The 57,671-nt window shown below is 41.9% G+C and carries 36 protein-coding genes (2 of these 36 only partly in view); 20 read left to right on the top strand and 16 right to left on the bottom strand.

The window, feature by feature from the left end:
• Together S4054249_RS25555 and S4054249_RS25550 are read left to right on the top strand one after the other, a co-directional pair.
• Positions 1–93: the final stretch of a PKD domain-containing protein gene (locus S4054249_RS25555; RefSeq protein ID WP_046355180.1), read on the top strand. Its footprint begins 3,354 nt before the window's first position; the window shows 93 of its 3,447 coding nt (coding positions 3,355–3,447); the start codon falls outside the window, past its left edge; it ends in the stop codon at positions 91–93.
• A gap of 107 nt (positions 94–200) precedes the next feature.
• Entirely contained in the window at positions 201–827 is a 627-nt protein-coding gene (locus S4054249_RS25550; protein WP_046355179.1) for a hypothetical protein, read from the top strand.
• A gap of 42 nt (positions 828–869) precedes the next feature.
• Here the strand turns inward: S4054249_RS25550 and S4054249_RS25545 are convergent, their stop codons facing one another.
• Positions 870–1,496, bottom strand: a complete 627-nt coding sequence (locus tag S4054249_RS25545; RefSeq protein WP_046355178.1) for a LysE family translocator — start codon at positions 1,494–1,496, stop codon at positions 870–872.
• Between the two features lie 518 nt (positions 1,497–2,014).
• Here S4054249_RS25545 and S4054249_RS25540 point away from each other — a divergent pair.
• From S4054249_RS25540 to S4054249_RS25495, 10 genes are all read left to right on the top strand, one after another.
• On the top strand, positions 2,015–2,548 hold the full coding sequence (locus tag S4054249_RS25540) for a hypothetical protein (RefSeq protein WP_046355177.1): 534 nt from the start codon (positions 2,015–2,017) through the stop codon (positions 2,546–2,548).
• 41 nt (positions 2,549–2,589) lie between these two features.
• Complete coding sequence (locus S4054249_RS25535) at positions 2,590–2,883, top strand: energy transducer TonB (protein WP_046355176.1); 294 nt, start codon at positions 2,590–2,592, stop codon at positions 2,881–2,883.
• A gap of 505 nt (positions 2,884–3,388) precedes the next feature.
• Complete coding sequence (locus S4054249_RS25530) at positions 3,389–4,363, top strand: hypothetical protein (protein ID WP_155401357.1); 975 nt, start codon at positions 3,389–3,391, stop codon at positions 4,361–4,363.
• A gap of 208 nt (positions 4,364–4,571) precedes the next feature.
• Positions 4,572–4,889: an antibiotic biosynthesis monooxygenase family protein gene (locus tag S4054249_RS25525; RefSeq protein ID WP_046355174.1), complete on the top strand. Its 318-nt coding sequence runs from the start codon at positions 4,572–4,574 to the stop codon at positions 4,887–4,889.
• Between the two features lie 19 nt (positions 4,890–4,908).
• The gene (locus tag S4054249_RS25520) at positions 4,909–5,601 is read left to right on the top strand and encodes a helix-turn-helix transcriptional regulator (protein ID WP_046355173.1); all 693 of its coding nucleotides are present in this window, start codon (positions 4,909–4,911) and stop codon (positions 5,599–5,601) included.
• A 277-nt stretch (positions 5,602–5,878) separates the two neighbouring features.
• Positions 5,879–8,350, top strand: a complete 2,472-nt coding sequence (locus tag S4054249_RS25515; RefSeq protein ID WP_046355172.1) for a TonB-dependent receptor — start codon at positions 5,879–5,881, stop codon at positions 8,348–8,350.
• A 216-nt stretch (positions 8,351–8,566) separates the two neighbouring features.
• On the top strand, positions 8,567–9,196 hold the full coding sequence (locus tag S4054249_RS25510; protein ID WP_046355171.1) for a hypothetical protein: 630 nt from the start codon (positions 8,567–8,569) through the stop codon (positions 9,194–9,196).
• A gap of 46 nt (positions 9,197–9,242) precedes the next feature.
• Positions 9,243–9,839 carry a hypothetical protein gene (locus S4054249_RS25505; RefSeq protein ID WP_046355170.1) on the top strand — a complete coding sequence of 199 codons (597 nt, stop codon included), beginning with the start codon at positions 9,243–9,245 and terminating at the stop codon, positions 9,837–9,839.
• Positions 9,840–10,111: 272 nt separating this feature from the next.
• Positions 10,112–12,328 (top strand): DUF6351 family protein, encoded by a 2,217-nt coding sequence (locus tag S4054249_RS25500; protein ID WP_063881460.1) that lies wholly within the window; start codon positions 10,112–10,114, stop codon positions 12,326–12,328.
• A 437-nt stretch (positions 12,329–12,765) separates the two neighbouring features.
• On the top strand, positions 12,766–13,527 hold the full coding sequence (locus tag S4054249_RS25495; RefSeq protein WP_046355169.1) for a hypothetical protein: 762 nt from the start codon (positions 12,766–12,768) through the stop codon (positions 13,525–13,527).
• Between the two features lie 825 nt (positions 13,528–14,352).
• On the opposite strand, the gene S4054249_RS25490 is transcribed toward S4054249_RS25495, so the two are convergent.
• The 13 genes from S4054249_RS25490 to S4054249_RS25430 all read right to left on the bottom strand — a co-directional run bounded on the left by S4054249_RS25490 (position 14,353) and on the right by S4054249_RS25430 (position 44,360).
• A complete protein-coding gene (locus tag S4054249_RS25490) occupies positions 14,353–19,113 on the bottom strand; it encodes a hypothetical protein (RefSeq protein WP_063881461.1) in 4,761 nt (1,586 codons plus the stop codon).
• A 24-nt stretch (positions 19,114–19,137) separates the two neighbouring features.
• Entirely contained in the window at positions 19,138–19,452 is a 315-nt protein-coding gene (locus S4054249_RS25485) for a hypothetical protein (protein WP_046358659.1), read from the bottom strand.
• A gap of 85 nt (positions 19,453–19,537) precedes the next feature.
• A complete protein-coding gene (locus S4054249_RS25480; RefSeq protein WP_235611278.1) occupies positions 19,538–20,932 on the bottom strand; it encodes a DUF5957 family protein in 1,395 nt (464 codons plus the stop codon).
• A 1,216-nt stretch (positions 20,933–22,148) separates the two neighbouring features.
• On the bottom strand, positions 22,149–38,048 hold the full coding sequence (locus tag S4054249_RS25475) for a tandem-95 repeat protein (RefSeq protein WP_069949140.1): 15,900 nt from the start codon (positions 38,046–38,048) through the stop codon (positions 22,149–22,151).
• Positions 38,045–39,232 carry a TIGR03032 family protein gene (locus S4054249_RS25470; RefSeq protein ID WP_052961049.1) on the bottom strand — a complete coding sequence of 396 codons (1,188 nt, stop codon included), beginning with the start codon at positions 39,230–39,232 and terminating at the stop codon, positions 38,045–38,047. Before S4054249_RS25470 ends, S4054249_RS25475 begins: the two co-directional genes overlap by 4 nt.
• A gap of 53 nt (positions 39,233–39,285) precedes the next feature.
• A complete protein-coding gene (locus S4054249_RS25465; protein WP_046357139.1) occupies positions 39,286–40,419 on the bottom strand; it encodes a S8 family peptidase in 1,134 nt (377 codons plus the stop codon).
• A 14-nt stretch (positions 40,420–40,433) separates the two neighbouring features.
• Positions 40,434–40,982: a phage tail protein gene (locus S4054249_RS25460; RefSeq protein WP_046357140.1), complete on the bottom strand. Its 549-nt coding sequence runs from the start codon at positions 40,980–40,982 to the stop codon at positions 40,434–40,436.
• Between the two features lie 11 nt (positions 40,983–40,993).
• A complete protein-coding gene (locus S4054249_RS25455) occupies positions 40,994–41,521 on the bottom strand; it encodes a phage tail protein (RefSeq protein ID WP_046357141.1) in 528 nt (175 codons plus the stop codon).
• 15 nt (positions 41,522–41,536) lie between these two features.
• A complete protein-coding gene (locus tag S4054249_RS25450; protein ID WP_046357142.1) occupies positions 41,537–42,085 on the bottom strand; it encodes a phage tail protein in 549 nt (182 codons plus the stop codon).
• Between the two features lie 40 nt (positions 42,086–42,125).
• Positions 42,126–42,419, bottom strand: a complete 294-nt coding sequence (locus S4054249_RS25445) for a DUF6916 family protein (RefSeq protein ID WP_046357143.1) — start codon at positions 42,417–42,419, stop codon at positions 42,126–42,128.
• A 59-nt stretch (positions 42,420–42,478) separates the two neighbouring features.
• On the bottom strand, positions 42,479–42,991 hold the full coding sequence (locus S4054249_RS25440) for a GNAT family N-acetyltransferase (protein ID WP_187301411.1): 513 nt from the start codon (positions 42,989–42,991) through the stop codon (positions 42,479–42,481).
• Positions 42,992–43,033: 42 nt separating this feature from the next.
• Positions 43,034–43,648, bottom strand: a complete 615-nt coding sequence (locus tag S4054249_RS25435) for an aspartyl/asparaginyl beta-hydroxylase domain-containing protein (protein WP_046357144.1) — start codon at positions 43,646–43,648, stop codon at positions 43,034–43,036.
• Positions 43,649–43,652: 4 nt separating this feature from the next.
• Positions 43,653–44,360, bottom strand: a complete 708-nt coding sequence (locus S4054249_RS25430) for a hypothetical protein (RefSeq protein WP_046357145.1) — start codon at positions 44,358–44,360, stop codon at positions 43,653–43,655.
• Between the two features lie 493 nt (positions 44,361–44,853).
• Between S4054249_RS25430 and S4054249_RS25425 the strand changes: the two genes are divergently transcribed.
• The 5 genes from S4054249_RS25425 to S4054249_RS25405 all read left to right on the top strand — a co-directional run bounded on the left by S4054249_RS25425 (position 44,854) and on the right by S4054249_RS25405 (position 52,408).
• Positions 44,854–48,690: a TOMM system kinase/cyclase fusion protein gene (locus S4054249_RS25425; RefSeq protein ID WP_046357146.1), complete on the top strand. Its 3,837-nt coding sequence runs from the start codon at positions 44,854–44,856 to the stop codon at positions 48,688–48,690.
• Between the two features lie 12 nt (positions 48,691–48,702).
• Positions 48,703–48,951 (top strand): hypothetical protein, encoded by a 249-nt coding sequence (locus S4054249_RS25420; RefSeq protein ID WP_046357147.1) that lies wholly within the window; start codon positions 48,703–48,705, stop codon positions 48,949–48,951.
• A 36-nt stretch (positions 48,952–48,987) separates the two neighbouring features.
• Positions 48,988–49,950 carry a hypothetical protein gene (locus tag S4054249_RS25415; protein WP_046357148.1) on the top strand — a complete coding sequence of 321 codons (963 nt, stop codon included), beginning with the start codon at positions 48,988–48,990 and terminating at the stop codon, positions 49,948–49,950.
• Positions 49,947–51,530, top strand: a complete 1,584-nt coding sequence (locus tag S4054249_RS25410) for a hypothetical protein (protein WP_046357149.1) — start codon at positions 49,947–49,949, stop codon at positions 51,528–51,530. Before S4054249_RS25415 ends, S4054249_RS25410 begins: the two co-directional genes overlap by 4 nt.
• Positions 51,531–51,802: 272 nt before the next feature.
• Positions 51,803–52,408, top strand: a complete 606-nt coding sequence (locus S4054249_RS25405) for a hypothetical protein (RefSeq protein ID WP_046357150.1) — start codon at positions 51,803–51,805, stop codon at positions 52,406–52,408.
• On the opposite strand, the gene S4054249_RS25400 is transcribed toward S4054249_RS25405, so the two are convergent.
• Complete coding sequence (locus tag S4054249_RS25400) at positions 52,391–53,287, bottom strand: LysR family transcriptional regulator (protein ID WP_046357151.1); 897 nt, start codon at positions 53,285–53,287, stop codon at positions 52,391–52,393. The two genes, S4054249_RS25405 and S4054249_RS25400, sit on opposite strands and share 18 nt — an antisense overlap.
• A gap of 104 nt (positions 53,288–53,391) precedes the next feature.
• Here S4054249_RS25400 and S4054249_RS25395 point away from each other — a divergent pair, with 104 nt between their 5' ends.
• The 3 genes from S4054249_RS25395 (at position 53,392) to S4054249_RS25385 (ending at position 57,202) form a co-directional block, all read left to right on the top strand.
• Positions 53,392–54,612 carry an MFS transporter gene (locus S4054249_RS25395; protein WP_063881482.1) on the top strand — a complete coding sequence of 407 codons (1,221 nt, stop codon included), beginning with the start codon at positions 53,392–53,394 and terminating at the stop codon, positions 54,610–54,612.
• A complete protein-coding gene (locus tag S4054249_RS25390) occupies positions 54,569–55,105 on the top strand; it encodes a GNAT family N-acetyltransferase (protein WP_046357152.1) in 537 nt (178 codons plus the stop codon). The genes S4054249_RS25395 and S4054249_RS25390 overlap by 44 nt, the downstream gene beginning before the upstream one ends.
• A 144-nt stretch (positions 55,106–55,249) precedes the next feature.
• Positions 55,250–57,202: a methyl-accepting chemotaxis protein gene (locus S4054249_RS25385; protein ID WP_046357153.1), complete on the top strand. Its 1,953-nt coding sequence runs from the start codon at positions 55,250–55,252 to the stop codon at positions 57,200–57,202.
• A 16-nt stretch (positions 57,203–57,218) separates the two neighbouring features.
• On the opposite strand, the gene S4054249_RS25380 is transcribed toward S4054249_RS25385, so the two are convergent.
• Positions 57,219–57,671, bottom strand: partial view of a hypothetical protein gene (locus tag S4054249_RS25380; RefSeq protein ID WP_235611277.1) — the final stretch only. The gene runs 603 nt beyond the window's last position; only the last 453 of its 1,056 coding nucleotides appear in the window; its start codon lies off the right edge, out of view; its stop codon occupies positions 57,219–57,221.

Genomic DNA, 57,671 nt, shown 5'->3' with positions numbered 1-57,671 from the left:
GTAGATGTCATTAAGTTAGAACACCCACTTGGTTCTACTGACAATGACAGCCCAGACAATCATTCTAGATTTAGCGGCAGCATGCGTCGTTAAATAAGCAAATCCAAGTGAAAGCGCGGCCCAATGTGTCGCGCTTTTTTGTATAGCACAGGTACGTATTTTGCTTAGTTTTATGTAATTGCAATGGACGGTTGCTTGCTATGAAACTAACACCTGAAGAGCTCAAATTACTCCGTGAAGTAGAAACTGGCCACTTTGATGAGTACGATAGCTCAGCGCAACAAACGCAAAGCATTGAACAGCTAAAAAAACGCATTTACCAATTATGGTTAGTGGAGCCCCTTGCGCTCTATTTAGCACACAGTCAATGCTTCACAAACAAATCATATATTGACAGCATCTTATTGGGAGAAGAAGCATATCAAAATGATATAAATGAGCATAAAATCACAACGCTTTTGACGCTTATTAACAAGCTTCCAGATATCGTTGATACAAGTAAATGCCCAAGAAGTTGGCGCTTTTACCCATCGCCCTCAATTACGTTTTCTCTGATCTATCCAAAAGTTATTTGCTCGGTTCAAAGTCTATCATTATCAGGGGCCTGTGTTGCCTCATTCCCTCTAAATGGTGCAGAGCATGTGAAATACTTTACCAAAAAACATGCATACCTTGAGCTTTCAGACAACTTGCATATTCATGTCTATATAGAGCGTGCCATAGCACGTAATCAAGACTATATCGCACTGCAGTTCAATCATCATACGAGGGAAAACCCGATGTTAAAGCTGCTCATACTGAGTCATTATCTCAAATCTAAAATATAAGAATCTTCAGCGGCATTTTTATGCCGCTGTTAATGTAAGGTACTATAACGTTTGATACAACACACGCACAGCCAGCAATATAAATGCAACTCCCAATACTTTAGAAATAAAGCCTTGTTTTGACTGTAAGTTAAAACGCTGTTTTGCTGAAGAAGCTGCAATGGACACCCCAATAAACCACACTGCATCAATAATAAACACGGTAAAGCACATTAAAAAGGCAAGCGTAAAAGTCATCGCCTCAGGGTCAATAAATTGGGAGAACAATGCGACAAAGAAGATGGCTGTTTTTGGGTTTACAAATGCCACTGTAAAACCTTCTTTTGCGGCAATAAGCCAATCGGTACTTGAACTGGGGGGTTCAGCTGAATCGCTCCCCTCTGACGGTTTACTTGTCAGTATTTTGTAGCCTAAATATGCTAAGTAAGCAGCACCAACGTATAAAAGAAAGGTGTACACAGCTGGGAATTGAGCTATTAAGCTGGCTAGTCCCAAGATTGATAGCGCAGCATAACTGCCTACGCCTAGTGCATGCGCAACGCTTGCAGATATGCCAGCGCTGGGACCGCTATTAATGCTATGACGTAGCACCACAGCTAAACTCGGGCCAGGCGACATTGCACCTAATGTACAGATCAAGGCCAAACTTAGCCATGCTGATAAATCCATCACTACCTCCATAAAACTTGAGGCGGCGAGTTTACCTAAGTTCCCGGCTCATTGTGAATAAAAAATTGTAGCTCAGTCTGTTTTTTTCATGAAACAAGATAAAAACTAAGCTTCGATCAGGTACTTTCTTCTTTACATAAACACCATATCTATGTTGAATATTTTCTCATACCACTTAGAAGTATCTCATAAAAATCAATGACCAATTCAGTTAGTAACAACTCTGTTTTTTTATTTCACAATTATCATCCCTACATCTCTTTTTCTTTTTACGTATTGCACCATACAAAAACCAATTAATGAAAAGGTAATGTTTACTTAAATGTATCTAAGTGATTCAATAAGTAATGCTTTTTGTGTTACTTAGTACATAGGATAAACAAAGCCACTTAAGCACTCTTTTTCCATGATGAAGTTGTAAAGCGAATCTAGCTAACAAATAAACGAGCATCTATATTGCTTATTCAGATTTAAACTAGTGCGGTGAACATACAAACCATGACACAGACCACAATAAAATGAAAACAATTAAAATTACTTTACTTTTGGTCGCCATATTGCTGGCCATAACAACTTACAATTACCAAAAAGTCATCTCTGTGGTGTTACTACCTCAATATATTGAGTGGGCACATGATATAGAAATAGACGGGCTCAAGATTGGCAAGCCTTTAAATGCCCGAGAACTCGGTTTAGCCTCTGAAATCGGCATACGCCATCCTGAAAAAGTGAGAATCGTATATGTTGATGAAGTTCCCTTTCCTCGTGAAAACTTTGCATTAAAAACATTAGGTGAAGCGCTCGGTTTTATCGGGGAAGGCATAGTCAACAATGCACAAGTGTTTGGGTATTCAATTTATGTCAGACAAGGGTTTGACCTGAATCGTCCAAAACTTGCACATGAATTAGTTCATGTTTTACAAATTGAACGCTCTGATCTAGATACGATTGTGACACAACACTTCTCTGATTTGGCGAAATATGGCTACGATAATTCCCCACTCGAAGTAGAGGCTTTCAAAGCCAATACAAAATACAGTGATGACTGGTAACAGGTCGATTGCATTCACAATAACAACAAAGCGAATAATAAATGAAAACATACCTTACATTGCTACTTGCTCTACTCTTAACTGCTTGCTCAACAACCCCTACAAAAGAGGAATTGCTGACGAGTAACGCCTACGTTCAACTCATCTTTGATGTTAATGAACAAGGACACACCGAGAATATCGCTGTCATAGAATCAAGCCACAACGGCTTTTTTGACAATAAAGCCATCGAAGCAATTAAAAAGTGGAAGTACCGACCAAAAGTTGTCGACGGCAAAGCTGTAAAAAAAGTAGGCGAGAAAGCACAACTAGAGTTTAAAATCACAAACAAATAGCACTTGTTACATCAAAGAGCTAATTACAACTATGATTAGCTCATTTCCAACTATTAGGAAAGTAGCATATCTCAGCAGTCCTTAGATTTAGATACTTCAAAATAATGAAAAGTAACAATTTCTCCATTGCACAAAGCAGATTAAATTTGACGAATCATTTCAACGCACTTTCATCATCATGATATCTATTGTATTTCAATTATAAGATATAGATTTATAAAAATATATTTTCAGAATTACTCAAAACTTAAAAACCCTCAAATTAATATAAAATAAATATCACTCTATGTTATTTACTAAAAATATCTCCGTTATTTATTGGTAAGAGCAAAGGTTAGGCCATGCTCTTATGATTTTATGTTACACACATTGAGTAAAAGAAAATCATTTAATTTCCTTGCAAAGGCTTACTATATCAGTAAGCCTTTTTACGATGTGAATTAGACTATCTAAATTAGCAAATAAGATTTATGATAAACTAAAATTATTAAGTCGAATCAATCAAGTGAAAAACCCTCTCTCTCCCTTTAAAGGAACAAAGCGAGTTCTCATATCAACTTTATTGTTTTTATCTTTACCTGTAGCCTACCACTTACATAGCAACCCAAACGAACCATTGAACCACAATAAAGACAACTCAATTAACAAAGGTAACTCGCTGATAAAAATAGCTAAACCTGAATCTAGTGCGTCAACAAACCTAAAACACAAAATTAAACAACCAAATACAACCGAACAAGGCCGCCATCAGCTAGTGATCAAGGCAAAGCCCAAATGGCAGCAAGACAGCAATTTTAAAGTCCACTTTGACAAACTGAATGATGAGGCTAAAAGTGGTAATTTGAAGTCAAAATATATTATTGCTCAAAACCTTAAATACTGTTTGTTCTCACCCGAAAATGAAGACGACTTAAATATCAAGCTAGAACAGCTATCACAGTTTAGTGATGCAAGTATATCCATAGATCAAGCCATCAATCAGTTTAACTACTGCCAAGGTCTAAGTAATGATGAGACAAAAGCCTATTACAGTTATCTTGAAGATGCAGCGAAAAATGGGTTTGTGCCAGCACAAGAGGCTTTTGCCAATATCCATGCTGAGTTTTACATGAAATCAAAAAATATAACGACGGAAAATAGAGCACTGTATATTAAGACACGAGATAAATTTAAAGAGCAAAGGTTAGTATTTTTACGAAATGCAAGTCAGCATGGCAGTGAAAAAGCCATAATGGCATTGTCAAACCTGTACTTCACACAACAACAAAGTGATGAACATGGCTTTGCCAAGTCTTATGCCTTAAATAAACTCATCATGGAAATAACAGACAGTGACGATATATACAATCGCTACAGTTGGTATGAACAAAAGCAGTATGCAAACATGTCTGAAGAAGAATTAGAGTATGCTTTTGCAATGGTTGAACAGTGGCTTCAAATTATTAAGACAAACGGTACACTTTATCCAAGCAATAGATGACCGTATTGCTATCCAGTCTCTCTGGTAAAGTCAACGAATCTAAGCTTTACACATTGAGACTATGATTTAGCTTGATAATATGCTGCGAAATATACCGCAGTTAGGTTTTATAAAATGAACTGGTATCGTGTAAAATATCACTCTACTGACAATCTCTGACACAGCACTTTGCTCTAATTGTGATTCCAACAATAAGGAGCAAGCTATCATGAATCAAAATGTTATTAAAATCGTTTCGTTCAAATTGAACAAAGGAATATCTGTAGAGCAATTAATGGAAAAAAGCACTGCATCTGGAGAGTTTGTGGCCACACAACCAGGCTTTATATATCGCTCATTAGCACAGCAATCTAATTCAGATACATTCGTTGATATTAGTTATTGGCAAACCATGGAAGACTGCCAACATATGCAATTGGCATTTGAAGACGCAGACGTTTGTCAGGCATATTGTGCGTTAGTCGACTCAGAGTCAGTTGGGATCAGCCATCACTCGGTACTATCACAAAGCGATTGTACAGCTTAAACTAACAATGGAGTAAATCGTGCATAAATCAGAACGACTGTTTCAACTCGTTAATCATCTAAAAGGTCGCAAAGTGGCGGTGACCGCTAAACAGCTAGCGGAACGATTGGCGGTATCTGAGCGCACGATTTACCGAGACATTCAAAACCTACAGACCTCTGGTGTACCCGTTGAAGGTGAAGCTGGTATTGGTTATTTGATCAGAGACTATGACTTACCGCCGATGATGTTTTCACCTCAAGAACTTCAAGCTTTACTTATCGGCAGCCAGATGCTCAAAGCATGGACTGATCCACAGCTAACTCAGCACGCTCAATCGGCTATCGCTAAAATTGACGCAGTTTTGCCATCCCACCTCAAGCAGCTCAACGATAATCTGCCTTTCCTTGCGGTAGGCTATGCTCACGGTGAAAAAGAACAGAATCATAGTCAGGTGATCCGCTTAGCGATAGAAAGTAGGAATCGACTTTGTTTATCTTACGAAGATGCCCATGGAGTTCAAAGTACACGAGATATCGAGCCGCTAGGACTGGTTTACTGGGGTGGAAAGTGGACTATTATTGCTTTTTGTTTATTACGACATGCCTATCGTGAATTTAGACTGGATAGAATAAAAGCAGTGGAGAAAAAAGAAGAAACTTTTTTATTCGAGCAAACAAAAAGTATGACGCACTACATTGAGATTGTTCGCTCTGAGCAATGCAAACAATAATCTGTACAATTTTCAACCTTATAAGACCAGTAACCAACACCTCAATTATTGCAACAAATTATACATCCACCCCCAAATAAAAAACCATAAAAACACAAACAAAAACAATTAAAAAACCCACAGGATACAAACAAAAAACAAATAAACAAACTCGCTACACCAGTTAACTTTGGCAACTTTTATTAAACGCAAATGATAGTTGTTATCATTTGACATCACTGTTAGTATGCGCGCTCTCTGCGAATAAACAATTGTATTACGAAGTTTGGAGTGTAATATGCAATTCTCTCGTTCACTGAATTCAAAAAGTGTTCTTGCAACTGCGGTTAAAGTTGCTTTATTGGGCGGCGTTGTCGCAACAGCTCAAGCAGCTGATAAGGCTCAAGAAGATATTGAGCGTATTAGCGTTTATAACAAACACAACGCGTTAATTTTAGAATCAGGCACGGCAACTAAATCAAACATGGCACTGATGCAAACACCGGCTGCAGTCGTTGTTGTTGATAAAGAATTATTAGATTCTCAATCAGCCATTACGCTACAAGACGCTATCAGAAACGTGAGTGGCTTTACACAAGCCGGTAACAACTATGGTATTGGTGATAATCTTGCGATCCGTGGTTTAGGTGTCAACTACACGTACGACGGTATGTATGGCGGTGCGAGCTTGGGTAACAACTATAATCCAACTCGTTCTATGACCAACATCGAAAGCATGGAAGTGTTAAAAGGCCCAGCAACCGGTCTATATGGTATTGGCGCGGCTGGTGGTGTTGTTAACTTAATTGAGAAAAAGCCACAGTTTGAGGAGGCTTATTCGATTAGTGCAAAAGTAGGTAGCTGGAATACCTACGGTATTATGCTAGATGCGACAAATGCAATTACAGATGATTTAGCATACCGCGTAGTACTTAACCATGAGCGCAGTGATGGCTACCGTGATTTGCAGCAAGATCGTGATGAAGTGTATGCGAGCTTAAAATTTGAAGCATCTATAGATCATTCATTGTTGTTCTCAGCGGCGTATGTTGATGATGCCATGCAAGTTGACTCGGTAGGCGACCCGGTAAGAATCGTCAACTGGGACAGCATTGGTGGCGACCCAAGAAAAGTAACGGGCGCAGATCTACCGAATGACCCGAAGTTTATCACTAACGAAAAAGGCGAAGTTGAGTACGTAGGTATTCAATTAACCGAAGCTCAACGTGAACAACTTGCAGCATCGATTACAACAACAGATGGCTTACGACCGATTGATTTGGGCGACTCAAGCTTAATTTCACCTCTATCGACCCCTAACGACGGCCAAGAATTGCGCTTTAAACTTCGCCACGACTGGCACTTGGGTGAAGAGTCAACATTAACTCAGCAGGTACTTTGGCGCGAATATGATTCAGATTTAGTGCGTCAAACAGGTGCTTACAACTATGTTTACTGGGACCGCTCAGACCGCACGCATGGTTCAATCATCAACGCAAACCCTCGCGGTCCGTTAGTCACTGAAGATGGTGAGCTACACCCTTATGCAGCGCGTCGCCAAGAATATAGACGTGCTATTTCCAATGAACAAACATGGCAATACTTTGCGGACTTACAGCTTGGTTGGAGCTATGGTGACATCAGCGGTGAACACCTTATCAGTGCAAACTACGAAAAGCGCGATATGTCATTCAAGCAATGGTCTGCTTATGACGCTGATGGCAATAAATCAGGCAATGCAATCCCATACATTTTAGACATTCGTAATCCAAATTGGGGCACGGGTGACTTTATGGATTACGACCCAAGTTTAAGAAGTAACTACAATAAATCACTTACTGCATACGGTATTAGTGCTCAAGAAGTCTTGTATCTAACAGACGCATTAACTGCGCGCGCTGGCGTTGCTTACACTACGATTAAGCAAGAATATCAGCACCTAGGTACTGATAGAGTCAAAGGGATGAGACCTGCATATGACACTGATGATGCTGGCCTGACCTATTCTCTTGGTATTAACTATCAAATCATCCCAGAAGTTTCGGCATTCGTAAACGTTGGTAAAGGCCGCACAGCATTTGGTATTTTATCCACAATTACAAATGGAGTGGAAACACCGAATCAACCTGACTCAGAATCAGAGACTTTAGATATTGGTATCCGCTTTACTGCATTTGACGAAGATCTACTTGGTTCAATTGTTATCTTTGACACTAAACGAACTAACTTACGTTACAGCAACCCTGAGTATGATGAGCAAAAAGGCGCTGAGTTTAACGCTGGTATTCCAGAGTTCAAATACGATAACAATGAAACCACTAAAGGTGTTGAATTTGACTTAAACTTAGCACTTGCTGAAGCTTGGAAGCTAAACGTGAATGCAACATATCAAGAAGCATTATCCATTCATCACCAGGAATCAGATCCAGACAAAAGAGAAGCAGCCAAAAAAGGGATCCCTGAAAAAATGGCTGGCACTTGGTTAACACATACAGTTAATCAAGTATTTGGAGGTGATCTGGAACTAAGTTTAGGTATGCAATACGTCGGTGAACGTACCGTAAACCATCCTTCATTTGGTTTACCAACGGCTAAAATCGATGGCTACACTCGTTGGGATATGTCAGCAGCTTATTACTTTGACAATTATCACCTTCAGCTAAATATTGAGAACTTAACTGACGGCACTCACTACAGCAAAGCGCTATTCTTAGGCGGTTTACCTGCAAACGAACGTAACGCGGAGCTCACGTTCAACTACCAGTTCTAAATACGCTTACTATTTAATAGGCGGCAACTTCACTTGCCGCCTTTTTTATTTCACTGCGCGTTTGTCATTAGCTTTATCTATAAAGCCTATCACCCTATACCGTTCTTTGTTCAGAATAATAGAAGCATTGTACTTCTTTATATCAGCATAAACTGGCCTATAACTTGCTAAAAGATTAAGGTTTTTATCAATGTTGCCGCTTATAAGGATATATCAATGAGTATCATCTCTGTCATCAATCAAAATCGAACATTTCAAAGTCAACACAGCGTAATGAATAAAAGCATAGAAAAACACGCTGAGTTTGCGTCACTGCTGAACAAAACAATCAATGCTAAACCCGAAGTTACCGACCCTGATCTCATTATGTCGATTTCTCTTAATCGAAATTATGATGAAATATCCGACCAAGCCCATGAGTATTATCAATTCGCACTTGAGATAGCTAAAGAGCGAATCGATCCAGAGCTAGAAGATGAACGTTTAAGAGAAATACAGTGGTACAAAGAAGCCACCATTGAAATTATGGACATGCCCATCGAAGTTGAAATTGAGCAAGATGAAATCAACGAAGCACTCTTGTTTGGCAGTCTCGGCATTGACTTTTTAACGTATAAAGAAATGGGCGTACGTATTGATATGCTGAACCTGATGGAACAAGACATCAACAGCTCTCAAACATTGCTAACAAGTGATAAGGAAAAGCTCAAAAGCGTACTGAATGAGCGCAGAGAAGTATTAGAGCTGCAACGAGAAGAAATGCTTGCAGGTACATATCTAGAGCAAAATACAGATCACAAAGGCGCAATTAAAAAGCGCTTTGATACCATTGACTTTAAGCCGTGAACTTACCAATACCCTAATTTAAAGTAACCACATAATAAGGATATCTATGAGTAGTATTTCAACAATAAAGTACACGCCTTTCATTGAAGTTCAAAAAGACTCGATACACAAAAATTTAGCACGACATGCTAATTTCGCCTCAGCCTTGCAAAATGCATTGACTGAAAAACCTAACCAAAATAGTCCTGAGCATTTAATAGCGCTGTCTCTGAATATTAATTTTGATGACATCAGTGAACAAACAAAGGGATACTATTATGAGCAAGTGTTACCCAATGCCAGTGCGAGAGTAGATAAGAGCCAAAGTGCAAAAAATCAGAAGATCCAACTCTTTGAAGAAGCGATTATAGAAATAAAGGATATAGCAATAAAAGTTGATATAGAGATTGATGAAGTCAATGAAGCATTGCTGTTTAGTAGCCTCGGGATTGATTTTTTAAAGTACAAAGAAGCAGGCGTTCGTACTGATATGCTCAGCTTACTAGAAAAAGACGTTTACCAATCTAAAGAGTTAACAATATCTGAAAAACACACACTCATAGACACAATTTCACTTGAGAGAGACAAATTCGCATTATTGCAAGAGAATATATTGGCAGGCACTTATACATCCAAAGAATTCACTAAAAAATCTATACGATAACGCTATCGCGCTACGTGAAGGACACGCCGCATTTTATAAATAAAAAACTTGCGCATTTGGGGCCTTTTAACGCTCACATTAACAATGTTAATTTTAGCTTTTCTGGCCACGCTTTTTATGCTTTTTAAATCGATTTCCTATCATTAATTAATTTTTAATATCATGTTTTATATATTAATCTTTTTCAGTTTACCTTAAATAACAAACATATAACAACATAACTATCAGACCGACTCTAAACTTAAAGTAACGGCAAAATCATAGAGGTGTATATGATAAAAAAGCTCATGTTGGTCTTTTTATTGCTGGTCAGTGCTGGCTTTGCATTTTGGTTATATCAAGATTTCACAAATGAAGATCGTGATTTTGCTGTTCAAAATAAAGCCAATCCTAAAGATAATTATATACTTGATTTCAAGACTCATATCTCTCAGATCGCAAGGCCTAAAGAGCATTTTAATTTTCCAATCCCCATCGGTGAAGTAGGTCCCACAGAAAGCCTGTACTCAGGCCCAAATCAATACCCATTTTACTGTATGACAAGAGACTCTTTGCTCGGTCAACCAGAAGTAGACAATCACAAGTCGCTCGGGATCCCTGTATACAAAAATAAAGACATAATCGGCTACAGCAAAGACTGCTCACTAAAAACGCGTATCAACTATTACACATTAAAAGATGATGGCGGGATATTTAAAGCGACAAAGATTGACAATGTAAGCAACGCGAAAAAAACAAATTTGCCCCTATTTAGAGTAGAGCAAGGGTCTATTAACCGCTTTATTTACACCATAGTTATGCCCATAAAAACGACCGAGATTGGTAACCGCTTAGCAAGGAGCAAATGGAACAACCGCTTGATTTATCAATTTAATGGCGGCTCAGGAATCGGGTTTAGACAAGGCCGACAGAAAGCCGCTCGGGTCATGACTCGTCAAGCGCAGCAATTGCTAGATGGATATGCCGTCATTAGTTCTAGTGGTAACAAAACAAGCTATACGTACAACATGCTTTTGGCTGAAGACACCGCACGTAGAGTAAAACATCAATTTACGAGTTTATATGGCTCCCCTCTATACACTGTAGGTGTTGGGGGATCGGGAGGTGGACTTGCCCAATACTTGATAGCACAAAACAGCGAAGGAATTTTAGACGGGCTTATCCCGCTATATAGCTACCCCGACATGATCACACAAACAACCTATGCATTAGACTGTGATTTACTCAACAACTATTTTACGTTCAGAGCAGATAACAAAAAATCATGGCGCGATTGGGAGCGACGTCGATTGATTGAGGGGATGAATGCTATTAACGGCTTTCCGCAGAAAGGCGGTTTTTTACAGCCTATAAATCAATTAATGTCGGGGTTTGTACCCAGTTTTCCAAAAGGAAGTAGTGAATGTATTAATGGCTACTTTGGCTTATCCGCATTCATTAATAACCCCAGACAAGGCTTTATCAGAGAACACTTTACCAAACATGTCGTGACAGAAACTAACTGGAGCTATTGGCAGGATATGTCTCATGTCTTCGGAACTGACAAATATGGATACGGGCTGAGTACTTGGGATAATGTGGGCGTACAATATGGATTAAACGCCTTGAAAGCCAAAGCAATTACAATAGATGAATTTCTACACCTCAACGCCAATATCGGTGCTTGGAAACCGCAGCACCAGATGCGACAAGAAGAAATAGTACTCCCATTTGGCCACAAAGTCCCTATATGGCTAACCCTGTGGGGGAATCACAACATAACGACACCAATCAATAACATCGCTCCAAGACATGCAGGCTCTATTAAAGCCATGAACAAGGCATACTTATCTGGGCAAGTATTTATAGGTGATATTGATATTCCCATCATCGATGCTAGACACTATTTAGAAAATGAACTTGATATGCATCATATGTCTGCATCTTTCTACAGCCGACTTCGTATTGAGAATCGAAAAGGGAATAACGACAACCACATCATTTGGGTCGCCCACAAAGACTTTAACCCGACCAAACAAGCATTTGAAATGATGGACCTCTGGTTAACAACGCTATCCTCATCAGAGAATATAGATGTTGCTACAGCCAAGCCGGTGGGCTTATATGATACTTGCTTTAATCCCGATGGCTCTATTTTCGCACAGGGCTTGAATGTGTTTGATGGTAAGTGGAACAATAAGATAGAAGGGGCTTGTCAAAATCGATTTCCAATGTTCAGTACCAGTAGAGTTGAGGCGGGTGGTCATTGGGATGGAACCATGTTCAAGTGCCCTCTTATGCCCGTTTCACAAGCGATTGAACAAGGTTTATATGGCAACGTCAACATATCTGAGCACATTGCGAGACTAGAGCAGGTTTTTCCATATGGTGTGTGTGATTACAACGGAACAGATGTTGGCCAACCTAAACAGGTTCAGTTTCAACACGCCAACTTTGACGAGATACAAAAATACGAAAAATCCCTCACTGTAAACGCATCACAAAATTGATGAAATGGCTGAGGCTCAATTAAGGACGCTCTATGAAAATACAAACCTATTTTCCTACACAAAAAAAATAGCCAATACAAATGAATGAAAATCGACATCGTTATGGTGTGGCTATACTCAACATTTAAATAGCTTTAAAAACTATTTTTAAACTTGCCTGTAATATTAAAACTGCAATTCCCTGTAAATTATAGATTAATTTACTTTTTTCATTGCCATAAATTAAAATCCATTTTATATTCATATTGTTCCAATAAAGTGAACTAGATTTTTACCTGAACATGGATGTTCAACTTAATCATTTTACTCTAAAGTAAGTTACCTGTGACAAGTTAAAATTAAGAACTGTTTGAAATTGTTTAAAAGTGTTAATTGTTATTTTAGTTTACCTAAAACAACTCTACTATTAGGTACACACTTTAACCACGGGTATACTCATGAACCTTAAAACCTTTTCGGCAATTCCTTTATCTCTTTCTCTGTTAGTCGGCTGCTCTAGTGAAACCACTGAATCAGAAAATGTTAAAACAGAGGCCATTTGGGCAGATATTTATGTTACATCACAAGGAGAAGACAGCCGTGTTATTGCTGAGCTTAACGTCAGTTCAAGAAATGGCAATAACATAAAGCTTTCAGACAAAGATAAATTACATGCGACTGCAGCAGGTATTACTAAAGACTTAGAAATTGACGATGGGTTTTTAGATATCGACTACCGAGCTACTTTTAACGTAGCCGAAAAAGATACCAAATTTATGATCACTCTCACCAGAGGTGAAAGCAATGATACGTTACAGACTGAACTGATCTTACCTGCACCATTTTCTATCATTACGCCACAAAAAAACCAATCCTTTTATAAACAAGATACACTCGAAGTCAACTGGACATCAGATAATGCAACCGATACGCGACTTGACGCACTACTGACTTTACGATGTAAAAACAAAGATGGAAATGAGGAGAGTATCGCCAAGCAGTATTCTGATATAACTGATGACGGGAGTTTCAGTGTTGACTTATCATCACTCGATGGAATTGACTCTGAAACACTTAATGACAAAAAATCATGTGAAGCTGATATCTACATGGAAAGGATCAGATACAGCTCATTAGATAGTAGATATGCTGAAGGCAGTCGCGCAAGAGCAATTCAAGAGCGATACTCTGATAAATTTGAAGTCAGACTATTTCAATAAGTAACAACACTAAAAATTCTTCAGCACGAGAAACATGAAAAATTGAAGAAAAGTCTTCGCACTCGGTGCAAAACATAAACCAAGGTCTTCATTAACGTACTTTCGCCACACGAGACAATGAACACCTTGGTTATATACAGTATAAATACTGAGTTGAGTTAATAACCATGTTAAGCGCTCCAATATTATAGATAACCGATACGGTTGACACATTATCGATTAAGTGGCCGCTTTAATATTGTAAATACCTCACAAATAGTAATTCAACATCACTCAATTTTGAGCTTATATACATAGACAAAATGGCTGAAAGCCCCCTAACGCGATAAATTAGCATTATCTATACACTACTGAAGAGTTCTGCATTTATTATTTGAAATAAACAAGACAATGTCTTTGCTAAGTCACGTTCTATACTGAATCGGCTTTAGGACGCGCGTAGAGTAGCGAAAAAACTATAGGCATAACAAGTGCCTTACCGCCCCTCATAGCTACAAGCTATATGTTATACAAACACCAATTTCCATGACCTTTTATTTGCAATGCAAGCAGTGTCAGAAAATCAAATATGTTCCAGACTATCACAAACATAAATAGTGCAGTGTAAATTACTTTGCCAATACAGTAGATGCAAACAGCTTGAAAAGTTAAAACAATAAAAGAGTGACATTAAACTATTTAGAAGAACCCTTTAAGGCTACTACAACAAACCTAAATAAAAAAATAGGAAAGCACAGGTACTTATGTGATGTAAACACTCGATGCCTTCCCACTTTCAAAGATCTAAAAGCTTATTTACAGAAATAAGCTTTCAATTTTAGCACCCTATTGTTGTACACAGTATAATCTAGCTTGCTGAGAACATTGTAAGTTGGTGTGGCTTCTCCAAGACCCGCTAACAACATCAATCGAACCGACCTTTGCTCCTACAAACGAATATGAGTCACCATACGTTGATGATGTTTTGAAGCCAGCGCACGCGCTCCAATGATTAAAACTGCCTTCATAAGACATATTTGTCCATGCATAACCACTCACCTTATCACCATTTTGATCCAAATTAATTGGTGACTTTAAGGTCGTGAGACTGCTGAATGGACCAAATAAACGCTCCGCCACTATACTCCCATCAACCGTATAATACGAATAATGACTCGGCATAACACTGGTTGCGTTATTTGAGGATACATTGATTAATGCCTTATAGGTTCCAGCTGGAAGAACATTACTCTCATTTGCTGCAACCTGACATTTAAGATCTGCGCCAGCAAGACCACCTAGGTTAGCGTTAAAAGCCTGTTTAGTAGCGAAGACCACCTTACTCTGGCTGTCTTGCTGCCCATTAACAAATACTGCCCAATATTCAGCGTGTACTGTTGGGATAATGCCTTGACTTGCATTAATGTCTTTTAAAGCAACATACATATCACCCGTTAATGGGAATCTAGCTACCTCACCCACCTTGTACGCGTGGTCTGAGGACCATACTAGTTTCGCGGGATCAAATCGCACTACATTTGTTGTCGCAGTCTCTAGCTCAGTTTTACTGGCTTTTAAGTTGAGAGCTGTGTCAATGGTTGTCTTATCAGCTTTACCAGCCAACGCTGTGTTCATAGCTACTTGGTCTGCTTTGCTTGCCAGCGCTGTGTCCATAGCTGACTTATCCGCTTTGTCAGCCAACGCCGTATTCATAGCTACTTGGTCTGCTTTACTGGCCAGCGCTGTATCCATGGCTGACTTATCCGCTTTGTCAGCCAACGCCGTATTCACAGCTGCTTGGTCTGCTTTACTGGCCAGCGCTGTGTCCATAGCTGACTTATCCGCTTTGTCAGCCAACACCGTATTCACAGCTGCTTGGTCTGCTTTACTGGCTAATGCTGTGTCCATGGCTGTTTTATCAGCTTTATCAGCCAACGCCGTATTCACAGCTGCTTGGTCTGCTTTATTGGCTAATGCTGTGTCCATAGCTGACTTATCCGCTTTGTCAGCCAACGCCTTATTCACAGCTGCTTGGTCTGCTTTACTGGCCAGCGCGGTATCCATAGCTGACTTATCCGCTTTACCAGCCAACGCCGTATTCATAGCTACTTGGTCTACTTTACTGGCTAATGCTGTGTCCATAGCTGTTTTATCCGCTTTACCAGATAACGCCGTATTCATAGCTGCTTGGTCTGCTTTACTGGCCAGCGCTGTGTCCATAGCTGTTTTATCCGCTTTACCAGCCAACGCCGTATTCATAGCTGTTTGATCTACTTTACCGGCTAATGCTGTGTCCATAGCTGTTTTATCAGCTTTACCAGCCAACGCCGTATTCATAGCTGTTTGATCTACTTTACTGGCTAATGCTGTGTCCATAGCTGTTTTATCCGCTTTACCAGCCAACGCCGTATTCATAGCTGCTTGGTCTGCTTTACCGGCTAATGCTGTGTCCATAGCTGTTTTATCCGCTTTACCAGCCAACGCCGTATTCATAACAACTTGGTCAGCTTTACCTGCCAGCGCTGTATCAACTGACGTTTGATCTGCTTTTAATGCTAATTTCGAGTCTAAGGCTGTTATATCCGCTTTTTTGTTTAATGCCGTATCAAAAACAGTCTTATCAACTTTTGTTTCAAACATACCAGTTATCGTTATGGTATCTGCTTTTGACGCTAAACCTGAATTAAACTCCGCCTTGGTCACATATACTGTCATATCAGGTAGTTCGGCTTTCAATGCAAATTGTGACTCATCATAATTTGTACCTTTTGCTAGTAGCTGCCAAGGCTGCTGCTGATTCCCTTGCGAATCTGTAGGAGGTACACCAACTGTACTTTGTGTTGCAATATAAGCACTACCCATATAGCTAATTACATCGCCAGCGTTAAATTCAGTAACCAGGTTATAGCCTTCCGTAATAAAAGTGATACCAGTGTTACCTTTAGATACAAATAACGCCCACTGTGTAGTAGCTTCTTTCGGTGAAAGGTTGGCTTGTTCACTCGTTGAGATCGCAACTTTTGCTATATACGCGCTGCCTTCAAAAGTCACAACATCATCAACAGCATAAGCCGATAGAGAAGACCAAGAACCTACAACTTGTAAACCTTTGTCACCCTTCTCTCCGGGTAAACCATTTTCGCCGGGTTCACCTTTGACACCATCCTTACCGTTAACACCATCCTTACCATTTAAGCCGGGCTCACCTTTCGCTCCTGGCTCTCCAGGCTCTCCAGGCTCACCTTTCGCTCCTGGCTCTCCAGGTTCACCTTTCACACCTGGCTCTCCAGGTTCACCTTTCGCTCCTGGCTCACCTTTTTCACCGTCTAAACCATCTTTACCAGCTAAGCCAGAACCAACACCATTAAATAACAATAACCAGCTATCATTTGTATTTGAAGGCGGTAAGTTTGGCTCATTCCCCTCCGCAACTGCTGCTATGGCTATTCTAGCAACATACGCATTGTTTTCATGGACGACTACATCATCACTGACATAAGCCTCTAAAGCATTCCAGTTTCCTTTGATATTTAAACCGCGATCACCTTTTTCACCTTTTAAGCCTTGCAGGCCTTGATCACCTTTTTCACCTTTCAAACCTTGCAGGCCTTTTTCACCTTTTTCACCTTTTTCACCTGGAATACCTTGAATACCTTGGGCTCCAGGGTCACCTTTTTCACCTTTCAAGCCTTGCAGGCCTTGGTCACCTTTTTCACCTGGGATACCTTGAATACCTTGGGCTCCTGGGTCACCTTTTTCACCTTTCAAACCTTGCAGGCCTTGGTCACCTTTTTCACCTTGAATACCTTGAATACCTTGGGCTCCAGGGTCACCTTTTTCACCTTTCAAACCTTGCAGACCTTGGTCACCTTTTTCACCTGGGATACCTTGTGCACCTGCGGGGCCTTGAATACCTTGCTCACCTTTGTCGCCTTTGTCGCCTTTGTCGCCTTTGTCGCCTTTGTCGCCTTTGTCGCCTTTGTCGCCTTTGTCACCAGGCAGACCTTGAATACCAGGCTCTCCCTGAGCGCCATCTAAGCCATCTTTACCAGCCAAACCTGAGCCCACGCCATTAAACAACAGTAACCAGCTATTATTGGTATTCGACGGTGGTAAATTTGACTCCCCCCCCTGAGCAACCGCAAGTACAGCTATTCGCGCAACATAAGCATTATTTTCATGTACAACAATGTCATCTACATCATATGCAGCTGTTGCACTCCAATTGCCTTTAATGACAAGACCACGGTCGCCTTTATCACCTTTGTCACCTTTGTCACCTTTTTCGCCCTGAATACCTGGAACACCTTGAATACCTTGGTCGCCTTTTTCCCCCTGAATACCTTGAAGACCTTGAAGACCTTGAAGACCTTGAATACCTTGCGACCCAGTATCACCTTTCTCACCTTTTAGGCCTGGAAGGCCTTGGTCACCTTTCTCACCTTGGACACCTTGCGCACCAGCGTCGCCCTTATCTCCCTTATCGCCTTTCTCACCTTGAAGGCCTTGATCACCTTTTTCACCTTGAATACCTTGTGCACCAGCGTCGCCCTTATCTCCCTTATCACCTTTTTCGCCTTGAAGACCTTGGTCTCCTTTTTCACCTTGGATACCTTGTACACCAGCGTCGCCTTTATCTCCCTTATCACCTTTCTCACCTTGAAGGCCTTGATCACCTTTTTCACCTTGGATACCTTGTGCACCGGCGTCGCCCTTATCACCCTTATCACCTTTCTCACCTTGAAGGCCTTGGTCACCTTTAGCAACGAGTAAAAGCCAAACATCTGACGATGATACTGGGTCAAGGTTTATTTGTGGTTGTTCTGGCGTATTTATAGCTGCTACAGCGATATAAAGACTTCCCTCGAACGAAACAACATCATCTAAAGCATAGGCCTCAATATCACTCCATTGACCCCTAAGTTGAAGGCCTTTATCTCCTTTTTCACCCTTAGCACCTGTTTCACCTTTTTCACCTTGGGCACCCGCTTCACCTTTTTCACCTTGAGCGCCCGTATCACCTTTTTCACCTTGAGCGCCCGTATCACCTTTTTCGCCCTGAGCCCCTGTCTCACCTTTTTCACCTTGGGCACCAGGTTGACCATCTTGACCGTCAATACCATTTAGGCCATCTTTACCACGAAGCCCTGTTGTATCACCCAACCATCGGCCATTTTCATCGATAACAACGTTTCCACCAACAGAGACTGTCGTAGCATCTACTTCGCCTTCAACTTTACTTGCTACATCAGCATAGTAAGCACTTGGCGCGGTATCTATGTTCAGGCGAGGCGACATTTCGGTATCATCACCGACAGTAATACCAAGCTCTAGGTCTTTATTCTTAAAAACAGATGCATCGATTGGGTTATTCTCACCCAGTCTGATAGAGTAAGTCCCGTCAACAACTTCAACATTTTGTGTTGATTCCCAAACGACTTGGTCTTGAGAGTAAAGTCTAAATGTCATAGAAACGGTGCCATTCACTGCTTCCTGAGTGTTTGAATTTGTTAATGTTCCTTGATGGTTAAGCTGAGCAGCAATAACAGGCGCAGACATTGCACTCACAGCAGCAAGCGCTGCTGCTATAGCATTTTTAGTAAACATATATTCCCTTTATTTATTCTTTAATTAATTTGTTGCAGCGTTGGATAAGCTATAGTTTTCTGAGCTAGCTTTGTTAGTAACAATTGAGACTGTTGCAGCTAAATCATGAGCACCAGAACTTGTTGCCTGAATTCGGCTACCACCTAGTTTGGATTTTTTAACACTATGATCTGCTACTTTTTTGCCCGGCTCTGGCTTTGGATTAGGGTTTGGGTTTGGGTTTGGTTTAGTTACGGAAGTGTTCCCCGAACCATTTGATGCTTGGTTGTCGCTACCGCCACAACCAGATATGCTGATGCAAGCAAGCAGCGTCAAGGTAAGATAATGTGAGCTTTTCATTCTTTTTTTCCTTTATAAAAATAACGTTCATCAATGAACTGACTTCATTTGTAAGGGTGTAAAAGTTGTGTAAACTGACTTCGCTTTATGCCCCCTTATTGATTAATTTAGCTTGATAATAATTTGGATAAATATCTAATGCGCGCTTTTTATACTCTTCAGCTTTATCATTTAAACCTAACTGTGAAGCAACATCTCCCGCTTTAATTAACATATAGATATTATATGGATACAAATTAATTGCTCTCTCTAGGCTCTGTAACGCTTGTTCTTTGTTTCCTTCTTTTATGAGGTATAAGCTATACAGCCTTAATGAAGTAAAATAATCGTATGGGTTTAACTCGAGTGACTTTTCAACTAATTCTGTATTCCCCATTCGATATCCCTTAGCAGTTAAATTAGCCGATGTAATTTTTGCAATAGACAAACAGGCCAATAAAAAAACAAAAGGAACAATAATCCATATCCATCTCATGTTCATTGGTTGAATTCCATTTAAACTTTCCCTCGAAAAAACGACCGCAAATAGTGGAATTGAAAAAAACAAACTTACCGGCGTGAGGAATACTGAACTAAACATCGCGTGAAAACATAGAGCAAAAACGGCTATGAAAATCCAAGCATCAACAAATCCACCTTTCAAAAAATTTAAAAATGCTCTAATAACAACCATGCTAAATAAAATTAAAAACAAGCTCCCACCTAAAAAACCTAACTCTGAATAGAACTTTAATACAATATTATAAGGAGTTCGTAATACCTTCATGTTAGATATATAAGGTGACGCATCAGGCGTTCCCGCTCGTGCATATTTTTGATGGATATACTCAAAGTTATTTACACCTACACCAAGAGGGTTATCTTTGACCATATCTATAGTATTTGAAAAAATGGTTTCCCTTCCTGTATCCATTTCCTGTATTGAAGTGATTTCCCCCCGTAACGTAGATAACCCAGAATTCTCTATTAAATTAAATGTCACCAAAGTACATGAAAAAGCAACTAGTATTGATAAGTACTTAAATTGAAACTTTTTGGTTTTTAACAATACAGCAAATAGAACTATTATCTCAGCGACTAACAGTCCTAAAATTGTTCCACGAATTAGTGACTCAACTAGCAAATTCATCAGTACCAACAGGCTAGCTAGACCTAACAATAAGAATACTGTTGAGTTTCGCCTATTATAAATAGATAAAACAAGCACTGGTATCCAAATATTTAACACATGACCAAGGTAATTCACAAAGCCAATCGGAGAGAAGCTTTGGCTGGTATAAGGAAGAGCTAACCAATACCTTTCATAAATTATGACAGCACAAAATATAATCGAACTATAAAACACACTATCTGTAAGTATCTCGACTAATTTACACTTAGGGACTATTGAAACCACTATAAATATTGACAAAGCAAATGCCAAAAATCTAAAAACAAAAAGCACACCTTCAAACTTGTTTGGAGACCAAAGTAAAGTCATGAGCATATATAAAGTCAACAAACCAATTATTGTACTTATAAAGTTGACTCTCACTCGGGGTGAGAAATAAATTGAGAAAATAAATAGAAGAATACAGAATAAGTCAAAAACAGCCCATTTCGGGGCGTTATATCGATAATAAAAATCTTCAAAACTTATAACAGATATAACACATGAAAATACAAAAAGTAACAACTTAAAGATATATAAGCTTGAATTTGAGGCACTTTCATCCATGTTAAAACTTGCGTTGCGGTACATTAATTCCCTTTAAACATCAGACCACTTAAAAACAGCGACTTTATACACTTTAACTAAATTAAAAGCAACACAAACCCATAAATTTAAAATTAAATTAATATCCCAACCTGTTAAAATAACTATATCTATAAATTAAAAGCACACACATAGAGTTAAGAAAAATAACATCGGCCAATCATACAAAAAATCAACATGGAATATTCCTAACTCCTCAACACCATTATAAATATATTTATCTCCCATCCAATTTTGAAAACAGATTAAAAAACCCATCAACATCCAACCTCAATAAATATATGACAACTAAAAAATATGAATTTATACATATATGACCAAAAAACTAATAGAACATGTATAAGGATCACTGAACAAATAAAAAAGATTTAATTATTTTGAAATGATAGTAGGTAATTACTTAAGATAGAGCGAACATTTGATAGTAATGTGTATAGAGTGCTTCTTATCAATTAAACAGGATCACAACCAAATAGCTTACGGAAATAAATTGGAACTTCAGCAAGGGGTAAGTCTATTACCCTGATCTTTAATTAGCAAAAGAGATGGAGTTAAGTAATCACACAGTAACAGTTTGAATAGTACAAAAAACAGCTGCTTTGCATAATACTGAAAAACAAAAAACCGTTAAAGAATAGACACTTTACAAACTCAAACCAGCAAAGTGTAGACATAATATCGCGCATGGGCATCAATCATGCCTATGCAGCGGAACGCTATAATCCTAGGGAGGTAGCAGCGGTTAAAGTTATAGTAAACGAGGGCGAGTAACGAATACCTCAAAATGGCATGTTCTTATCGAATACAACATAGCTCATAAGGCAAATTCGTAGTTACATTAAACTTCAGGATATATCACTAGCCCCTTTAAAAACTCAATTTAAGCTGCTTAATATGCAAGGGCTGTCCATTAGACAGCTCTTGCATCGCCTAATGGATTCTAAAACTTCACAGCCATCAGCATTGAAACCTCATTTATACTATTCTCACTGATATCAAAATACCGGTACTGGACTCCTAATTCTATGCGTTCACTGAGCTGATACCCTAGCTCGGCTCCCATCATCGCATTTGTTTCTGCTGCTTCATAAGTTTGCAAAAAGCGCTCATCTCTAGTGCTCGAAACTTTATATTCCCAGTCAAATACGCCAACGAAAACTTCAGCCGTTAACTTTTGCCATGTAAACAGGTCATAATTGACTTGCAATGTAAAACCTTCTGGAAGTACAGGTGCAATTCGAGAAACCGCTAAATGTGATTCAGAAGGCGACAAGCTCTCTCCTACGAAATCAACCCGTCCTTGCCCTAAATCAACATATCCCACGCCAATATGCCAATTTGGAAGCAGTTCATAGTAACTCCCGACTGACCATGACTCGCTACTGTTATCAATATTTTTTACTTGCAATCCAGAGTTATTATCTACCCGCTCAGCAGCGTGAGCTTGCCCAATAGTGCCTTTTAGAGCCCAACCATCCGCATAAGCAGAAGATGATAAGAGGCAACTCAAAGAGACCAATGCAAAGCTTGGTAGAACCGATTTACGTCTGCGTATTAACAATGCCGAAAGTATCAAAATAAGCCCCCCTCCCAGGCCGCCTGATGATGTATTTTCGATAGCGACCGCTTTATATGCTGTAACGGTAACTTGCGCTATCCCTTTTGAAATCGCCCCTTTATTATCTACAACGGTATATGTAACGATATCAACCCCTTCAAATCCAGATTTAGGTGTATATGAAATAGTGCCATCTGAATTTATTTTCACAGAACCGTTTTGTGCCACGGCTTCAATCACAGAGAATGTATCCCCATCAGCATCAAAATCATTCTCTAATACATTTAATATAATTGATGCTTGGTCTGTTGTAGAAGCGAGATCCAGCGTCGTAGTAGGGGCTGAATTCACCGTCAAATTAACCGTGACAGCACTGCTTGCTGTACCGCCTTGCCCATCAGTAATACTGTACTGAATCGTTGCTAAGCCAACAAATGTTTCAGGTGGTGTGTAAAGTAACTTGTTGTCTTCAATGACTACTGAGCCAAAATCAACTGAAGCACCTGTAATCGTTAATGCATCTCCATCAGCATCAGAATCATTGGCAAGAACATCTATCAGAATCGACTGTCCAGACCCGACTATTTTCTCATCGGCGCTCGCCACTGGTAGCGTATTGCCATTATTTATCACAGCAACACCGCCAGGATCGATGATGCTACCGTTTGCTATGCCATCATCATCGTTTGGTCCGCCATCCACGATCTGAAGTTTTACGCACCAGTCCCCTTCACTGAGGCCTTCTACCCAAACATTACTGCCAGGAGGGGCACAATAGCCAGGTTCACCAAGCGATGAATAAATTTTATTTTGCGCATCGATTACAAAGTCAACCCACTGATCACCTTTTAATTTCCGATATACTGCATTAAGTGGTATCGGGTTTCTCTGTGGAATAACAATACTATAGCTGTCACCCGCTTGAGGTAGCCCAAACGCAATAAAGTCAAACAGCCCACCTATATTTGTCGCCGTGTCATCCTGTTGTAGCTCTTCAGGTAACAGTTGAACACCACCAGTACTGTTTTGCGCAATTGTTACACCTTTTCTAATACATACACCGGGTTCACCTTCAATCAAAAACTGAGACGATTCAAGTACCTGCTCTTGCATCACATTACAATCAGTGATCGCATCTTGATAATCAGGTATACCGTCATTATCAGAGTCACTATGTCCCTCTTCATTGTCTGGAATGAGGTCGCCATCCGTATCTTGCGCGGTTAAAACAGCAAGCTCAGGGACTACTTCTAAATAAATCTGAGCTGTACTAGATAAGTTAGGTTCACCATCATCGGTCGCTGTGATAGAAATGCCATAAATACCTGTCGCCAATAATTGCGGCGAAAATACAAACTCGCTTTCCACTGTGCTGATATTTTGCAATCCAGCATCCAATGTACTCCATTGTAACTGTACAGTATCGCCAATATTGGGATCGCTAATTTGTGCAGTAATTGTCACCAATTGTTCATTTGCCGTAACCGTTGTGCGTAACTCGTTATTTTGTGAAGCATTCAAAATAATTTCAGGTGCGACATTTTGTTCTACAATGGTGATCTGCGTAGTAAATTTAGCTCCTCGATTCAGTGACTCATCCAGTGTCACAACAATCGTTTCATTACCCTCGCTCAATCCATCTTCAAAAACGCTAAACGGGATCTCTCCTTCTATGCCAGAGTTTATCGTAACCGTACCACTCGAGAGGGTATGATCTGCACTATTCGCGGTTCCTGATACGGTATACGGTATTTGCACAGGATATTGCGCCGCTTCGCCATTTAAAAATACACCTAACGTAAAGTTTTGTCCTTCGGACAACTGCGTATCTTTTGACAAAGAAATGAGTGGGTTAACAAATACATTTTGGGTTGCAAAAGTACTTAACCCGTTACTATCTTGAGCTTGCCAAGTTGCCAAGTGCCGTCCGGGGGGAAACAACACATTATTGTCCACAAGTGATACACCTATGACATTGCCATTACTGTCTGTGGCAGTGGCATTTCCAAGTTCAACTTTAGTGAATAAAGCAGTCGCATTGACATTAATATCAGCCGGGACGTTAATTGAGGGCGGTATGCCTTGAGAGTCATTCCTAACCACAGTTAGCTCAGCAACTGCTCGGCTAATTTCGCCAGCTTCATCCTTAATGACATAATCAATTATCACCACACCATTGAACGTATCTTCAGGCGTATAAACCAGCACATTACCCTCAACAGTAACACTGCCCACTGACGCTTGTGCACTTAGAAGTGACAGTGAATCCCCAGCATCCACATCACTATCATTGTTTAATACAGCTAGCCGATATGTGCCTGTAGCTTCATCAAAAGTTTCTTCTGAATAGGCATCATCTTGAGCATCTGGCGCATCGTTGACATTATCTATGGTCATTGTCACTGTTGCGACATTAGACTCTAGGCCTGAAGTATCTTTTACTGTGTAAGTAAAAGTATCATTACCCACTTCATTGGTATTGGCGGTGTATACAATTCGACCAAGCCCATCAATACTGACTTGCCCTTTAGCAGGGGTTGCAACCACTGAGACAGTCGATGGGTCTATTTCATTGTTGCCATCCACGTCTGTATCATTCCCAAGCACATTCACCGCAAATGCCCCCTCCTCTTCAAGGGCGGCAATATCGTCAATGGCGACTGGCGCATCATTCACAGCCTCAACAGTAAGTCTAACCGTGGCAGGTAAGGAACTTAGTCCTTCACTATCATTAAGTGTATAGGTGAAGCTGAACTGACCATTTTGGTCTTGTGCAGGCGTTATTTGTAATTGACCATCAGCTAATATAGCCACCGTTGCAAAATCAAACACCCCATTATTTTGTAAAGTAATATTCGCGCCGTTAAAGCCTTCGTCTTCCACGTCGGTGTCATTTGATAAAACATTCAGCGTGACTTGTATGTCTTCTTGCGTTGTTACACTATCATCCGCCGCGATTGGCGCATCATTTACTTCACCGATATTTATTGACACAGTGGCTAATTCAGAAACCGCCCCATTGCTGTCGGCAACCCTGTAGCTCAGGCTATCTGCGCCTTCATCGTCCTCAAATGGTGTGTACGCTATTGTCCCTTCGCTATTATTAACTGTGGCTTGCCCCTTTTGCGGCGCCGTAGTGATCTCAATATCACCTGTTGGGATACCATCTTCAATATCCGTTGCAAAGGCCCTGACATTGATGCTGGTTTGCTCAGCATCTTCATCGATATTCACCGTGATATTTTCAGCTTGTGGTGCATCATTTATCGCCGTGATAGTGATAGACACAGAGGCTTTTTCTGAATTATTAGAATCTTGGTCTGATATAATATACGTAAATAGATCTGCGCCATTTACATCTTGATTAGGTGTATAGGTCGCTACCCCGTTTTCAATTAATACAAAACCAATGGTCGGTTGATCAACAACAACCGCTGAAGAGGCCACAATATCTCCTTCAGGATCCGTGTCATTGCTCAATAGATTTACCGTAACCGGCGTATCTTCGTTGGTTTGCGCATTGTCATCAACGGCAACAGGAGCGTCGGATACAGGCGTAATTGCAATCGATGCCGTTACAACTGCAGACTGAGCACCAAAGCTGTCCTGTAGTCGATAGGTAAAACTGTCACTTTGCGTTTCACTGTCGTTATGCGCATAAGAGAAGCTACCACCTCCATTCACATTTAACGTGCCAAATGTTGGCTGAGTGAGATCCACAATCGACAATACATCATTACTATCTAAATCATCGTCAAGGGCAAAGTTGCCACTCAGTAAGCCTTCAACACTGCTTACAGTAAGTGTTGCTCCCTCGCTGATGCTGTAGCTTGGTGCATTTGCTGTCGGGGCATCATTGGTATTATTAACAACAATATCAAACGCCGCTAAAGACGCGCTTATCTGACCATCACTGACAGAGACAATAATGTTGGTGTCAGTACCAACATTGGCGTCAAGTGGTGTGCCAGTCAGCTCCCCTGTGGCACTATTAAATTCAACCCAAGCTGGTGCATTTTGAATACTAAAGGTTAAGGTATCTCCATCAATATCCGTTGCGCTTGGCGTAAAGCTATACGCACTGTCTTCATCGATAGAAGTTGCAGGTACGCCGCTTATCGTTGGTGTATCATTGGTATTAACAACAGTGATATTAAACGCAGTAAGTGCGACCGTTTCTGTACCATCTGAAACACTGATCACAATGCCTGTATACACGCCAACATTTGCATTGACAGGCGTGCCTGATATCGAACCAGTCGTGCTATCGAAGGACATCCAACTCGGTAAGTTTTCAATAGCGAATGTTAAATTGTCGCCATCTTTATCTTCAGCGGTAGGCACAAAACTGTATGCACTGTCTTCATTAACTTGACTGCTCGGGCTACCTGTAATCGTTGGCGCATCATTGATATTATTGACTGTGATATTTACCGTCGCTAACTCAGAGTCTACCAGACCATCGTTGACTTTAAAGGTAAAGCTATCCGCTCCAAAGTAATCTAAGTTACCTGTATAGCTTAGCACATTGCCATTAAGTGAATGACTACCATTGCTTGGCTCACCAACAAGCAGGTAAGTGAGATTATCGTTATCTATATCTTCTGCACTTAGAGTGATATTTACCTGCGTCTCTTCATCAACGCTTACAGCTTGCCCTGTGACCGTAGGTTGGTCATTCACCGCGTTGACGGTCAAAGATACAGTTGCAGCCGCAGAGTCATCAGTACCATCATTTGCTACGAACGAGAAGGTGTCTACTCCATTGAAATTTAATGTCGGTGTATATAACCAAGCCGTGTCTGATTGCTGCACTAATGTCCCGTTAGATACACCTGTGACAACGCGGTAGCTCAGCGTATCATTTTCCTGATCAGTCGCGCTGAGCGTCACAAGTAAACTGCCATCTTCATTTACATTTAGGTTTTGAGCTTGTGCAATCGGTGCATCGTTCACAGGTGTCACCGTCATTGTCACCGTGGCTTTATTAGAAGTGGCTCCCGCAGCATCTTGTACTGTGTACGTAAAGGTATCATCGCCAAAGTAATGCTCGTTCGGGGTATACACAATCCCGCCTTGTGCATTGACAACCGCCTGACCAAATTGAGGCTGGTCAACCACAGTTACACTGGCTAGATTAAAGCTGTCATTTTCATCTACGTCCGTATCATTGCCCAAGACGTTCACTTCAAATGAGCCTTCTTCTTGCAAACTCGCAGTGTTATCAACGGCCACTGGCGCGTCATTCATTGGGGTTAAAGTAACAGTTACTTGGGCTGGATCAGAGGTTAATCCTTCACTATCAGTCAAGGTATAATTAAACGTGAAGGTGCCATTTTGATTTGAAACCGGTGCAATGTTCAGCTGACCATCTGCTTGGATAGTCACCATGGCTTTTTCATAGCTACCCGCGCCACTCCCTTGGTCCTCAAGTGTGATATTTGCCCCATTGAACCCTTGATCTTCAACATCACTGTCGTTTGATAAAATCGACAATTGGGTACTTACATCTTCATCTGTTGTGACACTGTCAGCAGTAGCCACGGGTTTGTCATTTACCGCGCCAATATTCACAGTAATTGTCATCGGTGCTGATACTGCACCTATGCTATCCGCTACCGTGTAAGCAAAGCTATCTGCGCCCGTTTGGTTAGCTGATGGTTGATAAACAAAAGTGCCCTGCTGTTGGTCAATAACAACACTACCTTTACTAGGCTGAGTTGATATTGCCAAGTTTCCTGTTGGTATACCGTCCTCTATATCTGTGGTCTGCGCACGAACTTGCAGCGGATCTGAATGAGTATCCTCAGACGTATTGATAACTAACTCTTTCGCTACAGGGAGGTCATTATCCGCGGTAATGGTCACCGTCACCGTCGCCGTATTAGAGGTGTTTTGCTGCGCATCTTTGACAGTATAAGTGAAGGTATCTACACCATTTTCATTGGCATTTGGCGTATAAGTCGCAACGCCATTTAATAGGCTCACGTTCCCTTTGCTAGGTGCCGTAACAACCGTCGCAGAGGAGGCCACCATATCTTGCTCAGGATCGCTATCGTTAGCCAATAAATCGATGTTACCTGCGTTATCTTCAACCACGGTCAACACGTCATTCACCGCCGTTGGCGCATCCGCAACTGGCGTGACATTAATCGTCACCGTATAGGTATCAGATGTCGCGTTTGATGCATCTTTAACACGATAGGTAAATTGGTCAGTATGGTTTTCGCTACCATCATGCTGGTAGGTAAAGCTACCATCAGCATTGAGCGTTAACTGACCAAATGCAGGGGCGGCAACTTGCTCAGCCGTTAGCGTATCTCCATTATCAGTATCATCATCTGTTGCTGTACTGAGTAAACCTGCTTGTGTAGTTACGCTCAGCGTGCCCGCCTCTTGAGTCGCAAAATTAAATGCAGTGCCATTTGGCGCATCGTTAACGTTCGTCACTTCGATATTAAAGCTCGCCAATGACGCTGAATCAGTGCCATCATTCACCGAAATCACAATGCCATTGTACTCGCCTACATTGGCATCAGCTGGTGTGCCAGAAAGCACACCTGTCGTCGTACTAAACGTCAACCAGCTAGGCAGGTTCGTGATACTGTAGGTGTGTGTATCTTGCTCATCTGGGTCAACTAAAGTGGGTGTAAAACTATACGCTTGGTCTTGCGCAATCGACGTTGCAGGCTGGCCAGATAGAGTCGGTGCCACATTATACTTTTTAATAACAGTGTCTGAAATCTGATTTGCACTATTTCCAGCTGCATCTGTCACGGTTACCGTTAACGTTAAAGTACCCTCAGCTAAATTACTGACATCGATCGCGGATACTTGAGCGGTAGCAGCAGTAATGTTGCCATTGCCAGTCACCGAAGCATTATTTGCATCTGAAATGCTGTATGTGAATGTACCAGAGCTCTCCAGACCTGTTAAACTAAAGCTCAGAGCCGACTCATTATCTCTATTAATAAGTGTTTGATCTATATTGACGGCTTGCCCTGCCGGCGCACTGGTATCGATACTTAAGGTGATTTGCTGCGCCGCTGTATTTGGATTGCCAGCGCTGTCGGTAAACTTATCAGCAAGAATATCAAGCGTTGCGTCCGCTTCTGAATTTTCACTCGGCGTGAATACCACGCTATACTGTGTTCCTGAAGTAGCAGTGAAGTTGCTTAAACTCCCCCCTGTAACGCTCACATCATCTACTGTAAAGTTATTACTCGATTCACTCAACACAATAGTAACTGTCGCAGTTTCACCAACCTTAAGTGCCGTGTCTGATGCACTGAATGTTGTTACTGATGGGCTCGATGTATCTAACTCACTGGTTGCTGTCACCTCTGCTGCAGCGTTGCCTGCGGTATCAGTGAGCGACACAGACAAAGTAAGCGTGCCGTCGTTCAGTGCACTTAAATCAATGTTAGAAATGGTTTGGCTTGCAGAGGTCACCGTGCCATTGCCCGTTGTTGATGTGCCGCCATTGCTGCTTGAAATGGTGTAACTGTATGTGGCGCCTACTTCGGCACTGCTAAAACTAAACGATGCTGCGGTTTTTTCAGTACTAGAGTATGAAGTATCACCGAATGCCACAGTGTGACCACTTGGGGCTTTGGTATCCACCGTAATGGGCAACTGCGTCGCTGCGGTGTTGTTATTGCCTGCCGCATCGCTAAAGGTATCTGCCGCGATGTCTAAGGTAGCATTAACTTCTGAATTCGCTGTTGGTGTAAAGAGCACGCTATATTGTGTACTTGAAGTCGCACTGAAGTTACTCAGTGAACCACCTGACACCGTAATGTCTGAAGAAGTAAAGGTCGTACTGGCTTCACTCAAGACAATAGAAATCGTCGCCGTTTCACCGACTTTAAGGTTAGTGTCTGAGGCACTGAAAGTGGTTACCGTCGGCTTGGTTTTATCAAGCGTTGCAGTGTCTGTCACCGCAGTTGCTGCATTGCCCGCCGCATCAGAGACAGTCACTGACAGCGTCAATGTGCCGTCATTTAACCCGTTGATATCAGCAATATTCACCGTTTGTGAGGCGCTGGTGATATTGCCGTTGCCTGTCACCGCTGTGCCACCATTGCTGCTATTTAATGTGTAGGTATAGCTCGCCCCCACTTCTGCACTGCTAAAGTTAAAGCTCGCACTGCCCGTTTCTGTGCTGTTATAGCTGGTATCATTAAGTGCCACACTGTGACCGCTTGGTGCGGCTGTGTCTAGCGTACTATTGGCCGTCACGGCTGTGGCCGCATTGCCTGCGGTATCTGTCAGTGTCACTGACAGCGTGAGTGTCCCGTCGTTCAGTGCACTTAAATCTATGTTAGAAATGGTTTGGCTTGCAGAAGTAACCGTGCCATTGCCCGTTGCTGATGTACCGCCATTACTGCTCGAAATGGTGTAACTATAAGTGGCGCCTACTTCGGCACTGCTAAAGCTGAACGAGGCAGCGGTTTTCTCGGTGTTGGAATATAACGTATCGCCCAGTGACACGCTGTGGCCAGTTGGCGCTTTGGTATCCACCGTAATGGGCAGCTGCGTTGCTGCGGTGTTGTTATTGCCTGCCGCATCGCTAAAGGTATCTGCCGCGATGTCTAAGGTAGCATTAGCCTCTGAATTCGCTGTTGGCGTAAAGAGCACGCTATATTGTGTGCTTGAAGTCGCACTGAAGTTGCTCAGTGACCCACCTGATACCGTAATGTCTGAAGAAATAAAGGTCGTACTGGCTTCACTCAAGACAATAGAAATCGTGGATGTTTCACCCGCTTTAAGGTTGGTGTCTGAGGCACTAAAAGTGGTCACCGTCGGCTTGGTTTTATCAAGACTTGCTGTATCAGTTACAGCAGTGGCTGCGTTACCTGCCGCATCAGAGACAGTCACTGACAGTGTTAATGTGCCATCATTTAACCCGCTGATATCAGCAATATTCACCGTTTGTGAGGCGCTGGTGATATTGCCGTTGCCTGTCACCGCTGTGCCACCATTGCTGCTATTTAATGTGTAGGTATAGCTCGCCCCCACTTCTGCACTGCTAAAGCTAAAGCTCGCACTGCCCGTTTCTGTGCTGTTATAGCTGGTATCATTAAGTGCCACACTGTGGCCACTTGGCGCGCTGGTATCTAGCTCACTGGTTGCGGTAACCGCTGTGGCCGCATTGCCTGCGGTATCTGTCAGTGTCACTGACAGCGTGAGGGTGCCGTCGTTCAGTGCACTTAAATCTATATTTGAAATGGTTTGGCTTGCAGAAGTAACCGTGCCATTGCCCGTTGCTGATGTACCGCCATTACTGCTCGAAATGGTGTAACTATAAGTGGCGCCTACTTCGGCACTGCTAAAGCTGAACGAGGCAGCGGTTTTCTCGGTGTTGGAATATAACGTATCACCCAGTGATACGCTGTGGCCAGTTGGCGCTTTGGTGTCCACCGTAATGGGCAACTGCGTTGCTGCGGTGTTGTTATTGCCTGCCGCATCGCTAAAGGTATCTGCCGCGATGTCTAAGGTAGCATTAGCCTCTGAATTCGCTGTTGGCGTAAAGAGCACGCTATATTGTGTGCTTGAAGTCGCACTGAAGTTGCTCAGTGACCCACCTGATACCGTAATGTCTGAAGAAATAAAGGTCGTACTGGCTTCGCTCAAGACAATGGAAATCGTCGCCGTTTCACCCGCTTTAAGGTTGGTGTCTGAGGCACTAAAAGTGGTCACCGTCGGCTTGGTTTTATCAAGACTTGCTGTATCAGTTACAGCAGTGGCTGCGTTACCTGCCGCATCAGAGACAGTCACTGACAGTGTTAATGTGCCATCATTTAACCCGTTGATATCAGCAATATTCACCGTTTGTGAGGCGCTGGTGATATTGCCGTTGCCTGTCACCGCTGTGCCACCATTGCTGCTATTTAATGTGTAGGTATAGCTCGCCCCCACTTCTGCACTGCTAAAGCTAAAGCTCGCACTGCCCGTTTCTGTGCTGTTATAGCTGGTATCATTAAGTGCCACACTGTGGCCACTTGGCGCGCTGGTATCTAGCTCACTGGTTGCGGTAACCGCTGTGGCCGCATTGCCTGCGGTATCTGTCAGTGTCACTGACAGCGTGAGTGTCCCGTCGTTCAGTGCACTTAAATCTATATTTGAAATGGTTTGGCTTGCAGAAGTCACCGTGCCATTGCCCGTTGCTGACGTGCCGCCATTGCTACTCGAAATGGTATAGCTGTAGGTTGCGCCTACTTCGGCATTGCTAAAGCTAAACGAAGCCGCGGTTTTTTCGGTGTTGGAATATAAAGTATCACCCAAGGCAACGCTTTGCCCACTGGGGGCTTGCGTGTCTAAGGTGAGCGATAAATTACTCGCTGAGTTCGCCGTATTACCTGCATTATCAACAGACTGCGCTGAAATAGTATGACTGCCCGCTTGTAACGTAGACGATGTGATGCTCCAAGCACCACCCGAGACAGTTGTACTACCGATATTACCGTCTAAATTGGATGACAAGTTAATGGTGTCACCTGTAGTACCTGTGCCAGTGATCGTTGGCGTTGCATCGTTTGTAATATTATCTGTGTTGGACGTACCTGAATCACTACTGGCTGACAGGTCCGGCGTGCTCGGCGCGTTTGGTGCTGATGTATCTATAGTCACATTCAAAGCACTAGAAGCGCTACTTTCATTATTGCTAGCATCCGTAGCCTTAGCTGTAATGGCATGAGTCGTTGCTGATAATGCACTTGTGGTGATCTGCCAATTACCGCCTGTTGCGGTACCACTGCCAATCACTGTGTTTCCAGACTGGTCGCTGTACAACCTTACCGTACTGCCAGACTCAGCTGTACCACTGAATGTTGGCGTAGTATCTGATGTGACATTATCGGTATTTGAACCACCGGTGTCTGAACCTGCATCAAGATCTGGTGTGGAAGGTGCATTTGGCGCGACATTATCTACAACAGTTATGGTAAATGACTCTTGAAATGTTGTGGTGCCATCATTTGTCTGAACACAGACAATATAATCCCCGGCACTTAATGCCGACTGAGTTTGTAAATTCGTACTGCTAATTTGGAAACTGCTATTTCCGGCATTACTCGTACACGTACCGCTGGCACTGCTGCCACTATTAACTAGGCTATATGCATGTACATTGCCACTGTCGAGATCTGTGGTAGACAGCGTGCCCACATTCGTACTTGCCCCTGTTGCCGATTGATTGATACTCGTTGCAGATAATGCGATATCTGTTGGTGCATCATTCTGCGCTGTAATATTTACAACCGCTTGGTTTGTGCCTGTGCTGTTCGCTGTACCATCATTAAATGTGTAATTTAGTGTTACACTTGAAGGCGGATCATCCGATGTATTGCTATAGGAAATAGATTGGATCACACCATCAACAATGGCCGATGTTGCGCTGGTATTAAATGTCAGAACAAGCGTACCAGCCGAGTTTGTCGTCACAGTACCAACACTGGTGCCATTGTAAGTAAACGTATTCCCCTGAGTTAACGTGCCAAGCAAACTCAAGTTTGCAAACACATCTTGTGCATTAGCGCCACCATTTCGCGTAATGGTTAAAGACGCACCATTGTAGTTACCCGTCCCCCCATTTAAGGCATCCAATTCTGTATCAGCTACAGTCGCATCACTATCAATGGCAACCGCCGAACCGTTTTCTGTAAACGTAGACAATCCATTTAGTGAGCTAAACACAGGCACATCGTTGGCAGCAATAAAGGTGATCACTGTATTCGCACCGCTATCGGCGACTGTGAAATCTAAACTTGCGCCTGGTGAATTTGTAAGCGTCAGCGCAATCTCAACTGCTGCAAAGTCTGTCGCATCGGTATCCACTTGTAAGGTACTATTGCCATTAAACCTAACGTTACTTGTGGTTAATCCAGTGACCCCCGTCACCGTGATCATATCTCCCACAGCAAGGTCCGCGATGGTATCCCCATTTAAATCACTGGCACTACCAACAAAGTTATCATTACCACCATTACCAGTTATAGAATCTGTACCAGAACCCGGTCTTATCGTATCGGCGCTATCACCGCCTGTCAGCGTGTCATTCCCCGTTAAATCGGTTGCGGAAATCACCAAACTATCACCTGCTAATGCTGATGCATTAATGGTGACACCAGCATTAATAGCTGAGCCTGATGAGTTACTGACGGTGACTGTCCCGCCATTTGAAGAAAAGTTATCGGGAATGGTCACCGAAGTGACACTATTGGAGCCTAGTGAGATAGTCTCAATACTTGTGACACTGGTCGAACTAAAGTCAAACGTACCACCACTAACCAAATTTAACGTTTCAGTACCCGCAGCGCCATTTATTGCTGTTGAAAAATCACTGACATTTTGAGCGTCAATCGTTACTGTTGCGCCACTTGCCAATGACAATGTACCCACATTGCTAAAACTTGCGCCTGCTGTATTTGCACCATCACTGGCAGACACGATGTCGGCAGCAGTCGCTTGACCTGTTAACGAACCCGAAAAACTTTGCCCTGCAATATTGAAAGTAATTGCATCAGTCACCGATGTTGCCGTAACACTTGTTGTTGCGCCCACATTTATTGTACGCGTATTAGTAGAGTCATCCCCTACTGTGTAATTTTCTATGCCTGAGAGCGTTGTTATATCGCCATCACCGGAGATAACGATGGTTTCTGTACCACCTGCGGTGATTGAGCCACTAAAGTTCTCATTTTGCACTGCGGTCATAGTTACCGACGCGCCAGTTGCCAAGGCAAGGTTAGTTATATTTGAAATGGTCGCGCCACTAATGTCTGCGCCATTGGATAAGCTCAATGTATCTGCGGACGTATTTTCCCCTGTGAGCGTACCTGTAAATGTTAATGTCCCAACATCAAAAGTCACTGCATCAGTGGCACTGGTTGCAGTCACTGAGTGACCAGCAGCAGCGACCGTTACCGTACGAGTATTTGTACTGTCATCCCCAATGGTATAGTTTTCAATGCCAGCAACTGTTGACACATTCCCATCACCAGATACCGAAATTGTCTCTGTGCCAGCAGCCGTGACAGTGCCTGAAAACTGAGAAAGTTGTGCAGCACTGAACGTCGCCGATGCACCACTTGATAAAGTGAGGTTTTCAAAACCCGAAACTGTTGCACCAGCAATACTGCCGCCATTTCCGACACTAAGTGTATCTGTACCACTACCGCCTGCTAATGTACCTGTCGCGGTCAGAGTCCCCACATTAACAGTATCGTTGTTACCACTCCCTGTTAGGTTTTGCCCTGCGCTGCCCAGTGTAAATGTATTCCCGACGGATAGAACGTATGACTCTATTGCAGCATTGCCTGTTAACCCATCTGTGGCTGCTGAGATAGTAATTGTGTCTGTGCCAGCTGCCGTCATGGAGCCAAAGCTATCATGCTGTGCTTCGGTCATGGTCACCGAAGCCCCCGAGTTCAACTCCAATACTTCTGTATTTGAAACAGTTGCACCCGCGATATTTGCGCCACTTGAAAGACGAAGTGTATCTCCTGTCCCGCCACCAGCATCAAGTGTGCCTGTTGGTGTGAGTGCTGCGACATTAATGACATCATTTGAGCTACTGCCCGAGACATTTTGCGACGCACTACCCAAAGTGAATGTCATAGCAGCACCTAAAACATAGGTTTCAATGTCTGCATCCCCTGTCACAACTGCATCGCCATTGGCGCTTGAGACAGTAAACTGATTCGTACCCACACCATTTATGGTGGTAAATGACTCATGCTGAGTCTCACTTAAGGTCAAGTTACCGTTATTTGCCGCCTCTAAGGTTTCAAAGTTTGTCAGTGTCGTCAGTCCGCTGATATCTACACTATCAGAGACATTCAAGGTATCCGTACCACCGCCGCCATCTGCAGTTGAGCCCGTCGCATGTGCCGTTTGTGCTATGGTCAAAGATTCATTTTCACTGGTGAATAAAATCGCGGGGTTTAAGTTAGCGCCGCTTGTGGTATTAAACGATGCGCCCGATGAGGTGGTCGAAGTAACATTCGCGACACTCACTGTTGAGGTGCGTGACACGCTATTATCAGTACCATCATTGACAACGACCGTCACTGTTCTCGCCGTTGTATTAGGCGTAGACGACGTATTGTTATAGGTTATGGCATCTAAAAACGTCTGCACTTGGGCGAGTGTCGCTGTCGCCCCTGTAATTGAAATGGTATCTTGCAAGGTGATATCTGACTTGCCCGATACCCCATTTAAAGCATTTTGTGCCGCGCCTGTGACATTCAGTCCTTCCGAGGCCCCATCTTGGTCATTCGTCAGAGATACTGTAATCGTTTTAATGGTATCTGACTCAGCATCTGTGACGCTGGCACTGTTAGTAATGCCAACGGACCCGCCACCCTCATTGAAAGAGGACGACCTGTTATTACCACCGGCAGCCGTATCTAAATCTACCACAGGTGCGGTATTGGCTGCTGTGACTGTTGCACCAACTTTAAAAGTATAGGTGCCTTCATTGGGATCATTACTGGTTACGGTCACCGTAGCATTTGGTGAACCAACTGTGGTCGGGTCTAGCTGAACAACAAATGTCGTGCTGGTTACGCCATTTAAAGAGCTAGCGCCAGGCTGGCTAGATATTGAAAAGTCACTGGAAGCAGAAATGCTCACCAATGGAGAACCACTCAACGTTAGCGTAGAAGCTGCAATCACATTTTCGATGGTAAACGTACGAGTAAAATTGCTGCCACCCGTTTGGTGAGAACCAAAATCGGTATGATTGCTTGCACTTAATGCCGTCGTGCCAGATGTGATTGATTGACCATTACCTTTTAAGTTAATGTCAGGATCTGGCGCTGCTGCGGTACAATCATCAGTATCTGGGAACCAAACACCGGGTCCAGGCGCGGCTTGACAACTAGCTTGGCTACCATAGGCGGTAGTACAACCAAAAGAGACTTGGCAAGATGCTGCAAGCTCTTTGGCAATACTCACTTCACCATTAACTTGAGTCGAACCCATCCCTTGGCTGTCAAGTAAGCCTTGCCCTGCCAAAAAAGACAGCGTGGCTGATGTAGCATCATCTTGGTTGCTGGACTGTGCCATTTTATGCTCAGCAATACCAAACACCTCATTCTGTTTGTTACCTTGTTTGTTGTTAAAATGAATGCTATCTGTCACCTGAATGGAGCTGAGCGACGGCACTTCATGATTTGGCAAAAAGTAACTATCCGCAATATGTGAAGAAGAATTTGCAGCAACCAGTGATGGGATCATCACCCCTAATATAGAGGTCGTCATATCAAGTTTTTTCATTTCAATTCCTCCTTCGTAAACTCATATAAATGCGCAGAAATCGCGTCATCACCGCTGATCATTTCAGGAAACGTAGAGTTGGGAATAATGCAAAGATCGTAAAGTTGGCTTACATCGCCTTTAAACTGCAATTTGGATAGGATCTCACCGTTGTGCTTATTGATAATCCATATGCCACAGACAGTATCTTTTTGGGTATGCGCTTTGGTTAAAGGGATATCATTGACCACGGTAGACGCACGCACATGACTGGTCGCGACCAACATCAAATCGCCATAAAATGTCAGTCCACGAGTAAAGCCAGGTAATGTACACAAAACTGATTTTTCGCAAGTTTTTGGGTCGTAACACAGTATTTCACCTTCGCCAGAGTTACATAAGTAGACTTTCCCATCATGGCATCTTGGTGAATGCGGCATTGATAGCCCGCTGATGAGTATTTCATTTTTTTCTACATCCATTAACGTGCCATTTAGCTCGGTTCGCCATGAATCTTGGTAATCTTGGGTATTAAATGTTGTGACATATTTAGGTTGCCCATCTAACATGGCCATACCATTTAAATGACAACGGTCTTGCGGTTTTAACTCGCTGATAAAGTGCGGCTTCCAACGGGGTGTAAAGCCGGACTCTGAAGAAAGGGTCGCAAGACAAGAAAAGCTAGAGTTAACGACCCATAATCCATCATCGCCCCAAGCGATATCGTGGGTATTGAGCGTCCCCGTCGTTAACGAAGAGCGCTCTGTAAATAAAACATCACATTGCTTTATTGCACTGATCTGCTCCGTTCTAAGCGCTTTAAATGCATCGGTATCACGCTGCTCATCTCGTAATTTGCTTGCCAAAGTGTCAATGTTGTCCACTTCACCGCTAAGTACACTTTTTCGAGACATACTGCTTGCTTTGAAGTTCACAATTCGATTCACGGTACTGACTAAAAGTCTATCTTCACTGACACAGACACCCATTGGCCTGACAAACTTTTTTACACTGCAATTCAGTGCCGTTCCTCGGCTTCTAAGTAGCATCACAGCATGTGATTGATAGCTAGACACAACCAGTGAAACCCCTAAAGCTTGTAAGATCTTAGGAAAGTTCTCACTATATTCACTCGCAAAGTCAATGTTGACAAGGTCTGCCTCATCACCTGTACTTCCGTAACCCTGTTCACGATACCCTTGCATGCCTTTACTCCTTAGTTAACAGCGCGCAGTCTCTGTTTAAAAATTAAACGAGCTTAATAATTGTTATTGAGTTTAATTTCATTGGTTGTCAGGCCACACCCCAACAGGTGCGACACTTCTCCGGTGACCCAAGCTGCAGCCGAAGATGTCCCATGTATAGTGAAATTTGAACCTTGTTCTTTTTTGGAAAATACGCCTGGCGCATACACATCTACACACCTGCCATAATTTGAAAACGGTGCAATTGTTCCATCAACAGACAATGCACCCACTGTTGTTACGCCTTTTATCAACGACAGCTTATTGCTCACACAAGCATCCTGTGCATGGTTGCCTGCCGATACAATAATGTAAGAAATACCGCCCTCCGTTAAGCCATCACGGATCACATTAGCCAGTAGTTCTGAAACAAAAGGCAGTGTCCAACTGCTATTAATGATGTCTACCTGCATTTTTTGAGACACACTGAATGCTAAAATCATTGCAGAATTTAGTGTGCTAGCTTGTTGAATAGTCACCAGCTCTGCTACGGGGGCACCCAGTTCAACTGTTTGAGACTTTAAGTTGCTCGCTATGACATTGGCAACCATGCTGCCATGACCGTTTGTGACCTGTGTTTTTGATAAGAGTTGTTGGCGGTCTGCATCATATTCAAGCAGCACATTAAACGTTGAAAGCGCTGGCTCTGATAAACTCATGCCCTCGTCAATAATTGCAATTCTCCTAGGACTATACGACGAAACACATTGGTGGCTGTGAAATTGCCTGACATGTTGCGCTTTCAATATATTTTTTGGTGTTTTTTCGGTCTGTGCTTGCCTGCGGAAAATTGCAAAATCGGGCTGAACATTTACCACCCCGCTTAATTGCCTAAGCTGTTTATAAACAGACAAAAAGTGTCCCGGTGTAGGTGATATTAGAACGGTTGCACTATGTACATTTTCCGCCAGTGTTTGGCTTGGAGCTATCCGCTTAATGTTATGTGCTTTGCGTTTATCTATTTGAGCAATAAGTTTGTAATTTAAATAAAAATCTAAACCAATATTGCTGCTATAAATACCGGCTTGATCCGATGGGTATAACTTAATGTATTCTAGATCATTTTTAAAAGTAATAAAGGGTTTATTGGGGGTGTCTGCGACAACCCCAAAGGCTAGTAGAATTAAAAAACAGCTAAAAAGTTTCACTACTAACTGCTCACTTAACTCCTAGGAGGAAAGATACCATCGATACAAATACAAAATTGTATTGCTAGATACGGTTGCCTGTTTTCATGTGCCTGATTCTGTCCATTACTCAAAACTGCTTGAGGGTTAAGGGTAATGTTTGAGCCCCCCAAATCGTCAGATGAATAAACACGAGCCACGCCTCCCGTTGTTGCCCTAGCTGCTGAGAGCAACCCGGTGCCATTTGATCTATCAACCAAGCCGTCTTTAATCGTTTTACCTGCATATAACTCGTGAGTATGTGAAGGTAATTGGCTCTCCATCAGTACTACATCTGGTAAACCAACACGATCTCCTAAATCTCCTGGTGATAATCCTGGCCCTGTCCCAAACATTGTCGGGCTTCTACCTTGTAGATCCGGCATTTGCATGTTGGTTTGACCATTGCCACCGTAAGTAGTACCTATAACCGCAAACAATGCCTGATTTTGTGATATATCAATAAACTGCCCGTCACAGAACATGTAACTCACAGGAGCGAAGGTGTAAGGCAACATATCAACCTGACCAATAAATGGATCCATTGTAATACTCCTTAGTTACGAGACGGGTATAAGCCGTTCATGCAAATAATAAAACCGAGATACAGCATCGGCATTCTGTTTTCGTGCGGTTCATCACCACCCGTTGTGCCTATGGCTCGGCTGCTAAAAGGGTTCGTTTCTAACCCTCCGGTTGAGTCAGGTAAAAAGTGTAACTCACTGCCAATATAAGACTGCCCGTCAACTGGCGCTTGTAACTCTGACGTCGCACTGGTGACTTGCACTGTATGGCTGTGCACTGGCAATTGTTCCGTTGACAATACAACTTGTTCGACACCAAATCGCTGCCCTAAAACTCGATTTGTCAGGCCAGGTCCTTGACCGTCGCCTACAGGGATCCGTCCACGCATGTCAGGCAAGCCATAGGTACTTCGGCCATCGCCACCGTAGTTAGAGCCCAATAGACTAAACAAAGATTGATTGTCAGTTATCGCTTGTAGCTGGCCTGCACAGTATGACCAGTGGTACGGTGAATACACGCCTGCAAACATGCGAATTTCACCCAAATATGCATCACTCATATTATGCTCCTTTGCTTAGTTTCTAGGCGGATATGCACCATTAAGTGCAATAATAAAACCAATCACCGTCGTCGGTTGCATATTCGTGTGCGGCGCATTTGACCCCACGGTGCCCATACTTTGAGACGATAAGGTATCTAAACCACCTGAATTGTTCGCGTAAAACTGCTTAACCCCAGTTGGAAACTGTGTATTGGCCGTCGATATCGTATATCGAGCCGTTGGATTAGAGTTGCTAAAGGGTAAAAAGCTATCCCCTTCCAACGAATCAACTTGAAAATCGTGATTGTGCCCTGTTTGTGCATTGGTCAGAGTAACGTCTTCAAAACCGCTTTTCTGTCCTTGCTGGACGATACCATACTTGCCTTGATAGACAGGTGCGCGCCCGCGCATGTCTGGCAGTCCAAAATTGGTGCGAGCATCACCGCCGAATGTATCGCCGAGCAATGAGAATAGCGCTGGGTTGTCGTTTACAGCAATCAATGCGCCATTACACGCAGCCCAGTGTACAGGTGGAAAGTTAAAGGCAATCATCTGCATCATGCCTAAATACGGATTAACCATAAAAACCACTCCTTACTTTTGACTTGGGTTTCCCCACTTCTTAATTGCGCCTGCGAGAAATGACAATCTGATATTTATCAATATCGTGAATACTCATAAACATTGGATACTCACCAAACGCGTTGTGTTTAAATAAGTAATTATCTTGAGGTAGTTGGTTTTTAGGGTCACCGAGCAATGAGATACTAAAAGAAGAAAACTCTTCTGTGTCGATTCGACCTTGCTCAACCTTACTGATTGCTAACTTACCTACTTGTTGTTCATTTTGTAACGAAAATACATCAATCTCTTGACCAACTAACGAGTTCATCAGCTCTTGTGTGACTTTTTCCATTTCTTGCTACTCTTTTTGCATTGATTAACAGAGACATTGCCTTCAAGACAAAACCCAAATTAAACGCCGACGATGCGCTTCATCGCAGGGGGATACCAAATCATCAATTCATAGGGAGATTGAACCTCAGAAATTTGAAACCCGAGCTCTAAATACAAACGTTTAACACTCAAATTGTGACTCAAAACAGATAAGGTAAGTGGCACAGCTGATTGTGCAGCGCAGTGTTGAAAAGACTGAATAATTGCCCGTCCAAAACCATGACCTCGCGCAGCGATTAAAAAACCGATATCTATCAAGCGAATTTCGTTGTGGCCAAAATCAAGCGTGGCCTTGCCTATTGGTTCACCGTGCTTTTCAATAATGAAGTACATTGCGTTGGGGTACTGAGCACCATAACCTTGAGTTTGCGCTTTAAGCTGCATCTCAACGATGGACTCAATAAAGTCTTGCTCACCATCAATACACTGCAAATCCTGCCTTACTTCTCTGTGCAGCTTTTCGATAAATGGCTTATCACTTGCTGTTGAGGGACGAATATGAAGACCCTCTGGTATGGTAAATTGCACCATAATCCTTATCCTCTTATGTGCTTTTATTGAGTATATGCAGCTTTAAAATTTTTGCTCGGAACATTCAATGATATTTTTCAACCAATCATTTACCCTGCAATCAATCACTAAATTTACCCTTGCTTTGAAGCCCTTGTTCAGAACACTATGCTCTAAATCCGCATTGACATACCAGGCTTCCCCATTACGCATAGGGATTTTTTGTCCACCGACAACAAACTCAATGTCCTCAGAACCTGTAATGGGAATATGGATACGTGCTTCGCCGTACTCCATTGATAAACGATGATCTTGATGCGAATAAATCTGACTGCCCGCCCCTAAGCGCATCAGCCTCACTGATTTCAAAGAACATTTAAACTGACTCAGAAACTGTGCAATTTCAGGCAGGCTTTCCATAATTGGTAAAGGAGAAAATTGCCCGTTACATTCCTCTATCGAGAAACATTGCAAAATTGGATGAGCATGCAAGTGAGCTTGCTCAGCATAGAGCGCAAGCACATCCCAATCCCCCTCAAAACAAGAGGTGTTTACATGCTTGCACCAGCTTGAATTATCTAAACAAAGAATGTCATCGAATAATGCCGAGACCCGGCATGATAAATCGAGTTTTGCGCCCGAAATCACCAAAGGTGATTGCTCACAACTGATAGTCATAAACCTACCCTAGAGGCCGACCTGAAATATCAAATTTATAGACTGTATCAGCAAACTTTCCACCGACAACGGTTATAGAGTTATACCCATCTATGGAAAGCAGGCGAGTTTTTGCATATATTTTCGTTGGCCCGTAGCTCTTCACATAAACGCCTTGACTGTCATATAACTTGATATTATTTGTATGAGAATCTAAAACATGAACATATCCTGCTTCATCACAAGTAATCGATTTAATACCATTAAGATGGTGCTCAAGTTCAGTACCAAACTCACCAAATGAACCGACTATCTCACCATTAAAATCTAAAACATAGATTGAATAGGTCGTTTCACCTACCACGAATATACGCTGACGTTTTTCATCCACTGCAAAATCTTTAACGTGCATATTCAACGATACAAACGCTACTTTTCGTCCCTTATCATCATATATGTCTATTTGATTCTTTGACTCAAACAAAACATACACTTTGCTGCCATAGCGCCTTGCGACTCTTGACTTTAGACTTATTTCAACCATCGTTTGCTGTGGGTTTTTAATGAAGGTAGCGGGGTTTATAATGCCTTTAGATTGGAGTTCAGAATCATGCAATCTTTGAGTATATGCAGTCGAGTGCCAACTTTGATTCGCCAAAGCAGGTACCGACATGCTTGCAGCGCTTGATGCGCTCATTATTACTGCTGACTTGATGAACCCTCGACGCTTCATACACTATTTCCTTTTAATTATGGGAATTTATTATTACATCAATTAAAATAATAAAATATTACACCCTATTACACCAATCAATACATAAGGACCAAGTTAAAGTTAAAAATCAATACTTAGTAATTACAATTAATTTCAATTATTTGAAGTAAGTCACACTTTGTTAGTTTCCTCCCTGGAATAAAAAACAACCATTCTCATCTCGAGTTGCTTAATCAATAAAAACCTTCCGTCAAAAAACCAAAAAGCACAACAATCCCCATAAAAAACCGTAACAATCCTTTATAAAATAGGAAGTATTAAATAATTAATCCTTAAATTTAAAACAATAAAAACTAGACAGGAATTTCTTACTAGGTAAAAAATCGTATGTATTATATATGTGAAATTAATTATAAGTTGTAATCGTCATCCACTAAAAAACGATGTACTATCTACATCCGATGCACCAAATGTTTCTTGGCAACAATAATTAACGCGTAGAATAAACATAATGTCATTAACTCATTTTTCTGATCCATATATAGAGAATAATTTTAATTCTTCCCAATATGAGCTACTTCATAAGATTGGAGAAGGCGGTTTCGGTAAAGTATATAAAGCACGCAATAAGAACACTGAACAGACCGTTGCTATTAAGTTTCTAGCCCTTGAGCCACATTTAGAAGAATCTAAAAAGAAACGATATGTTGAACGATTTAAGCGTGAAACAAACTTAAGTGGCCAGTTAGAGCACCCCCACATAGTTCGATTACTGGATAAAGGTCAGATAAATGAACACCTTCTTTATGGTGTTTTCGAATATATCGAAGGTCAGTCTTTGCGTGAGTACCTGATGCAAGAAGGGGCGCTGGACGCAGTCGAAGCAACAGATATCATGCTTCAAGTGCTTGATGCACTGATCCATGCTCATAGAAAAGGCATTATTCACCGAGATATCAAACCCGCAAATATTATGCTTACCCAAGCGGGGGCGAAAACACATGCCAAAATCCTCGATTTTGGTATCGGCACACTCACCCAAGAAAGCCGTCATCAAGATTTCGCAACAATAACGTTAACACAAGAAACAATTGGCACTCCCTCTTACAGCGCACCAGAACAATTGAGGGGGGAGCCAGCATCTGAAAAAACAGACCTCTACGTATGGGGCTTAGTATTACTTGAATGCCTGACAGGCATGCCAGCTGTCACTGGTTCAAGTATCGCCTCAATCTATCATAAGCAGCTAAGTGATGTGCATATCCCAATACCCAGTGCCCTACTCGGACACCCTCTTTCAGGGCTCCTGCGTCGAGTACTACAGAAAAACGCTGCTGAAAGAGTGATTTCAGGAAAAGAGGTATTTTCTGAGCTAAATACGATGAATGTTTCAAACCTGGTGGGTATTTTAGCCGATGTGCAAGCTCAGCATGGGTTTGATGACAATACCGTCGTACTTAGAACGGATGACCCAAACAACCTAACAATTCAAGATTACACAACGCTCACCGAGCGCAAACAAATTACCGTACTTGCACTGCGATTAAGCGCAAAAAGACTCAATGAAAGTGCCAAAGACTTGGATATTATTGATACGCTTTTTAAATCTCAGCGCAATCATTGTATTGATATAGCCACTCGTTTTGGCGCATATCATGTCGGTAACTTGGCAGACACCATGTTATTTTATTTTGGTTACCCTGTTGCCAGCGACAATGATACTCGACTAAGCGCCAGAACAGCTTTAGATGTCGTCAGTGAATTGAGCAAACGCAACGCATTGATGCAAGAAGCTCATGGCATCCAACTCAATGCTCACATAGGTATCCATTCAGGTATCTTTGTCACTTACGCTAATTTAGTACCCGAAGGCAATATCGCAAACACCGCGATGGAGCTAGCCAGGCTCGCAGGCGAACGGCAAATTCTCTGCTCTGCAGAATCCAGAGCTATTTTAGAACCATATAGTGACTTTGATTATTTCGACAACATTCAGTTGGGATTATCCATTGATCAGTTAACAGTTTATAACCTCAATGGTGAAAAACGCATTGAAGCCTTTGGCTTTATGCGTGGCACTAAAAACCACCACAAGCTGGTTGGCAGACAACATGAGTTAGATAAAACGTTGTCTATCATTAACAATGAGAATACGAAAACCCGCATCGCACACATCTTCGGCGAGGCAGGCATAGGTAAATCTCGCTTGTTGCAAGAAATAAGAGACAATGCATCTCAATATCAACACCTAGTTGCACAGTGCTTGCCAGAGCACCAAAACAATGGCTTGTATCCTGTTGTTAACCTAGTTAAGTACCTTTACAACATTCAGACCCTTAGCCCCTCAGAAATCGTTGCTAAATTCACCACATTATTAAGCAGTGCAGCCTCTGACATAGATGTAACACACATGATGCCTGTGTTACTTGTATGGCTAAATGTCGAGTTACCTGAACATATCCAACCCTCTTCTTTGAGTTCAGAATCGCAAAAAGCACTGTTATTTAAGGGCTTGGCAAGCCTATTAAGCACAGATGAAAATGCAATCTGCAACAATAAACTATATGTTTTTGAAGACATTCATTGGTCAGATGCAACCACGCTGGAGTTCATTCAATTTTTTGCAGCGAGTCTAGACGGCCATCATGTTCTGATTAGCACATCACGGCAACCGGCCCCAAACTGCTTAAACGATTTAACGCTACTTGAAATTGAACTTAATAAACTGACCTCTAGAGCAACCGAAGACTTTATTGAACAACTTTTCGAAAATAAATCAGTGTCCGATTCAGTCCGGAATGTACTGATTAATCGAACAGATGGGATCCCTCTATTTATCGAAGAGCTGGTAGATATGATGAAACAAAAAGGCCTTGTGCATGAACAACAAGGTGCTATTCAGTTCATCAGCCCTGACAAGCAAAATGAGGTCCCAGGCAGCCTTAGAGAATCTTTGCAACAGAAACTTGACTGTCTTATACATGCGAAAGAAACAGCGCAATTGGCTGCAACAATCGGCAGAGAGTTTGACTATGATTTGCTGGTAGCAGCATCTTCACTCAGTGAGGATCAAATTCAAAATGATTTGAATGAACTGATTGACAAAGATCTCATTGTGCAACAACGTAGAGTGGACAGCGACAGCTATATATTCAAACATGCTTTGGTGCGAGATGCCGCCTATGAAAGCCAAAGTGCTAAAGAGTTCAAAGCCAAACACTTACAAATATTGACTGCACTCGAAACCCTAAACCACTTTGATAGAGATCCACTGCTCACCACATTTCACTTGAAAAAAGTCGGTCAATTTAATGAAGCGGTCACACTGCTTTTGCACAGTGCGAAACAAGCAACCACGTGCTTTTTTGTAGCAAAAGCCAGCGCATTTTATGCAGAAGCATTGGAGATTATCAATGCAGGTAACATTGAAGACAGCGCACTAGCAACGTCTGTTAAAAATGCCCTCGCCGCATCTCGTATCGCTTATAATGGCTGGCTTGATAGCCAAGCCGTGTCGAATATGGAAGAAAATATCCGTAAGATGGAAGAGATTCAAGATCCGACACAAAAGTTTTTCACACAGCGTGGGCAATGGCTACACGCCTATGCATCAGGCGATATAAATGTAGCGCATCAGATAGGCATTGGGCTTGCGCAAGCAACAGACGATCTGCCAAGTCATGTTCACCCCATAATTGCTGAAGTTGTTGTACAAACCCATTTCTCATTTGGGGAGTTTGACACAGTTTTAAGCTTAATAGACTCATTGCCCAAGCGTGGTTTTTTTGACAACAGTCCTGAGGCCATTTCTGCCAACTTTGGATTTTGCTCTGAACTGGTTTGCATTGGCTTCAAAGGGTTATCTGAACTCTTGCTAGGTCTGGAGCAACAAGCGGATGAAACCATGCGAGACCAACTTTTGCTTGCGAGACAACTTAACGTCGAAGATGTACTTTCAGCCACTCATGGCTTTCAAGCTTGGTTCTTCTTACTCAAAAGTGCCATCAGCACCGAGCTCAATGACTTTAACCACAGTCTAAAAAACGCCAAGTTACATTCCGAGCAAGGATACATCCACTCGCAAAACACCAACAATATTGGCTGGCTTGGGTATAACACCATGCTTAAATACTTGGCCAATATCGATACACAAAATTCATTTGAGCATTTTGAAGAAAAGATAGCCCAATTTATGGGCTATCAATCTCACCGTTATTTTTATTACTTTTTCTTAGCTAAGTTTCTATTTTTACGCAACGATGGGCGTTATGAAGATGCGTATGCAGAGTATATTAGCGAAAAAAGTAAAAACCAAAACCGATATCTTAATCAACACGATAACCTTTAAATGGAGATAATTATGTCTGACGCAGCAACGTACCCTACAGGTCTACTTTCTTTTACTTATCATGTGGCAAACACGGAGTCTGTAAAAGCACAGGCACAGTCTGACTTAGATGGTGTAATGACTGACTTTGCATTAACACCAACTCAGCAAGAGCTCATCACTAAAATTTCTAACGAGACGGGCCTTACTGACAGCTTATGGGAACAATATGCCGAAGAGCTAAGAACTGAAGTTGATCACGACATCAAAACCGTTTGGTAATGATGGGAGGCGGGTAATTATTTACCCGCCAATACTATGCGATATACTACATTACAACTACATACGTGCTTAGATCAGTCATTCTCTTCTCTTATAAACAGAAATCAGCCTGCACTGGCCCAAAATCTCATTGAGGTAGTTCCTCAAAATACTAAAGGCATATGCTACGAATACCGCTCGAATATAAAATACCGTCCTTGCGATATTTTACTGGCATACAGCTGTGCCCCTGCTGATTTGGAACAACTCGAAAACTATGTTTCGCAGCTTACACACGACCAATATGCAAGTGAAATAATCAAGTTCATAGAGCAAAGAAGGATTAACCCTGAATACAGGCCTATCAATCTGGTTTGGTTTAGCTTTGATTGGAATAGCACGCACTACCCCAGTATCCCGACTTTTTATGTCAGCACACAAAGTGAAAAGTACAACGATAAACAGAGCTTATCATCACTGACAACGGATCTAGTCACCCGTCTTGTGCCGAGCCATTTAGCAACGGCACAACGTGTCTTGGGCTGTTTAGGTAAGGCAAAACTCAACCACATTGGGTTTACGTTTGCTCGAGAGAAATTGAAAACCAAATTTGTCTTAACCTGTAACACAACATCTATTTTACCCTTTATGAGAGACTTAGATTGGGAGGGGGATCATGACAAATTGGTTAAACTGCTCGATTTTGTAAAAGACATCACCCCAAAAACGCAGATTAGCATCTCTTTTGATGACACCTTATCTAGCAAACTTGAAATTGAGCTACCGTGGATCACATCACACGATAACAATTACATCGATAAACCGTTTATCGACTTTGTTTCAGACATATGCCACGCCCAGGATGAATACCAAAGTTTATCTGAGCTACAAACTTGGCTAGATGCAAAAAATCATGATTGTATTTTTTATAATAAGTTCTCTTTATTTGAGGATTCTACCGTCAACTTGAAATCCTATTTACATTCAAGTCCATTCCAAAAAAGGAGATTTTTACAATGAGAGCAATGTATCTCGCAATGACGATGGCTTTTGGCGCCCAAGCTACAGATGCAACCTATGCAACGTACCCGGATTGGTTAGCAACAGACAAGTGCAAGGTGGCTGATATGCCATTGCTGCCCAAAGGGATGACACAACTTGAGTACTACCCTCTAGACGCATATAACAAAAATGTGTGCGAAGATTTAAAGCCAATATCCTCGTCAGGCAGCGACTATCAAGCAAAAATAGATTACCTCACCAATCGCTACAACTTGTTTTCATGGCTACAGTTCATTGCGCTGAACAGGGAGGTAAATAATCATTACGAGATAACACAGAAAAACTTGGGTCGCTGCGATAAAGACGCCAATTGTGGCAACCCTGTTTGGTTAAATTGGCGAGAAACCGACACAATCTTTCTTGAAAAAGGTGTAACGCCTGTCGACTGGCAGTTTCACAACAACGCATCGCTCATCGAGCCACTTAGGTTGGTTGAACAGGTTGCCCCACCGCACATGCCATACAAAGATGCAATTTTAATCGATCAATCCAATAACCCTGTTTACTACCAAAAATTTGTCAGCCCTTACCTATTCGAGTTTATTAAAAAGAAATCATTCTATAACTTGGATGGTCAAATTGACTATGCCAATAAGCGTGCTTGGGCATGTAAAAATGATAACGACATCGACAATGATGCTTGTATCACCGTAAATACCATCGGCTTTTTGGCATGTAAAGATCCGTCTCAAACACAATGTGATAAAATACAAGACCTCACACAATTTGACTGGTCTTCCACTACGCCAGGTATGGCCATTGAAATCAAAGTGGCTTGGAAGGTACTCGAACCTGATGATGATAAAAGCAAATACATCACCCGATTATTGCCTGTCAGAGAGTATGAGGATTTTGTATCCGGCCAAAGTAGCCCTTACACTGTCACAAATAAATATATGGGCGTTGTTGGGTTTCACATTATTCAAAAAACGGGCAGCTCAAAAAATTGGGTTTATTCGACCTTTTCACATAAGAGTAATATCGATGGGTTAACACCCTCATTCTATGACAGAAACTGCCCAACTTGCCCTGTGAACAATGCTGATAACGGACAATCGAAAACGCAAGTCACCCGTATTGACACAATTAACCCCATCACGAGACAAGTGAATGAACATGTCGTTGAAGCGCTGACGGCTGAAAACTCCGTTTTACAGTTTTATCAATTGATTGGCACCCAGTTCACAACAGACAGAAGTGAACCACTCACCGATAGTACCGGCAAAGTAAGCACCTCTAAACAAGTGGAACTCGAGAATTATTCGGGCAATCATCCTTACCCTGTTTACTTAACCAATGAGGTGCTGGAAACCTTCTTGCAAATAGGCAATGAACAAGTTGAAGGCCAAAAAAAGCCAATTTATAACAGTTCTTCGTGTATGAATTGTCATGCCAAAGGCGGCATTGCAGTCAAATGTGATACCAGCTTAAAAAAGGCGGTTTTTGGTCTGCGCACATCTGACTTTATGTTTATTTTTGACGATGCGCAGTGGAAAAACCAAGATAAATATTGTGCACCACAAAATACAAAAAACTAAACGCCCACCAAAGTGTGATTAACCAGTTCAGTATGATTTTTCACACTTTAGTCTAATCCAGATTTTGCGCTTCGCATGAATGCATTCACAAGCGAGCAATGATAACGTTTATCAATGTTCACTATAGTGAGACTTTAACTTTCACAGGTTGTAGCCATCTGTTATTTCGCTAGCTGCAACCTATATTACACATATTTGTTTATTTTAAATTCTCTCCCTTCATACAAAAATTTATGCCAAAATAGCGCTAACAAAGCATAAAAGGATTAGGTATGAAAACAATACTTAGCATCATTACTACTCTAGGCTTATTAAGTTCTAGTCACCTTACTTACGCAACTGAAACCGGTTTCGCAGTCTCCGCGTTTGGCGGTTACTCAACAAATCATGATTTAAACACGACCAAGGGGTATAAAATTGACTTAGAAGACAGTAGTCACTTTGGCGTATCAGCTGATAGATTAGTGAATAATGCGCGCTATGGTTTCTTTTACAGTTTTAACGAAACAGAGTTTGCAGACAATGACATTGCCAAAGTGGACATGGAATATTTACTGTTTCAAAGTGCCATCGACATCCCAATTTCTGACAATTTATCCAGCTATGTCGGTGCGCATCTTGGTGTAAATCGTGTGACACCAAACTTTGCTGAGGCCGATGACTTTTTTGCATCAGGTCTATTTACCGGCCTGGATTATAATATTGGCTCAGGGTTCCATGCTTTTACTGAATTACGTTGGATGGCCACAATTGTGAAGAATACATCTCATGTTGTCTGCGATGATGATCCGCAAACACAAGACAATTGTATTTGGCACTTTGATGGTGATGTCTTAAACCAATTTCAGTTTAGTGCAGGACTAAACTACCGTTTTTAATTGGGTAAGGCTCAATTTAAGCTCTTCGATAAATAGCTTAGTTTTGTATGGGGTAAAGCGCGTATTCGGGTAATAGGCCCAAAGCTGCTTTACCTCAGATTTCAAGTTAGGCAGCACCGGGATCAACGCCCCCTCTGTTAACTCTCTTGCCACATACTGCGGTGAAATAAAAATGAGCCCCATACCTTGAATGGCCGCTTTCATCAGCGCATCCAAATGATCAGACACGAAATTATAATGACTAAAGTCAAACACACTGCCATCTTCTAACATGATCCCGCCTTTCTTTTGGTAATAATTACTCAGCAGCATTTTATGTGAGGCAAGATCATCTATGGAATTAATTTGCTCACATTGAGACAGGTAGCTGGGCGCACCAAATAACGTCATTTGGTAATCAGCAAGACGAATTCCTTTGTGCGCCATAGAGTCAAATTCTTCATAGTAACTCGTTATCACAAGGTCATGCTCTAGATCAGGCGGTGAGCCAGGTGTCAGAATATTTAAATGGATGGTTAAATCTTTATACTTTTGCAAAAATGCCTTAATGATTGGCATCAATAAGCTACTGCCAATCGCCTGAGTTGCGGCTATTTTTAAAGTGCCCTGAGGCTCTAGTTCACTCCCTTGTGCTTGTTCAAGCATGTCATCAAATTGGCCTACCCAATTTCTTGCATAGGATAAAAACCGCACGCCATTATCATTTAGACTCATTCTACGGGTAGTACGCACAAATAAAGTTTGGCCTAACTGCTTTTCTAGCCAATCAATTCGCTTACTCATTGCTGATGCCGATACGCCAATTACATCTGCTGCTTTAGTAAAACTTCCCATATCTGATAACACAACAAAACTTCGAACAGCACTTAACCAATCCATATTAATTCCTACTAAGAAAAAGTCTTTTAATTATTACCTTATTTTTAGGACATTAAAAGCACGATATAGTGCACATCATTGTCTTACTCGGAAGAATTTCTATTGTGAATCGTTATATTGCATTGGCTGCTTTTTTATTATCTTGCTCACAGCTTGCCAGCCAGATATTTATGCCTGTTTTACCAGACATTACTCAAGACTTGTCCCTGACAGAAGGTGCGAGCCAAGCGATTATCATTAGTTTTTTCCTTTCTTTGGGTGCGGCGCAATTAGTTGCAGGACCTTTGTGTGACAAATTTGGTAGCAGACCAATATTTATTGGAGGGCAAATTATTCTGATCCTTGGTACATTGCTCTGCGCGTTATCCCCAGATGCCAAAGTATTTTTAATCGGTCGTATACTTCAAGGCATAGGCAGTGCATCTCCGGTCTTGGTTAGCCGTGCCATTCTTTATTCAACCTTCAATGGCAATAAACTCAATAGCTCGATGGGCAACCTAGCCATTTCAGCGAGTGTGGTTGCGCTTGTCACGCCTCTGTTTGCCGGCACACTCGCTGAAATGTTCTCATGGCAAGGCATGTCATATGCTCTAATTGCTTACTATTGCTTCGTAATGGTGTTTGGACTAGCCTTATTCCCGGCTCAGAAATCAACGAATATGTCATTACGCCCCTCAGCGTTGATAAAACAATATCAAGATATATTAATGAGTCGCTACTTTATCTCAATGGCAATTATCAAGTGGGTACCTACCTTTTTATACTTAACGATTCAGCTTTATTTTCCTTTTTTGTTACGCAATCAATTTAGCTTTACCACTGAGCAAATCGGTCAGGCTATGACTGTTTGCATGGGTGGCTTACTTATTGGGTCTTCTCTGGCAAAGTTAATGCAAAAACATACCAGTCACCTCAAAGTCGTCGCCTATCTTTGGCCTGCGCTGCCATTAAGTGCACTGACTTTCTTACTGCTTCACGACTCAGTACACGCTGTAATATTGGCCTACAGCGCCATATTGTTTATTTTTGGTGGCTACTTTCCAAGTTATATGTACTACGTCGGCCACTTTCATAAATCGCGTTCCAGTAGCGCTAACGCACTCGTTGGCGCAACTGAGTTACTCATATTTTCTGTCGTAGCATGGCTTGCTAATCAATTTTTAATCAGTGGGCCTGATTCAATATCATTTATAATTGTACTCACTGCCCTCATCATTGTATTTGCAGTGAAGCACCTATCCCAAGCCCACAAAGAAGATGATCATACTCAAGGAGAGCACAATGCAATTCGAGACCGAAAGACTAATAATCAGGCCATTAAATAAGCGTGATTTAAATGCGGTTTACCACTCCCGTAAAGATGTGGAAACCTCAAAATATATAGGTAAGCCCGCAACGTTAGTCGATGTAAAAAAGCGCATTGAAGAGGCCGAACTGCCTTGGAAAAATGTTGAGGGTCAGAAAATGCTAATGGTCATAGAACATAAAGTATCTGGTGAATTTATTGGTGAGATGCTCTTCAAATTTACCCATGTAGATCATCAAATCGGTGAAATTGGCTATCGGCTAAGCCCAAATCAGCATAAAAAGGGATATGCTTTTGAGGCCACCCGTGCTTTTGTTTCTTATCTCTTTGAGCACTTTGAATTAAATAAAATAACGGCAATATGTGCCACTAAAAATAAACCATCTTGGCAGCTGATGGAGAAACTGGGGATGCAAAAAGAAGGGCACTTACGTGAGCATATGCCGCTCGGCTCAGGCTATAGTGACAGCTATCTGTATTCAATCTCAAAAAGAGAGCATGTAACGGCTTAGCACCCAATACAAACACCGCTCATGCAGCTGTTCTATTGTTTTTATAAAGAAGATAATCAACTCCTGAATTTATTAATTTAATTGACTAACGAAGATTAAATTCAGCAACTATACTCATTCAAAGCATTGATGTAGGAGTGAGTTATGAGAATGCGCCAAAAACTCATCGTAAGCTTTGTGCTTACCGTTATTATTCCGATACTAGCAATATCAATCATGAGTATTACGCGCACCAAGCAAGAGTCCTTAACTCGTTTTACCGCTTCATCTGACAGCGAAATACGCCAAGTTGAAAATACCTTTGTGTTATTTTTCGAGCAAATGAAAAACAATGCGCGTTTTTTAGCTCAGAGCCAATCAGTCACTAACGTCGGTGATGATACAACTACCTATTTTGGCGCAGAAAAAATGATGACACCAGAATCATCAGGCAGCAACGAGGCCGCCATTTTTGAGCTTTTCAAAAGTTTTGGCGTGACACATCCGGAGTTACTATTTGTTTATTTAGGTACGGCGCAAGGCGGCTTTATACAATATCCCGCAGAACCACTCGGCGGCTACGATCCACGTAAACGACCTTGGTATCAAGAAGTCACTAAAGCATCTGATGAAGTCATAATTACGGATCCTTATCAAGGTGTAACGGGGCAAGCTATGGTCTCCATTGCCACTGCCATCAAACGCAATAGTACGTTAGTCGGTGTACAATCCCTTGACGTTACACTTGCAACCTTGACCGACATAGTCAGCAACATTCAATTGGGAGAAACAGGTTATTTGATGTTGTTAGATGGCAATGGCACTATTTTAGCCGACCCCAAGAATCCAGATAGCAACTTTAAAAATATCGCAGAATTAACTTCTTCAAAATACCAAGCGATTAAAAATGGCCCAAAAGATGCGCTCATTGAAATCAATGACAACAACTCAAAATTAATGGCAAAACTGTATCACTCACAAACCTTGAACTGGACCTTTATTGCTTTAATGAATGAGGATGAAATTCTAGCTTCAGCCTATGCGATGTCTTATAACATTAGTGTTATTGCAGTCATCATGCTGGTACTTTTTATTGTGATTGCCATTGTACTGGCCAACAAAATTGTCTATCCCATCGAGATGGTCTCAGAAGGTTTAAAAGAAATCGCGCAAGGAGAAGGCAACTTATCAAAACGGTTACAGATAATTGGCAATGATGAGATCAGCGAGCTGGCTTCTTGGTTTAATCAATTTTTAAACTCTATCAATGCATTAGTTATTGATATCAAGAGCAATGCCAGCAACCTAAACGAACAAGCACAGCAATCTCACGGCAGCATCGATGAAATACGCGGTCAATGTCACCACCAGGCTAGTACATCACAACAAACCGCAGAGCAGACTCATGCTATGGAAAATATGGCAATGACAGTCAACGACAATTGCACCCAAGCATTAAGCGAAATATCAAATACAGACTCTCATGCACAGCAAGGTAATAAACTGATTCAAAGTACTGTTCAACAAGTGGCTACACTTAACGACTCACTAGATAGCTCTGCGAAGGCCATGAGTGAGCTTGAAGACCAAAGCAATAATATCACCAATATACTTGAGGTGATCAGAACCATCGCAGAGCAAACAAATTTGCTGGCACTCAATGCTGCCATTGAAGCTGCCCGAGCAGGCGAGCAAGGTCGAGGTTTTGCCGTCGTGGCTGACGAAGTCCGAACACTCGCACAGCGTTCACATGATGCAACCAAAGATATTGAAAAAGTGCTTACAAAACTGACTGATCAAACCCGCTCTGTATCAAAACACATGACATTAAGTGTCGAGGAATCTAAATCAGCCATTGAACAATCAGAACAAGCCCACCAAGCATTTGAAGAAATCGCCAGCTCAATTTCACGGGTAAAACCCATCATTGCAAATATTTCAGAGCAAGCGGAGCAACAAGGTGCCTATGCGAGTGATAGCCGTTCACAAATTGAAGGCGTGAATCAGTCGATCAAGCACGTTAGTCAATCTGCTGACACCTTATATGATGGTGCAAAACAATTGGTGATATTTGCCAACAACCTCAATGAACTTGTTGGCAGGTTTAACACTGACTAACTAGCATTGATGGGCACTAGCGAGTATTTTTTTGCTCTGCCATGCCTTGCAAGAATTCTAAACTGGCACGCTCTTTGGCATTTGGTGAATAAGGGTCCCTTGATAATTCCGAAAGATCTATATCTATTAATGGGATCTCAGAAATTACACTTTCACCAAATCGAGCTCGCTCACCAGGGATTGAAGACATACGTTCAACGATGAAGGTCATCAATCTTAAGTCTGAACTCGAGGTAGGTAGCACTGTTTGATGGGCTTTTAGCTCTATTTCTTGTTGGCCGAAAGACAACTTGGATTTAGCAACCAAATGCGCCAAGGGCTGCGCACCATCATATAGGTTTGCTCTCACTCGATAAATCCCAGCGTCTTCGACTTCCAAAGCCAAAGTGATGAGTAAATCACTGCCATTAATTTCTGCATGCTTTAAACCAGTGAGCTTTGCACTGGGCTGCTCATATTTAGCTTGTGC

Source organism: Pseudoalteromonas luteoviolacea (assembly GCF_001750165.1).
Classification (GTDB): Bacteria; Pseudomonadota; Gammaproteobacteria; order Enterobacterales; family Alteromonadaceae; genus Pseudoalteromonas; species Pseudoalteromonas luteoviolacea_G.
The sequence above is the reverse complement of the archived record's forward strand: the minus strand, read 5'-3'. Positions and strand labels throughout refer to the sequence as shown.

Excerpts from the sequence above, each read along its gene's own strand:
- S4054249_RS25550 (WP_046355179.1), top strand. The coding sequence starts at position 201 with ATGAAACTAACACCTGAAGAGCTCAAATTACTCCGTGAAGTAGAAACT.
- S4054249_RS25545 (WP_046355178.1), bottom strand. The coding sequence starts at position 1,496 with ATGGATTTATCAGCATGGCTAAGTTTGGCCTTGATCTGTACATTAGGT.
- S4054249_RS25540 (WP_046355177.1), top strand. The coding sequence starts at position 2,015 with ATGAAAACAATTAAAATTACTTTACTTTTGGTCGCCATATTGCTGGCC.
- S4054249_RS25535 (WP_046355176.1), top strand. The coding sequence starts at position 2,590 with ATGAAAACATACCTTACATTGCTACTTGCTCTACTCTTAACTGCTTGC.
- S4054249_RS25525 (WP_046355174.1), top strand. The coding sequence starts at position 4,572 with ATGAATCAAAATGTTATTAAAATCGTTTCGTTCAAATTGAACAAAGGA.
- S4054249_RS25515 (WP_046355172.1), top strand. The coding sequence starts at position 5,879 with ATGCAATTCTCTCGTTCACTGAATTCAAAAAGTGTTCTTGCAACTGCG.
- S4054249_RS25510 (WP_046355171.1), top strand. The coding sequence starts at position 8,567 with ATGAGTATCATCTCTGTCATCAATCAAAATCGAACATTTCAAAGTCAA.
- S4054249_RS25505 (WP_046355170.1), top strand. The coding sequence starts at position 9,243 with ATGAGTAGTATTTCAACAATAAAGTACACGCCTTTCATTGAAGTTCAA.
- S4054249_RS25500 (WP_063881460.1), top strand. The coding sequence starts at position 10,112 with ATGATAAAAAAGCTCATGTTGGTCTTTTTATTGCTGGTCAGTGCTGGC.
- S4054249_RS25495 (WP_046355169.1), top strand. The coding sequence starts at position 12,766 with ATGAACCTTAAAACCTTTTCGGCAATTCCTTTATCTCTTTCTCTGTTA.
- S4054249_RS25490 (WP_063881461.1), bottom strand. The coding sequence starts at position 19,113 with ATGTTTACTAAAAATGCTATAGCAGCAGCGCTTGCTGCTGTGAGTGCA.
- S4054249_RS25485 (WP_046358659.1), bottom strand. The coding sequence starts at position 19,452 with ATGAAAAGCTCACATTATCTTACCTTGACGCTGCTTGCTTGCATCAGC.
- S4054249_RS25480 (WP_235611278.1), bottom strand. The coding sequence starts at position 20,932 with ATGACTTTACTTTGGTCTCCAAACAAGTTTGAAGGTGTGCTTTTTGTT.
- S4054249_RS25475 (WP_069949140.1), bottom strand. The coding sequence starts at position 38,048 with ATGAAAAAACTTGATATGACGACCTCTATATTAGGGGTGATGATCCCA.
- S4054249_RS25470 (WP_052961049.1), bottom strand. The coding sequence starts at position 39,232 with ATGCAAGGGTATCGTGAACAGGGTTACGGAAGTACAGGTGATGAGGCA.
- S4054249_RS25460 (WP_046357140.1), bottom strand. The coding sequence starts at position 40,982 with ATGGATCCATTTATTGGTCAGGTTGATATGTTGCCTTACACCTTCGCT.
- S4054249_RS25455 (WP_046357141.1), bottom strand. The coding sequence starts at position 41,521 with ATGAGTGATGCATATTTGGGTGAAATTCGCATGTTTGCAGGCGTGTAT.
- S4054249_RS25450 (WP_046357142.1), bottom strand. The coding sequence starts at position 42,085 with ATGGTTAATCCGTATTTAGGCATGATGCAGATGATTGCCTTTAACTTT.
- S4054249_RS25445 (WP_046357143.1), bottom strand. The coding sequence starts at position 42,419 with ATGGAAAAAGTCACACAAGAGCTGATGAACTCGTTAGTTGGTCAAGAG.
- S4054249_RS25440 (WP_187301411.1), bottom strand. The coding sequence starts at position 42,991 with ATGGTGCAATTTACCATACCAGAGGGTCTTCATATTCGTCCCTCAACA.
- S4054249_RS25435 (WP_046357144.1), bottom strand. The coding sequence starts at position 43,648 with ATGACTATCAGTTGTGAGCAATCACCTTTGGTGATTTCGGGCGCAAAA.
- S4054249_RS25430 (WP_046357145.1), bottom strand. The coding sequence starts at position 44,360 with ATGAAGCGTCGAGGGTTCATCAAGTCAGCAGTAATAATGAGCGCATCA.
- S4054249_RS25425 (WP_046357146.1), top strand. The coding sequence starts at position 44,854 with ATGTCATTAACTCATTTTTCTGATCCATATATAGAGAATAATTTTAAT.
- S4054249_RS25420 (WP_046357147.1), top strand. The coding sequence starts at position 48,703 with ATGTCTGACGCAGCAACGTACCCTACAGGTCTACTTTCTTTTACTTAT.
- S4054249_RS25415 (WP_046357148.1), top strand. The coding sequence starts at position 48,988 with ATGCGATATACTACATTACAACTACATACGTGCTTAGATCAGTCATTC.
- S4054249_RS25410 (WP_046357149.1), top strand. The coding sequence starts at position 49,947 with ATGAGAGCAATGTATCTCGCAATGACGATGGCTTTTGGCGCCCAAGCT.
- S4054249_RS25405 (WP_046357150.1), top strand. The coding sequence starts at position 51,803 with ATGAAAACAATACTTAGCATCATTACTACTCTAGGCTTATTAAGTTCT.
- S4054249_RS25400 (WP_046357151.1), bottom strand. The coding sequence starts at position 53,287 with ATGGATTGGTTAAGTGCTGTTCGAAGTTTTGTTGTGTTATCAGATATG.
- S4054249_RS25390 (WP_046357152.1), top strand. The coding sequence starts at position 54,569 with ATGCAATTCGAGACCGAAAGACTAATAATCAGGCCATTAAATAAGCGT.
- S4054249_RS25385 (WP_046357153.1), top strand. The coding sequence starts at position 55,250 with ATGAGAATGCGCCAAAAACTCATCGTAAGCTTTGTGCTTACCGTTATT.